At 68.0% G+C, this 55759-nt stretch carries 54 protein-coding genes (1 of these 54 cut by a window edge); 28 read left to right on the top strand and 26 right to left on the bottom strand.

The window, feature by feature from the left end; all coding sequences use genetic code 11:
* Positions 1-700, top strand: the 3' portion of a protein-coding gene (locus MMB92_RS15685) for a phytanoyl-CoA dioxygenase family protein (protein ID WP_006485056.1). It extends 149 nt beyond the left edge of the window; only the last 700 of its 849 coding nucleotides appear in the window; the start codon falls outside the window, past its left edge; it ends in the stop codon at positions 698-700.
* A gap of 77 nt (positions 701-777) precedes the next feature.
* Here MMB92_RS15685 and hutC read toward each other — a convergent pair whose 3' ends face one another.
* Both hutC and MMB92_RS15675 read right to left on the bottom strand, forming a co-directional pair.
* Entirely contained in the window at positions 778-1515 is a 738-nt protein-coding gene (gene hutC, locus MMB92_RS15680) for a histidine utilization repressor (RefSeq protein WP_006485039.1), read from the bottom strand.
* Between the two features lie 31 nt (positions 1516-1546).
* Entirely contained in the window at positions 1547-2089 is a 543-nt protein-coding gene (locus tag MMB92_RS15675) for an XRE family transcriptional regulator (RefSeq protein WP_006485051.1), read from the bottom strand.
* 134 nt (positions 2090-2223) lie between these two features.
* Between MMB92_RS15675 and MMB92_RS15670 the strand changes: the two genes are divergently transcribed.
* Genes MMB92_RS15670 through MMB92_RS15660 form a run of 3 tightly spaced genes read left to right on the top strand, consistent with a single transcriptional unit; the run spans position 2224 to position 4654 of the window.
* The gene (locus tag MMB92_RS15670) at positions 2224-3006 is read left to right on the top strand and encodes an aldolase (RefSeq protein WP_006485038.1); all 783 of its coding nucleotides are present in this window, start codon (positions 2224-2226) and stop codon (positions 3004-3006) included.
* Positions 3007-3056: 50 nt separating this feature from the next.
* Positions 3057-3953, top strand: coding sequence for a dihydrodipicolinate synthase family protein (locus MMB92_RS15665; RefSeq protein ID WP_012493634.1), 897 nt, complete (start codon positions 3057-3059; stop codon positions 3951-3953).
* Positions 3950-4654 carry an MOSC domain-containing protein gene (locus MMB92_RS15660; protein WP_048988833.1) on the top strand — a complete coding sequence of 235 codons (705 nt, stop codon included), beginning with the start codon at positions 3950-3952 and terminating at the stop codon, positions 4652-4654. The genes MMB92_RS15665 and MMB92_RS15660 overlap by 4 nt, the downstream gene beginning before the upstream one ends.
* Before the next feature lie 17 nt (positions 4655-4671).
* Here the strand turns inward: MMB92_RS15660 and MMB92_RS15655 are convergent, their stop codons facing one another.
* The gene (locus MMB92_RS15655; RefSeq protein ID WP_277562776.1) at positions 4672-5433 is read right to left on the bottom strand and encodes an SDR family oxidoreductase; all 762 of its coding nucleotides are present in this window, start codon (positions 5431-5433) and stop codon (positions 4672-4674) included.
* 406 nt (positions 5434-5839) lie between these two features.
* Here MMB92_RS15655 and MMB92_RS15650 point away from each other — a divergent pair, with 406 nt between their 5' ends.
* Complete coding sequence (locus tag MMB92_RS15650; RefSeq protein ID WP_277562775.1) at positions 5840-6550, top strand: YceH family protein; 711 nt, start codon at positions 5840-5842, stop codon at positions 6548-6550.
* A gap of 43 nt (positions 6551-6593) precedes the next feature.
* Here MMB92_RS15650 and MMB92_RS15645 read toward each other — a convergent pair whose 3' ends face one another.
* Positions 6594-7859 (bottom strand): hypothetical protein, encoded by a 1266-nt coding sequence (locus MMB92_RS15645; protein WP_277562774.1) that lies wholly within the window; start codon positions 7857-7859, stop codon positions 6594-6596.
* Positions 7860-7914: 55 nt separating this feature from the next.
* A complete protein-coding gene (locus MMB92_RS15640) occupies positions 7915-8469 on the bottom strand; it encodes a hypothetical protein (protein WP_080323072.1) in 555 nt (184 codons plus the stop codon).
* Between the two features lie 404 nt (positions 8470-8873).
* On the opposite strand from MMB92_RS15640, the gene MMB92_RS15635 reads away from it, so the two are divergent.
* The 3 genes from MMB92_RS15635 to MMB92_RS15625 all read left to right on the top strand — a co-directional run bounded on the left by MMB92_RS15635 (position 8874) and on the right by MMB92_RS15625 (position 12388).
* The gene (locus MMB92_RS15635; RefSeq protein WP_048988830.1) at positions 8874-10190 is read left to right on the top strand and encodes a lipase family protein; all 1317 of its coding nucleotides are present in this window, start codon (positions 8874-8876) and stop codon (positions 10188-10190) included.
* 193 nt (positions 10191-10383) lie between these two features.
* Entirely contained in the window at positions 10384-11514 is a 1131-nt protein-coding gene (locus MMB92_RS15630; RefSeq protein WP_059722176.1) for a 3-deoxy-7-phosphoheptulonate synthase, read from the top strand.
* 445 nt (positions 11515-11959) lie between these two features.
* The gene (locus MMB92_RS15625; protein ID WP_006485034.1) at positions 11960-12388 is read left to right on the top strand and encodes a PRC-barrel domain-containing protein; all 429 of its coding nucleotides are present in this window, start codon (positions 11960-11962) and stop codon (positions 12386-12388) included.
* 56 nt (positions 12389-12444) lie between these two features.
* Here MMB92_RS15625 and MMB92_RS15620 read toward each other — a convergent pair whose 3' ends face one another.
* From MMB92_RS15620 to dapF, 8 genes are all read right to left on the bottom strand, one after another.
* Positions 12445-13197 (bottom strand): SDR family oxidoreductase, encoded by a 753-nt coding sequence (locus tag MMB92_RS15620; RefSeq protein ID WP_277562773.1) that lies wholly within the window; start codon positions 13195-13197, stop codon positions 12445-12447.
* Positions 13198-13237: 40 nt separating this feature from the next.
* Positions 13238-13753: an Ohr family peroxiredoxin gene (locus tag MMB92_RS15615; protein ID WP_006485024.1), complete on the bottom strand. Its 516-nt coding sequence runs from the start codon at positions 13751-13753 to the stop codon at positions 13238-13240.
* A 25-nt stretch (positions 13754-13778) separates the two neighbouring features.
* Positions 13779-14534 carry an SDR family oxidoreductase gene (locus MMB92_RS15610; protein WP_012493629.1) on the bottom strand — a complete coding sequence of 252 codons (756 nt, stop codon included), beginning with the start codon at positions 14532-14534 and terminating at the stop codon, positions 13779-13781.
* A gap of 205 nt (positions 14535-14739) precedes the next feature.
* Positions 14740-15744 (bottom strand): LysR family transcriptional regulator, encoded by a 1005-nt coding sequence (locus MMB92_RS15605; RefSeq protein ID WP_006485021.1) that lies wholly within the window; start codon positions 15742-15744, stop codon positions 14740-14742.
* Positions 15745-15855: 111 nt separating this feature from the next.
* The gene (locus MMB92_RS15600; RefSeq protein WP_277562772.1) at positions 15856-16260 is read right to left on the bottom strand and encodes a cupin domain-containing protein; all 405 of its coding nucleotides are present in this window, start codon (positions 16258-16260) and stop codon (positions 15856-15858) included.
* Positions 16261-16336: 76 nt separating this feature from the next.
* Entirely contained in the window at positions 16337-16816 is a 480-nt protein-coding gene (locus MMB92_RS15595; protein WP_212137540.1) for a carboxymuconolactone decarboxylase family protein, read from the bottom strand.
* Positions 16817-17010: 194 nt separating this feature from the next.
* Complete coding sequence (locus MMB92_RS15590) at positions 17011-17895, bottom strand: RNA polymerase sigma-70 factor (protein WP_006485031.1); 885 nt, start codon at positions 17893-17895, stop codon at positions 17011-17013.
* On the bottom strand, positions 17892-18704 hold the full coding sequence (gene dapF, locus MMB92_RS15585) for a diaminopimelate epimerase (RefSeq protein ID WP_277562771.1): 813 nt from the start codon (positions 18702-18704) through the stop codon (positions 17892-17894). The genes MMB92_RS15590 and dapF overlap by 4 nt, the downstream gene beginning before the upstream one ends.
* Before the next feature lie 268 nt (positions 18705-18972).
* On the opposite strand from dapF, the gene MMB92_RS15580 reads away from it, so the two are divergent.
* From MMB92_RS15580 to MMB92_RS15570, 3 genes are all read left to right on the top strand, one after another.
* Positions 18973-21051, top strand: a complete 2079-nt coding sequence (locus tag MMB92_RS15580) for a carbon starvation CstA family protein (protein ID WP_006485014.1) — start codon at positions 18973-18975, stop codon at positions 21049-21051.
* 12 nt (positions 21052-21063) lie between these two features.
* Positions 21064-21270 carry a YbdD/YjiX family protein gene (locus MMB92_RS15575; RefSeq protein ID WP_006480280.1) on the top strand — a complete coding sequence of 69 codons (207 nt, stop codon included), beginning with the start codon at positions 21064-21066 and terminating at the stop codon, positions 21268-21270.
* Positions 21271-21478: 208 nt separating this feature from the next.
* Entirely contained in the window at positions 21479-22099 is a 621-nt protein-coding gene (locus MMB92_RS15570; RefSeq protein ID WP_006494332.1) for a hemolysin III family protein, read from the top strand.
* A gap of 58 nt (positions 22100-22157) precedes the next feature.
* On the opposite strand, the gene MMB92_RS15565 is transcribed toward MMB92_RS15570, so the two are convergent.
* Together MMB92_RS15565 and MMB92_RS15560 are read right to left on the bottom strand one after the other, a co-directional pair.
* Entirely contained in the window at positions 22158-22583 is a 426-nt protein-coding gene (locus MMB92_RS15565; RefSeq protein ID WP_059722168.1) for a nuclear transport factor 2 family protein, read from the bottom strand.
* Between the two features lie 118 nt (positions 22584-22701).
* Positions 22702-23055 (bottom strand): DOPA 4,5-dioxygenase family protein, encoded by a 354-nt coding sequence (locus tag MMB92_RS15560; protein ID WP_006494334.1) that lies wholly within the window; start codon positions 23053-23055, stop codon positions 22702-22704.
* Positions 23056-23544: 489 nt separating this feature from the next.
* On the opposite strand from MMB92_RS15560, the gene MMB92_RS15555 reads away from it, so the two are divergent.
* From MMB92_RS15555 to MMB92_RS15545, 3 genes are all read left to right on the top strand, one after another.
* Positions 23545-23922 carry a hypothetical protein gene (locus tag MMB92_RS15555; RefSeq protein WP_006485009.1) on the top strand — a complete coding sequence of 126 codons (378 nt, stop codon included), beginning with the start codon at positions 23545-23547 and terminating at the stop codon, positions 23920-23922.
* A 223-nt stretch (positions 23923-24145) separates the two neighbouring features.
* Positions 24146-24625, top strand: coding sequence for a hypothetical protein (locus MMB92_RS15550; protein ID WP_006485040.1), 480 nt, complete (start codon positions 24146-24148; stop codon positions 24623-24625).
* Positions 24626-24791: 166 nt separating this feature from the next.
* On the top strand, positions 24792-25052 hold the full coding sequence (locus MMB92_RS15545; protein WP_006485063.1) for a hypothetical protein: 261 nt from the start codon (positions 24792-24794) through the stop codon (positions 25050-25052).
* Positions 25053-25209: 157 nt separating this feature from the next.
* On the opposite strand, the gene hpnH is transcribed toward MMB92_RS15545, so the two are convergent.
* Positions 25210-26370 (bottom strand): adenosyl-hopene transferase HpnH, encoded by a 1161-nt coding sequence (gene hpnH / locus MMB92_RS15540; protein ID WP_006480287.1) that lies wholly within the window; start codon positions 26368-26370, stop codon positions 25210-25212.
* Between the two features lie 12 nt (positions 26371-26382).
* Complete coding sequence (gene ispH, locus MMB92_RS15535; RefSeq protein WP_006485062.1) at positions 26383-27324, bottom strand: 4-hydroxy-3-methylbut-2-enyl diphosphate reductase; 942 nt, start codon at positions 27322-27324, stop codon at positions 26383-26385.
* Positions 27325-27726: 402 nt separating this feature from the next.
* Between ispH and MMB92_RS15530 the strand changes: the two genes are divergently transcribed.
* Complete coding sequence (locus tag MMB92_RS15530; protein ID WP_006494339.1) at positions 27727-28914, top strand: glycosyltransferase; 1188 nt, start codon at positions 27727-27729, stop codon at positions 28912-28914.
* A 108-nt stretch (positions 28915-29022) separates the two neighbouring features.
* On the opposite strand, the gene MMB92_RS15525 is transcribed toward MMB92_RS15530, so the two are convergent.
* Positions 29023-30438 carry a hypothetical protein gene (locus MMB92_RS15525; protein ID WP_059722167.1) on the bottom strand — a complete coding sequence of 472 codons (1416 nt, stop codon included), beginning with the start codon at positions 30436-30438 and terminating at the stop codon, positions 29023-29025.
* Between the two features lie 108 nt (positions 30439-30546).
* Positions 30547-31554, bottom strand: a complete 1008-nt coding sequence (gene hpnA, locus MMB92_RS15520) for a hopanoid-associated sugar epimerase (RefSeq protein WP_006483842.1) — start codon at positions 31552-31554, stop codon at positions 30547-30549.
* A gap of 152 nt (positions 31555-31706) precedes the next feature.
* Here hpnA and MMB92_RS15515 point away from each other — a divergent pair, with 152 nt between their 5' ends.
* The 3 genes from MMB92_RS15515 to MMB92_RS15505 all read left to right on the top strand — a co-directional run bounded on the left by MMB92_RS15515 (position 31707) and on the right by MMB92_RS15505 (position 34452).
* Complete coding sequence (locus MMB92_RS15515) at positions 31707-32003, top strand: acylphosphatase (RefSeq protein WP_006480292.1); 297 nt, start codon at positions 31707-31709, stop codon at positions 32001-32003.
* 16 nt (positions 32004-32019) lie between these two features.
* Positions 32020-32919 carry an EamA family transporter RarD gene (rarD, locus tag MMB92_RS15510; protein WP_043204482.1) on the top strand — a complete coding sequence of 300 codons (900 nt, stop codon included), beginning with the start codon at positions 32020-32022 and terminating at the stop codon, positions 32917-32919.
* 408 nt (positions 32920-33327) lie between these two features.
* Positions 33328-34452 carry an OpgC domain-containing protein gene (locus tag MMB92_RS15505; protein ID WP_006490174.1) on the top strand — a complete coding sequence of 375 codons (1125 nt, stop codon included), beginning with the start codon at positions 33328-33330 and terminating at the stop codon, positions 34450-34452.
* A 42-nt stretch (positions 34453-34494) separates the two neighbouring features.
* Here MMB92_RS15505 and MMB92_RS15500 read toward each other — a convergent pair whose 3' ends face one another.
* On the bottom strand, positions 34495-34701 hold the full coding sequence (locus tag MMB92_RS15500) for a hypothetical protein (RefSeq protein WP_277562770.1): 207 nt from the start codon (positions 34699-34701) through the stop codon (positions 34495-34497).
* Between the two features lie 120 nt (positions 34702-34821).
* Positions 34822-36342 carry an oligopeptide:H+ symporter gene (locus tag MMB92_RS15495; RefSeq protein ID WP_006490183.1) on the bottom strand — a complete coding sequence of 507 codons (1521 nt, stop codon included), beginning with the start codon at positions 36340-36342 and terminating at the stop codon, positions 34822-34824.
* Between the two features lie 496 nt (positions 36343-36838).
* On the opposite strand from MMB92_RS15495, the gene MMB92_RS15490 reads away from it, so the two are divergent.
* The 7 genes from MMB92_RS15490 (at position 36839) to MMB92_RS15460 (ending at position 44719) form a co-directional block, all read left to right on the top strand.
* On the top strand, positions 36839-37417 hold the full coding sequence (locus tag MMB92_RS15490) for a cupin domain-containing protein (RefSeq protein WP_006490124.1): 579 nt from the start codon (positions 36839-36841) through the stop codon (positions 37415-37417).
* Between the two features lie 179 nt (positions 37418-37596).
* Complete coding sequence (locus MMB92_RS15485; protein WP_034203160.1) at positions 37597-39210, top strand: peptide ABC transporter substrate-binding protein; 1614 nt, start codon at positions 37597-37599, stop codon at positions 39208-39210.
* Between the two features lie 11 nt (positions 39211-39221).
* A complete protein-coding gene (locus MMB92_RS15480) occupies positions 39222-40160 on the top strand; it encodes an ABC transporter permease subunit (RefSeq protein WP_006490137.1) in 939 nt (312 codons plus the stop codon).
* 13 nt (positions 40161-40173) lie between these two features.
* The gene (locus MMB92_RS15475; protein ID WP_006490122.1) at positions 40174-41076 is read left to right on the top strand and encodes an ABC transporter permease subunit; all 903 of its coding nucleotides are present in this window, start codon (positions 40174-40176) and stop codon (positions 41074-41076) included.
* Positions 41077-41078: 2 nt separating this feature from the next.
* Positions 41079-42071, top strand: coding sequence for an ABC transporter ATP-binding protein (locus MMB92_RS15470; RefSeq protein WP_034203161.1), 993 nt, complete (start codon positions 41079-41081; stop codon positions 42069-42071).
* Positions 42068-43087, top strand: a complete 1020-nt coding sequence (locus tag MMB92_RS15465) for an oligopeptide/dipeptide ABC transporter ATP-binding protein (RefSeq protein ID WP_212266758.1) — start codon at positions 42068-42070, stop codon at positions 43085-43087. The genes MMB92_RS15470 and MMB92_RS15465 overlap by 4 nt, the downstream gene beginning before the upstream one ends.
* A gap of 165 nt (positions 43088-43252) precedes the next feature.
* Positions 43253-44719: an OprD family porin gene (locus MMB92_RS15460; RefSeq protein ID WP_034178623.1), complete on the top strand. Its 1467-nt coding sequence runs from the start codon at positions 43253-43255 to the stop codon at positions 44717-44719.
* A 61-nt stretch (positions 44720-44780) separates the two neighbouring features.
* Here MMB92_RS15460 and MMB92_RS15455 read toward each other — a convergent pair whose 3' ends face one another.
* The 3 genes from MMB92_RS15455 to MMB92_RS15445 form a co-directional block, all read right to left on the bottom strand.
* Positions 44781-45773: a DedA family protein/thiosulfate sulfurtransferase GlpE gene (locus MMB92_RS15455; RefSeq protein WP_006490157.1), complete on the bottom strand. Its 993-nt coding sequence runs from the start codon at positions 45771-45773 to the stop codon at positions 44781-44783.
* A gap of 154 nt (positions 45774-45927) precedes the next feature.
* Entirely contained in the window at positions 45928-46197 is a 270-nt protein-coding gene (locus tag MMB92_RS15450) for a hypothetical protein (RefSeq protein WP_012493620.1), read from the bottom strand.
* 276 nt (positions 46198-46473) lie between these two features.
* Positions 46474-48813 carry a phospholipase C, phosphocholine-specific gene (locus MMB92_RS15445; protein WP_062885056.1) on the bottom strand — a complete coding sequence of 780 codons (2340 nt, stop codon included), beginning with the start codon at positions 48811-48813 and terminating at the stop codon, positions 46474-46476.
* Positions 48814-49393: 580 nt separating this feature from the next.
* Between MMB92_RS15445 and MMB92_RS15440 the strand changes: the two genes are divergently transcribed.
* Together MMB92_RS15440 and MMB92_RS15435 are read left to right on the top strand one after the other, a co-directional pair.
* Entirely contained in the window at positions 49394-49894 is a 501-nt protein-coding gene (locus MMB92_RS15440; RefSeq protein WP_006490146.1) for a GNAT family N-acetyltransferase, read from the top strand.
* A 259-nt stretch (positions 49895-50153) separates the two neighbouring features.
* A complete protein-coding gene (locus MMB92_RS15435) occupies positions 50154-51749 on the top strand; it encodes a thioredoxin family protein (RefSeq protein WP_062885055.1) in 1596 nt (531 codons plus the stop codon).
* A 39-nt stretch (positions 51750-51788) separates the two neighbouring features.
* Here the strand turns inward: MMB92_RS15435 and MMB92_RS15430 are convergent, their stop codons facing one another.
* Together MMB92_RS15430 and MMB92_RS15425 are read right to left on the bottom strand one after the other, a co-directional pair.
* Complete coding sequence (locus MMB92_RS15430; protein WP_062885054.1) at positions 51789-52040, bottom strand: DUF4148 domain-containing protein; 252 nt, start codon at positions 52038-52040, stop codon at positions 51789-51791.
* 343 nt (positions 52041-52383) lie between these two features.
* Entirely contained in the window at positions 52384-53787 is a 1404-nt protein-coding gene (locus tag MMB92_RS15425; RefSeq protein WP_006490148.1) for a GntP family permease, read from the bottom strand.
* Between the two features lie 316 nt (positions 53788-54103).
* Here MMB92_RS15425 and MMB92_RS15420 point away from each other — a divergent pair, with 316 nt between their 5' ends.
* Positions 54104-55591, top strand: coding sequence for a sigma 54-interacting transcriptional regulator (locus MMB92_RS15420; RefSeq protein ID WP_062885053.1), 1488 nt, complete (start codon positions 54104-54106; stop codon positions 55589-55591).
* The last annotated feature ends 168 nt before the right edge of the window (positions 55592-55759 follow it).

The following is a 55759-nucleotide window of genomic DNA, read 5'->3' as shown; positions in this document are numbered from 1 at the left end:
GCCGAGCGAACGCGCGAAAGTCGCGAGCCGGCCCGACGATCCCGGCTGGTTCTTCGAGGATTTCTGCAACTGGCAGCACAACGACGCGTATCGCGATTTCATCGTGCGCTCGCCGGCGCCGTCGGTCGCCGCCGCGCTGATGGGCACCGACCACGTGCGGCTGCATCACGACCACCTGCTCGTGAAGGAGCCCGGCACGCGGCAGCGCACGCCGTGGCATCAGGACCAGCCGTACTACAACATCGAAGGCGACGACAACGTCAGCATGTGGATTCCGGTCGATCCGGTGCCGCTCGAATCGACGCTGGAATTCGTCGCGGGCTCGCATCGCGGGCCATGGCTGATGCCGCGCACGTTCATGGACAAGGAGGCGAAGTGGTTTCCGGAAGGCAGCCTCGCCGACCTGCCCGACATCGAAGCCGACCGCGCGGCGTTCCCGATTCGCCACTGGGCGCTCGAACCCGGCGACATGGTGTGCTTCCGGATGCTGACGCTGCATGCGTCGGGCGGCACGCAGAACCGCCGGCGCGCGTTCTCGATCCGCTTCGTCGGCGACGATGTCCGCCACGCGCCGCGCCGCTGGAAAACCTCGCCCGATTTCCCCGGGCTCGCGGCGCAACTGGCCGACGGCGCGCCGCTCGACCACCCGCTGTTCCCGGTCGTGTGGTCGCGCGACGCAGGGCAGGTCGGCGCGATCTGACCTGCTGTCACCCACACGGCGGCCGTTTCATGACGAAACGGCTGCCGTGCGTTCGGGGGCGTGCGTGCGCCGAAGGATCAGGTCGGGTGGCGCCCCGCGCCCGGCTTGAAGCGCGAGCCGAGCCGGTAGCGGTTGCCCGGATGCAGGAAGTGCACGAACGTGACGGGCAGCCCGTCCGTCCACGTGCGCCGCGTGAGCGTGAGGCACGGCTCGTCGGCGCGCATGTCGAGCAGCCGCGCCTGCTCGCCGGTGGGCAGCGACGCATCGACGACGTGCTCGATTTCCAGTTCGTAGTGCGACACGTTGTTGTACAGGTACTCGGACGGCGGCTCAGCCTCGAAATCCTGGTCGATGAAGCCGGGCGCGGCGGCCGGGTTCACGTAGCGGTCCTCGAGCTGGATCGGGCGGCCGTTTTCCTCGTGCACGCACACCACGTGAAAGACCGGCGTGTTGACCGGCAGGCCGAACGCGGCGGCGACGTCGAACGACGCGGGTTCGCTCGACCGACTCAGCACGCGGCAGCGATATTCGTGCCCGCGTGCGCGGATTTCGTCGCGGATGTGCGCGATCATCAGCAGGTTCGACTGCGGCTTCACCTCGGCGACGAAGGTGCCGACGCCCGCGATGCGCTTCAGCACGCCTTCCTCGGTCAGCTCGCGCAGCGCGCGGTTGACCGTCATGCGCGCGACGCCGAACTGCGCGGCGAGGTCGAGCTCGGACGGGATGCGGTCGCCGGGGCGCCAGTCGCCCGACTCGACGTTCTGGCGAACGAGCGTCTTGATCTGCTGGAACGGTGCGGTGGCCTTGGTGACCATCGGAAGATCCTTGCGCGAAGAAGTGACGAGGCTAGTCGTCGTGGCTGACGATGACCAGGATCTCCGCCTGCGCGGTGCCGAGGCTGCGCGTGCGGTGCGGGATGAGTGCGTTGAAATAGACTGAATCGCCAGCCCTGAGTTGCACCGTCTCGTTCGGAAATTCGATTTCGACGCGCCCCTTGTGCACGAACAGGAATTCCTCGCCTTCGTGCTCGCGGAACGTCGACGCGACGAATTCGTGCGGCGGATGCACGACGAACGGCAGCATCTTCTTCGGCGCGACGCCGGCCGCGATGCTCTCGAAACGGTGCGCGTGGCGGTCGGCCGCCGCGCCCATCGCGGTGCGCTCGCCGGCGCGCGTGACCGTGATCAGCTCGCGATTGCGGCTTTCCGAGAACAGTTGCTCGACGTCGACGTTCAGCGCCTTCGACAGCTTCAGCGCGACCGCGATCGACGGCACGCTCAGGCCGCGCTCGACCTTCGACAGGTAGCTCTTGGTGAGGCCCGTCTCGTCGGCCAGCACGTCGAGCGTCCAGCCCTTCTGTTTTCTGAGCAGCTTCAGGCGAATCGTCATGGGGCGCCAGGTGTCCTTCGAAAAACCGATTGTAACGCATGACACAAAGTGTCATTAGGTGTATCGTGTGTCACGTGTGACCGGGGAAACGGCCGCGGACGGCGTGGCAGGCCCGGTTCATTCAGGAGGCGAACATGGCGGAAACGCTGAATTTGACGAAGGAAGCGCTGGTCGCGCTGGCGGAACGGCGTCTGGACAACGCGGTGGGCGACAGCGGCTGGTCCGCGCGGCAAAAGCTCGCGCTGACGTGCCGGATCTTGTTCGACGCCGGCCACGACTCGGGCCTGGCCGGGCAGATCACCTGCCGCGCGGATGCGGCCGGCACGTACTACACGCAGCGGCTCGGGCTCGGCTTCGACGAGATCTCGGCCGCGAACCTGCTGCGCGTCAACGAGGATCTCGACGTCGTCGATGGCGAAGGCATTCCGAACCCGGCCAACCGGTTCCATACGTGGATCTATCGCGAGCGCCCGGACGTGAACTGCATCATCCATACGCACCCGGCGCATGTCGCGGCGCTGTCGATGCTCGAGCAGCCGCTCGTCGTGTCGCACATGGACGCCTGCCCGCTGTACGACGACTGCGCGTTCCTGAAGGACTGGCCGGGCGTGCCGGTCGGCAACGAGGAGGGCGAGATCATCTCGAAGGCGCTCGGCGACAAGCGCGCGATCCTGCTGTCGCATCACGGGCAGCTCGTGGTCGGCAAGACGATCGAGGAGGCATGCATCCTCGCGCTGCTGATCGAACGCGCGGCAAAACTGCAACTGCTCGCGATGTCGGCCGGCGAGATCAAGCCGGTGCCGCCCGCCCTGGCGCGTGAAGCGCACGACTGGATCTCGAAGCCGAAGCGCGATGCGGTGACGTTCGACTACTACGCGCGCCGCGCATTGCGTACGCATCAGGATTGCGTCGCGTGAATCGGCGCATCGTTACCACTTCGCCAGACAATCATTGAGGAATGCATATCGTGTCCATCCTGCTGAAAGGCATCATTGCCTACCCGGTCACGCCATTCTCCGCCGACGGCGGCGTCGACCTGACCGCGCTCGATGCGTTGATCGAACGCCTGGTCGCCGACGGCGTTCATGCGATCGCGCCGTTGGGCAGCACCGGCGAAAGCGCCTACCTGTCCGATGCCGAATGGGAGGCCGTCGCCATCGCGTCGATTCGCGCGGTGCGCCGGCGCGTGCCGACCGTCGTCGGAATCTCGGATCTCACCACGGCGGGCGCGGTGCGCCGCGCCCGCTTCGCCGAGCAGGCCGGCGCCGATGCGGTGATGGTGCTGCCGGTGTCGTACTGGAAGCTCGGCAACGACGAGATCGTCGCGCACTATCGTGCGATCGGCGACGCGATCGGCATCCCGATCATGCTGTACAACAACCCGGCGACGAGCGGCGTCGACATGTCGCCCGAGCTGATCGCGACGATCTGCCGGACCGTCGACAACGTGACGATGGTCAAGGAGAGCACCGGCGACATCGGCCGGATGCACCGGCTCGCGCAATTGAGCGACGGGACGATCCCGTTCTACAACGGCAGCAATCCGATGGCGCTCGCCGCGCTGGCCGCGGGCGCGGCAGGATGGTGCACGGCCGCGCCGAATCTCAACGCCGCGTTGCCGCTCGCGTTGTTCGACGCGATGCGCACGGGCGACCTCGTGCGCGCCCGATCGGTTTTTCACGCGCAGTTGCCGTTGCTGCAGTTCATCGTCAACGGCGGATTGCCGGTGACCGTGAAAGCCGGGCTGAGGCTGCGCGGCTTCGACGCCGGCGAACCGAGGCGGCCGCTGCTGCCGCTCGGCGAGGCACGCACGCGCGAACTCGAGCGCCTGCTCGCGGCGCTGCCGGACGGTGTGGCGGCATGAGCGGCGACGCGCGGCCGGCGATCGCGGCGGCCATCGGCGCGGTGCGGATCGGCGCGAGCCGGCCGCTCGCCGGTACGCCGCACGCGAGCGCGATCGACAAGCAGCCGGTGGATGCGCGCCTGTGGCTGGGCGCGCTCGGGTTTGCCGGCGACGAGCAGGCCGATGCGCGGCATCACGGCGGCCCCGACAAGGCCGTTCACCACTACGCGCACGATCACTATGCGTGGTGGGCCGACCAGATCGGCGCGCGCGACGTGCTCGCCCGGCCGGGCGCGTTCGGCGAGAACCTGTCGACGCGCGGCATCACCGAGCACGACGTGTGTCTCGGCGACGTGTTCACGCTGGGCGGCGCGGTGCTCCAGCTCTCGCAGTCGCGGCAGCCGTGCTGGAAGCTCAACGCACGCTTCGACCATCCGCGGATGGCGGCGCTCGTGCAGCACAGCGGCCGGACCGGCTGGTACTACCGCGTGCTGCAGGAAGGCTGGGTGGCGGCGGGCGATGTGCTGGCGCTCCACGAGCGCCGCTACCCGCAATGGCCGCTGTCGACGGTGCTCGACGTGCTGTATCGCCGCACGCTCGACGTGGCCGCGCTCGATGCGCTGTGCGACGTGCCGCTGCTGCCGCCCGGCTGGCGCGCGATGCTGGAAAAACGCCGGACGGCGCGGCAGGTCGAGGACTGGACGAAGCGGCTCGAAGGATGACGGGCCGCGTCCGACGCCTACTGCGTCGGCAGATTGCGCACGTCGGCCGTCGGCTCGGTACCGAATGCGTCGCTCAGCGCATAGCCGATCAGTTGCCGGGCGGTCGCCTCGGGCGTCGCGAGCGCGCCGCTCGATTTCAACTGGTCGAATTTCTCGCGCATCGGGAAATTGTCTTCGTCGGTCGCGCGGATCGTGGCCTGCATGCCCGTATCGACGACGCCCGGCGCCACGCTGCAGATGCGCACCCCGCCGTTCGCGTCGAGCGCGACCGCGCGCGCATGGTGATCGAGGGCGGCCTTGGTCGCGCAGTAGATGCTCCAGCCCGCATATGCGTTGCGGGCCGCGCCGCTCGACAGGTGCACGATCCGGCATTCGGTCGTGGCCGATACGGCCTGCGCGAGCGCCGCCGACAGCATCAGCGGCGCGGCGACGTTCAGGCCGACCGCGCGGGCGACGATCGCCGGGTCCTGCGTGGCGAGCGGGCCGATCGGATCGACGATGCCCGCGTTGTTGAACAGCAGCACGAGCGACGCGCCGTCGACGAAGCGGCGCAGCGTGTCGCCGGCCAGCCAGCTCGCGATCGTCTTCGAGTCGGACAGATCGAGTTCGACCTCGGTCAAGCGCTCGCCGGCCCGTGACGCGAGCGACGGATGACGGCTGCGCGACACGCCGAGCACGGCGACGCCTTCCTGCAGCAGTTGTTCGGCGAGCGCCGCGCCGACGCCGCGGGTGTGTCCGGTGACGATGGCGCGCACGGGTGCGGAAGAAGATGCAGTCATGGTGGTGAACCGGTGAGGGGGTGAACGGGTTTGACGAGCGGCGCGCAGGCACGGCGGCAGCGCATTCAACGCGGGTGCTGCGTGGTGTCGACGTGTGAAGGCGGTCGTGTGCGGCGGCGCTGATATCGGGATGAACGTCTATCGTAGCGCCGGCATGCGCATCGCGCAAACGCCCGGCGCGCGCGAAGGATGACGCTGCGGTGCCGCGCACGCGCATCGCCGCGATGCGCCGCCCGCTATCGCGGGCGCCGCTACGTCCGACGAAAGCCCGCTGCGGCAAGTCCGCACGCTGCTGCGCCAAGGGCGCCGGGCCGAGCGTCGCGAGCTATCATATGGCTCGCCCGTGCGCGATGCCGGACGGGCCGCGACCGTTTCCCTTCACCTGCTGCACGCTGCGATGTCACTCATGAACACCACGCCGGATACGCCCACGCCCCGCGCCCTTCGCGAACTCACGCCCCTCGAGGCCCGCATTCTCGGCGTGCTCGTCGAGAAACAGCACACGGTGCCGGATACCTACCCGCTGTCGCTGAACGCGCTGACCGCGGGCTGCAACCAGAAAACCGCGCGCGCGCCGGTGATGAACGTGAGCGAGGACGAAGTGACGACCGCGCTCGACGGGCTGAAGCACCTGAGCCTCGTGATGGAGGGCAGCAGCAGCCGCGTGCCGCGTTTCGAACACAACATGAACCGCGTGCTCGGCATCCCGAGCCAGGCGATCGCGCTGCTGACGATCCTGCTGCTGCGCGGCCCGCAGACGGCCGCCGAGCTGCGCCTGAACAGCGCGCGCCTGCACGGCTTCGCGGATATCTCGTCGGTCGAGGCGTTCCTCGACGAACTCGCGGCGCGCGCGCAACCGCTCGTCGTCCGGCTGCCGCGTGCACCGGGCGCGCGCGAGAACCGCTGGATGCACCTGATGTGCGGCGAGGTGAACATGGCCGACTTCGCGAGCGCGGACGCGGGCGGCGGCGCGGATTCGGTGCCGCCTTCCGAATTCGAGGCGCTGAAGGCCGAACAGAAGCGCCTTGCGGACGAAGTGACGCGCCTGAATGCGCTGTTTCAACGGATGGCGAGCGAACTCGGCATCGACGTCGACACGCCGGGCAACGCGTCCTGATCGCTTCCTGATGCAGTGCCGGCGGTGCGCGCGCACCGCCGCGTCACTTCAGCTTGACGCCCGGGACGAGGTAGCGCGCGCCGCCCGGTCTCAGGATCGGCTTGAGCGCGGCAAACGGCGCGTCGAGCTGCGGGCCGAGACAGGCACCCATTGCGTGACCGATGCCGGATACGACGAACGACAGCTTGCCCGGTGCATCGAGTTCGAACGCCAGATACTGCGGGAACACGTCGGCGCACGACAGCGAATCGCCGTCGCCGTCCGTCGGCTGGTTGCCCGGTGCGGCTTCGTCGCGCAGCCGCGCAATGAACTTCACCATCGCGGCGCTCGTTGCCGATTCACGGTCGTCGGCCGGCGCGGCCGCATCGATCACGCGATTCCAGTCGAGATACGCACCGCGCAGCAGGTCGAACGTGACCGGATCGTAGTGATTGGCCGGGTGCGCGCCGCCGCAGTACGTGCTGCCGGCTTCCACGATGCCCAGTGCCGCACGCGACAGCCACGTGACCGTCACGCGCTCGTCGTCGTAGCTGCCGAGCGTGCCGGCGGCCGGGCCGTCGTCGGTATAGCGGGTCGACGCGCATTCGAGCGCCGCGAGACTCATTTGCCAGTGCCGCTGTTCGAGCAGATGGTTGACGCGCGCCATCACGGTTGGATCGGGATGACGGCTCAGCCGCGGATACGCGAGCACCGTGCGCGGGTCACGCCACATCCGGTACGCAACCGTGCCGTCGCCAACCTCGGGGCCGACCGGCTGCGCATGCCCGGCGAGCTTCAACGTGGCATAAGGCGCGTGCTGCATGTCGATGTCCGCGCCGCGGGCGATGCCGCTGCCGACACCGCCCGCCACGAGCGCGGTGACGGCTTCGACCGAGCCGGGCGCAACCGCGTCGGGATCGTATGCCGCCACGCGGCGCAACGCGAAGGTACGTGTCTTGCCTGAACGCGCATCGGTCCATCGGCCGCGATAGCCGTCCTTGTCCCGCGTGCCCTGCCAGGTGGCCGCCCCATGATCGAAATCGGGCTTGTCGCTGTATTCCGGCGCGGAGCGCGCATTGTCCGGCAATTGCGTGCGCACGAGCGGCTCGACGAGTCGCGCGGGCTTGCCGCGCAGCGGAATATCGACGCCGAACTGCGCGTAGAAATAGCGGCCCGAGATCGTGCCGTCCGCGGCCGGGCGATCGTCGAGTTCCATCACGACGGTGCCGGCGCCTTGCAGCGTTCCTTCATAGACGGTGCGCGGCGCGGCATTCGCAGAGCCCGCGTGCAGTGCGATCAGGACGCACGCGCTTCGGAAGAACGGGCGCATCAACGGCGATAACCGGGTGGTTTTCATGAGGATGGGGGAACGATGAAGGTGCATATCAACCAACACTGATCCGCGTCGCGCCCGCGTCGACGAGCCGGAACAGCAGATCCTCGACGGCCGTCTCCGGCGCGGAACCGAGATCCGCGTGGATGCGCCAGCCCTGTTCCGTGCGAACCGGTTCCGACAGGTAGTGAACGATGCCGTGCAGCCCGTCCTCGGCCGGCGTGTTCTCGTCGTCCGCGTCGAACCACGCGAGGAACCACGTCTTGAACGCATCGTTCGCGGTACTTTCGTCGAGACCGTCGGCTTCGACCGCGGCCCAGTCCCACACGAACGGCTGGATCGACACGGCCGCCGTTTCCAGTTCGAAGGCGAACGGCTCGAAATCCAGCTGCGTGGCCGAATCGACCATCGCGGGCTGGCCGGCCGCCTCGCCCTCGGTCGCGATGGTGTCGGCGCGGCACGGCAGCGCGAGCGGGCCTTCGGTGGCCAGCGTGCCGTCGGCGCGCCGGTAGGCGGGTTCGACGACGATCGCCGGTTGCGTGGCCGCTTTCGCGAGCAGGTCGGCATAGGGTTGGCGGATGGCGCGGAGCAGTTCGGAGACGGTCATCGTGGCGTGTCGGTTGAGCAGGAAGCGATCGGTCACGGGCAGGCGGTGCACGGCGCGGCCGACGTGGCACGACGGGCCGCCTCGCTATCGGACAGCCATGATCGTACGGTACTTCGCTCGAACGCGAACATTCGGCCGAACGGCCGGGGCGCTCGCCTCGCGTGGCAAGCCGGTTTAGACGTTTACCTTCAAACAGTCGAAAACGCATCTCGAACGCATTCGCGTTGTGCTTCAATGAATCAGCTTTGCAGTCCTACCAAATTACAGAATCGGAACAAACCGGATCATTCACTTACAGGAGACAGTCGATGGCACGGAAACGCCGTTGAAGCGGCAATCGAGATGGTCTGCAACACCGCCGAATTTCCTTCGATGCAAGCAGGTTATCCCAGGGGCCTCCACCCATGTCCTCCAGACGTTTCATGATGGCCGCGGCCGCGGTGTCGGCCGCACTGGCCGTCGCCGCACCGCCGGCCGGCGCCGCCGCACCGGCCGTTTCCGATCCGTTCTACACATACACCGGCACCACGCCGCTGGCATCGGTTCCACCGGGCACCGTGGTCAAGACGCGCAACGTCACCTATCACGTGGCCGGCATGCCGACCGCGGTGACCGCGCAGCAGCTGCTGTATCGCACCCACAACGCGCTGAACCAGCCGGTCGTCAACGTGACGTCGGTGATCCGCAGCCCGGTCAGCAACGGCCGGGCGATCTCGTACCAGTCGGCCTACGATTCGCTGAACCCGTACGACGAGCCGTCGCAGGTGATCGCCGGCGATCGCGACGTGACCAAGGTGATCAACGTCGGCACGTTGCTGTACAGCGCGGAATCGATCCCGCTGGCGACGCTGCTGCTGCTCGGCTACAACGTCATCGTGCCCGATACCGAGGGCCAGACGGCCGATTTCGCGGCCGGCCCCGAATACGGGATGACGACGCTCGATTCGATCCGCGCCGCGCTCAATACGCCGTCGACCGGGCTGAGTCCGTCGAGCAAGGTCGCGATGATCGGCTATTCCGGCGGCGCGATCGCGACCAACTGGGCCGCGCAACTCGCGCCGAGCTATGCGCCCGACGTCAACCGGCAGCTCGTCGGTGCGGCGGAAGGCGGCGTGCTGGTCGATCCGGCGCACAACCTGCGTTACGTCGACGGCAGCATCGTGTGGGGCGGCGTCGCCGCGGCCGCACTGGCCGGGCTGTCGCGTGGCTACGGTTTCGACCTGACGCCGTACCTCAGCGAGACGGGCGTCGCCGTGTTCAAGGACATCCAGAGCCAGTCGCTCGCGTACATCCTGCCGAAGTACACGGGCCTGCGCTGGGGCACGCTGTTCAAGCCGCAATACGCGAACGACATCAACAGCATTCCGGTGTACGTCACCTATGCGAACAAGGTGAATGCGGGGCTGGCTGCGTCGCCGACGATCCCGATGTTCATCGGCCAGGGCACCGCGGGCGCGCTGGACGGCACGTTCGGCAGCCAGGTAGGCGACGGCGTGATGCTCGCGTACGACGTGCGCGCGCTGGCGCAGAAATTCTGCGCCAGCGGCACGGCGGTCACGTACACCGAGTATCCGCTCGAACACGTGGGCGCGATCGTGCCGTGGGTGGCGGGCATGCTGCCGTGGCTCTACGACCGCTTCAACGGCAAAGCCGCGCCGAACAATTGCTGGCTGACGTCGCTGCTGCCGAGCAATTCGCTCGCGCCCGAGACGCTGCACTAGTCGCTGCCGCGCAACGCGGCGAACGGCGGGCGACCCTTTTACGGGTCGCTTTTTTTTGTCTCGTTTCGACGTCGGTCGCGTGACTGCGGCGGCCGCCGCCCGCACTGCCTCGCCGTACCCCGCTGCCACCTCGTCCGGGTGCCATAATCGAGCCTGCCCATCATTCCAGACAGACGTCCCCCGGAGAATCACCATGCAGAACCTCGACAATCCTTCCCACGATCGCGAGGTAGGCAGCGCCGACGCGACGCAGGACACCACCCGCATCGACGACGTCCGCATCGGCGCCGTGCGTCCGCTGATTTCGCCCGCGCTGCTGCTCGACGAACTGCCGGTGCCGGCCGCCACGCAGACGCTCGTCGAGGATACGCGCCGCGCGATCGGCGACATCCTGCACGGCCGCGACGACCGGCTGCTGCTCGTCGTCGGCCCGTGCTCGATCCACGATCACGACCAGGCGCTCGATTACGCGCGCCGGCTGAAGGTCGCCGCCGACGCGCTGAAGGACGACCTGCTGATCACGATGCGCGTGTACTTCGAGAAGCCGCGTACGACGGTCGGCTGGAAGGGGTACATCAACGATCCGCGCCTGGATGGCAGCTTCCGCATCAACGAAGGGCTGCGCGCCGCGCGGCAACTGCTGCTCGACATCAACGCGCTCGGCCTGCCCGCATCGACCGAATTCCTCGACCTGCTGAGCCCGCAGTACATCGCCGACCTGATCGCGTGGGGCGCGATCGGCGCGCGCACCACCGAGAGCCAGAGCCATCGCCAGCTCGCGTCGGGGCTGAGCTGCCCGATCGGCTTCAAGAACGGCACGGACGGCGGCGTGCAGGTCGCGTCGGACGCGATCGTCGCCGCGGCCGCGAGCCATGCGTTCATGGGGATGACGAAGATGGGGATGGCCGCGATCTTCGAGACGCGCGGCAACGACGATGCGCACGTGATCCTGCGCGGCGGCAAGAACGGCCCGAACTACGATGCCGAGCATGTCGAGGCGTGCTGCGCGGTGCTGCGCAAGGCCGGCTTGCGCGAGCAGGTGATGGTCGACTGCTCGCATGCGAACTCGAACAAGTCGCACGAGCGGCAGATCGAGGTCGCGCAGGACCTCGCGCGGCAATTGGGGCAGGGCGAGCACCGGATCGTCGGCGTGATGGTGGAAAGCCATCTCGAAGCCGGGCGGCAGGACCTGAAGCCGGGCGTGCCGCTGAAGTACGGCGTGTCGATTACCGATGCGTGCCTGAGCTGGACGCAGACGGAGCCGGTGCTCGATGTGCTGGCGGAGGCGGTGCGGCATCGCAGGGTGTATTCGCGGAATGCGTGATACCGCGTCGCGTCCCGGCGCCCGCCGCGTCATTCGCGGCGCTGCGACGATCGGCGGCGCGTCAGCGACGGCGTCCTGATCGACAGGCCGCGGCGCCTTTATTTTCGCGCCGCGCGCCCCGCTGTTCTGCGTGGTCCTTGATCCTGATCCGGTTTGCCCCACCGGCCACGTCGCACGCCGAACGCACGATCCGCCGATTGCCGCTACCATGAACTCCGTGTTGCACGCTGCGGCCCGGCCATGCCGGTCCGCCACGCACACACGCAATGGCGGCGCGGCCGGCCGCCATGCGACCGACGAAGCGCGGGGCGGCCATCCGCGGGGCGGCCAACCGCGGGGCGGCCATCTGTGGGGCGTCCATCCGCGGGGTGCGTACCGATCAGCCGTTGCGCCCGCGCCGCTTCGTTCCCGGAATCCACAACAACCGAACCGGAGTGCAACGCATATGAAGTTCTACAAGACCCTCATCGCAGCAACCGTCCTCGCGTCGAGCGTCAGCGCGCATGCGCAGATCGCGGGCGCGCAGCCCATCAGCGTGACCGTCGAGCAATCGCAGGCGCTGCTCGAAGGCTGGAGCGTGAAGAAGAGCGTGCTCGGCAAGACCGTCTACAACGACGAAAACCAGAAAGTCGGCAAGGTGCGTGACCTGATCGTCGCGCCGGACGGCTCGGTGTCGGCCGCGATCGTGTCGGCCGGCGGCTTCCTCGGCGTGGCCGCGCACGACGTCGCGGTGCCGATCGCGTCGCTCGACGTGCGCAACGGCAACATCTACCTGCCGGGCGCGACGAAGGAGGCGCTGAAGGCCACGCCGGCGTTCCAGTACGCGAAGGTGCCGTCGCCGCCGAAGCCGAAGAAGCTCGACGAAAAGCACTGATTTGCCCCTTCGCGCGGCACGCGTCGTACGTCGCGTGCCGCGCGTCCTCGCGACGGTCAGGTTGCGTCGAGCCCGCCGTCGACCGTGATCACCTGCCCCGTCATCCATGCCGCCAGCGGCGACGCGAGCGACACGATCCAGTTCGCGACGTCCGCGGGCTCGCCGCGCCGGCCAAGCGGAATGCGCGTGCGCTCCTGCGCCTTGATTGCTTCGATGTCGGGCGCCGACAGCTTCATCCGTTCCGACAGGAAGTCCGTTTCCGTCGGGCCCGCCGCGACGGCGTTCACGCGTACGCCCGCCGATGCGAGCTCGAGCGCACAGCAGCGCGTCAGATGCTCGAGCGCGGCCTTGCTCGCTGCATAGTGCGACAGCAGCGCCGCAGCCTTGTGTCCGAACGTGCTCGACACGTTGACGATGCTGCCGCGGGCTGCTTTCAGATGCGGCAACGCGGCGGTCGCGAGCATCGACGGTCCGAGCGTATTGACTGAAAAGATCGCGCTGATCGCTTCGAAGGTAGCCGACCCGAGCGGCAGGATTGCACCTGCGCCCGCATTGTTGACCAGCACATCGAGCCGCCCCGCGAGTGCGACCGCTTCGTCGATCGTGCGCGCGGCATCGGCCGGATCGCCGGCGTCCGCGACCACGTAGTCGATACCGGGCGCGCTGCGCGCGGCGGCGGACAGCGCATCTTCGCGGCGGCCCGTGATGACGACGCGCGCACCTTCGCGTGCGAACGCGACGGCCGCTGCCAGCCCGATGCCGGCACCGCCGCCGGTAATGAGGACCACCTTGTTGCCGAATGACTGCATGACTTTCTCGTGAAGATGATGGGTTGAACGTGCGTGCCGTTTAGCGTTCGTGCGCATCGTCCGTCGGCGCCAGCGCCACCACGTGGCTGATCCCTTCGTGCGCCATCTTCGTATACGGACTGAAACGCTCGGTGTTGCGGACGAGTTCTTCCGCCACCGCGCGTTCGACGCCCGGCAGCCGCACGCGAATGTTCGCGTTCAGCATGAACAGTCCGTCCATCGGATCGCGGCAGAAGTCGATCGATGCGGACACCGAGGCACCGGCGATCGACACCCCCGCCCGTGCGGCCAGCAGGCTCAGCGCGCCATGAAAGCACGCCGCATAGCTGGCGGCGAACAACTGCTCCGGATTGGGGCCGTCGCCGGGCCCGCCGAGCGCGGACGGCAGGCGCAGCTCGACATCGAGCCGCCCGTCGTCGGAACGCGCGACGCCCGATGCGCGGCCATGCTCCGCCGCGCCGCCCGTGACGGTCACCGTCGTCGAGTACAGCGTCTGCGGTTCTCGTCCGCGATACCGGTCGAGCAGCGAGAGCGGCGGCGGGCGCAGCGGCGTCATGGCGTGCGTGATCCGGCTGTGGCGTTCAGCGCGCGAGCGCGTTCTGCCGGAACCACGCGTCGAAGGTCGTCGCGCCGAGGCGCGCACCGGCTGCCGGCACGAGCGTGTCGTCCTGCAGCACCGCGCCGAAGTAGTCGGCGCTGGCGTCGCGCGTCACCGTGCGCGCGTCGTGCGTCGCCGACAGGAAACGCTCGACCAGATCGGCGATCCGCACGCGCTCGGGGCCGCCGATTTCGGCGATGCCGTTGCGCGGCGCGTCGAGCGCGAAGTCGGTCACGGCGGCCGCGACGTCGTCCGATGCGATCGGCTGGAAGTGCGCGGTGGTCAACCGGACCGTATCGCCCTGCGCGCCGGCCTGCGCGATCGCGCCGACGAATTCGAAGAACTGCGTCGAGCGCACGATCGTGTACGGCACGCCTGCTTCGCGGATCAGGTTTTCCTGGATGATCTTGCCGCGGAAATATGCGCTCTGCTGCAGCCGGTCCGTGCCGACCACCGACAGCGCGACGTGATGGCGCACGCCGGCCGCGCGCTCCGCGGCGAACAGGTTGCGCCCCGACGCCTCGAAGAACGCCTTCACGGCCGCTTCCTCGAACGACGGCGAATTCGCGAGATCGACCACGACCTCCGCGCCGGCGAGCGCGTCGTCCAGTCCCGCCCCGGTGATCGTATCGACGCCGGTCGACGGCGCCGCCGCCACCGCGTCGTGGCCGCGTGCGATCAGGTTCCTGACGACCTTGCTGCCGATGAGGCCGGTACCACCAATCACGACGATTTTCACGATTGCTCTCCTTGAACGGGCGCGCGACATGCGCGCCGCTTGAATCTGCCGAAACCGGCGCTCATCGCGTTCGCGCGATCGGGCCCGGACCTTGCCGAACGGCGCCTCGCCGGATCCGGATGCGTGTCGAACAGCCCGCATCGTAGGCATGCGCCGCCCGATCCGGTAGGGTCCGGCAGGCCCTCACCGTGTTGTCGTGCATGCATCAATCGACGGTCTCCAGCGGCGCCATCGTCGTCATCGTCGTCAGGCACTGCAGGTCGCGCGCACGCGTCTGTTCGATCATGTAGTCGATGAACACGCGGATGCGCGTGGGCAGGTGCTTGCGGCTCAGGTAACAGAGATAGTGGCCGCCGTCGTCCGGCGCGTGCTGGCCGAGACAGCTCACCAGCCGGCCGTCGGCGAGCAGGTCGCACACCTGGTACGCGGGCAGTTGCGCGATGCCGAGGCCGTCGAGCGCCGCGCGCACGACGAGATCGATGTCGTTGAACGTGTGATGCGCGGCGAGCTGGCGCTGCTGCGTCAGCCCGTCGATCCTGAATTCCCATTCCGTCACGCGGCCCGATGCGGTGCACAGGTTGATGCAGCGATGTCGCGCGAGGTCGTCGACGTGGCGCGGCAGGCCGTGCCGGTGCGCGTACGACGGCGACGCGCAGACGATCATCTGCATCGGAATCAGCCGGCGCGCGACGATCGCGCTGTCCTCCATGCGGCCGTCGCGAAACGCGACGTCGATGCGGTCGGCGGAGAAATCGGCCGGCCGGTCGTTCAACAGCAGGTCGAGCGTGATGTCCGGATAGCGCGCATGGAAATCGCGCAGCAGCGGCGCGACGACCTTGCGGCCGAAGCCGGGCGTCGAGCCGATGCGCAGGTGCCCGCTCGGCGGGCCGCTGCGCAGCTCGCGCATGTCCTCGAGCGCTTGCGCCAGGTGCTCGATGCCGGGCCGGCAGTTTTCGTAGAAGAGCTCGCCTTCGCGCGTCAGCGACATGCTGCGGGTCGTGCGCTGGAACAGGCGGGCGTCGAGCCGGTCCTCGAGCCGTTGCACGTGGCGGCTGACCGACGAGCGGCCGACGCCGAGGCGATCGGCCGCGCGTGCGAAGCTGCCCTCGGTGACGACGGCCAGGAACGTGACCACGCCGGCATAGCAGGTCGAGAAGCTGCGCGCGAACGGATCGTCGGCATCGGGGCGGCGAATGGAGGTGTCGGGCATGGGGGCGCTGGAATCGTGGTGTCCGTATGCGACTAGACGGTTCAGCGCTGCCGCCTGTGACACCGCCCGCCGCATTTTTTCAAAAAAAGGGCGCGGCGGCGTGCGAGCCGGTTATTTTTCCGGCACGAGCACGGGCGCGCCCTTGTCCTTCAACAGCAGCACGATGAACTTCGCGGGCCGCGTCCGGCTCGCGTTGCGTCCGACCGTGTGCAGATCGTTCTGGCCCTCGTAGAAGGTCTGGCCCGGTTTCAGCGTGACGGGCTCGCCGCCCTTCACCTGCATCACGATCGAACCCTCGACGACATAGACGAACGCGTCGGCGTGGTGGCGATGGACCGGGTCGACCGCGCCGGGCGGATACTCGACCGAGATCATCAGGGCTTCCTTGCCCGGGTACGCGTCGAGCGGCTTCGTCATCAGCGGCGTGACGATGGCCGAGGGCGCCGCTCGGGCGACGCCGGTCGCGGCGCCCGCGACGACGAGCGCGGCCGCGAGCACGTGTTTCATGCGAATCATGGTGGTGGCTTCCGGTGGGCCGCCGGCCGGCGGCCGGCAGCGAGGGAGGGGCGTGGCCTGCCGTCGGGCGCGGCCGTCAGGCGAGATTGGCCTTGTCGAGACCGAAGGCCTTGTCGGACGAGCCCGGCACGGTCCGGAACGCGACATTCGCGCGGTTCCAGCCGTTGATCGCCATCACTTCGAACGTCAGGTCCGACAATTCCTTTTCCGAGAGCTGGCCGCGCACACGGTCGTAGAGGTCGTCCGGCACGCCGTGCGCGGGCAGTGTCGTCAGCGCTTCGGTCCACGCGAGCGCGGCCCGCTCGCGCGGCGAGAAGAGCGTCGATTCGCGCCACGTCGCAAGATGATGCAGGCGCAGCTCGCGCTCGCCGTGGATGCGCGCCTCCTTCACGTGCATGTCGAGGCAGAACGCGCAGCCGTTGATCTGCGACGCCCGGACGGACACGAGATCGCGGATCGATTCCTCGATCGCGCTGTTGCGCAGCAGGTTGCTGAGTTCGAGGAATTTCCGGAACAGATCGGGCGACTGTTGAATGTAGTTGAGACGCTGCGTCATGATTTCTCCTGGCGACGAAGAGGCTGGCCCGCGTTGCGCGGGCGTCGTGGGCGGCAGGGCGCCGCGCGAAATCATCTTAGGAGTGTGCACCGGGGCGCGGTAGCCACGTACAGGGACGCATCGTGTTGCGCGCGCTGCACCAATCCGGGCTCGACGGCGAGCGCGGCCGGCGCCGGCGCGCGGCGATGCGCGGGTCAGCCGGCGGCGCAGGCGCTCGCGATCCGGGCGAGCTTCTCCGGGTTGCGCTGCACGAGAATCTGGCCGATGCGCGTGCCGTCGGTGTCGAACGACATCGCCGATTCGAGTTGTCCGTCGATGAAGCGCAACATCGCCCACTCGCCGTTCAGCACGACCGGCCGCATCTCGACGCCGCTGCCGCAGCGCAACCACGTCGCATAGAACAGTTGAGCGATGCGCCGGCCGCCGACCATCGGTTTCGGGAAGCTCTGGACGTGGCCGCCGCCGTCGCCGATCAGCATCGCGTCTTCGGCGAGCAACGCCTGGATCGACGGGAAGTCGCCTTGCGCGAGCGCATGCGTGAACGTCTGCAGCAGCCGGCGATGCGTTTCATGCGGCACCGCGTGCCGCGGCGGGGTGTCGTCGCGCAGCCGCGCGCGGGCCCGGCTGACGAGCTGCCGGCACGCGGCTTCGGTCTTGCCGATCGCGTCGGCGATCCGGTCGTAGTCGAATTCGAAGACTTCGTGCAGCAGGAACGCCGCGCGCGCTTCCGGCGTCAACCGTTCGAGCAACAGCAGGTACGCGACCGATACGTCGCTCGCGCGCTCCGTCATTTCCTCGGGCGTCGCGGGCGATTCGCCGAGCTCCGGCTCGGGCAGCCAGATACCCGTGTAGTGCTCGCGCCGGATCTTCGCCGCGCGCAGGCGATCGATCGACGTGCGCGTCGTGACCGCGACGAGCCACGCCTCGGCGTTCTCGATGCTGTCGCGCGCCGCGTCGTGCCAGCGCAGCCACACGTCCTGCACGATGTCCTCGGCATCCGCGACGGAGCCGAGCATCCGGTACGCGATCTTCTGCAGGCGCGGGCGCAGCGCGTGGAAGGTTTGTGCGTCGTCGGTCATGACGGCCACACTCCGCTGAAGCCGACCGTCACGGGCCCGCTCAGGAATACGCTGCCGGCGCCGTCCCAGTGAACGGCGACGTCGCCGCCGTCGCAGGTCACCCGCACGGTATCGTCGAGCAGCCCGCGCCGGATGCCGTTGACCACCGCGCCGCACGAGCACGAACCGGAACCGAGCGGCACGCCGCCGCCGCGTTCCCAGATACGTAGACGGATATGCGATCGATCGATGACCTGAACGAAATGCACGTTGGTCTTCAGCGGAAACAGCGGATGCGCTTCGATCGCCGGGCCGAGCGCTTCGATGTCGAGCGCAGCGACATCGTCGACGAAGAACGAGCAATGCGGATTGCCCATGCTGCAGGCGGCCGGCGTGCCCGGTAGCGGCAGCGCGAGCGTGTCGGCGGCTTCGGCGAAGGGTATGTCCTGCCAGCCGAGCCGCGGCGCGCCCATCTCGACCTTGATCAGCCCGTCCGCATCCTGCGAACAATGCAGGCGCCCGCGATTCGTGCGCAGCACGATCGACGCCGCGCCGGTTTCCCGCATCAGCTTCCATGCGACGCCGCGCGTCGCGCTGCCGCAGGTATCGAGCGCCGAGCCGTCGGGGTTCCAGAACGCGACGCGCGCGGCCGCGTCGTCGCCGTCCGAGATCACCGCGAGCTGGTTGAAGCCGATGCCGCGATGCCGATCGCCCATGCGCCGCACGAGGTCGCCGTCGACGGGATGCGCGCGATCGTGTTTCCGACCGCGCAGGTCGACGATGACGAAGTCATCGCCATTCGCGTTCATCTTCTGAAATGCGATCGGCATGGGGATTCCGGAATGGAGGCAGGCAAATACTGTACGTGGCTCGCCGGTCGCGGGCAATCGTCGCCCGACGAGGTGCACGCGCCAACGATCTACGTAATTCTACGTAGATCGTCATACGTAGTTGTCCGCTTGTAAGCGGCCCCCGTCGCGCGGAATACTACGGCCCATCGCCGCAGTCTCCGCGAGGCTGCGGCACGGTGCATCGACGTCACGCGGGTTCGGCCCTCGCCGCATCCACTCAAAAACACATTGGAGACCAGGAGACGCCATGAATCGGGCTTCCAGTACCCTGCTCTGGATCGCGGTCGCGCTACTCGGCGCGTTCGCATTCGGCACGATCGCACTCGCGCACGGCGAGCGCGTCAGTGCCCTCTGGATCGTGATCGCCGCAGTCTGCGTGTATCTGATCGCGTATCGCTTCTACAGCCGTTTCATCGCCAGCAAGGTCATGCAGCTCGACGGGCTGCGGATGACGCCGGCGGTCAAGTACAACGACGGCCTCGACTACGTGCCGACCAACAAGTACGTGCTGTTCGGCCATCACTTTGCCGCGATCGCCGGCGCCGGGCCGCTGGTCGGCCCCGTGCTCGCCGCGCAGATGGGCTACACGCCCGGCATGCTGTGGATCCTGGCCGGCGTCGTGTTCGCCGGCGCGGTGCAGGACTTCATCGTGCTGTTCATCTCGACGCGCCGCGACGGCCGTTCGCTCGGCGATCTCGTCAAGATGGAGCTCGGCACGGTGCCCGGCGTGATCGCGCTGTTCGGCGCGTTCCTGATCATGGTGATCATCCTCGCGGTGCTCGCGCTGATCGTCGTGAAGGCGCTGACCAATTCGCCGTGGGGCACGTTCACCGTCGCCGCGACGATTCCGATCGCGCTGTTCATGGGCGTCTACACGCGCTACATCCGTCCGGGCCGCATCGGCGAAGTGTCGATCATCGGCTTCGTGCTGCTGATGGCGTCGATCGCGTTCGGCCAGCAGGTGCACGATTCGCCGACGCTCGCCGCGTGGTTCACGTTCAGCGGCACGCAGCTCACGTGGATCCTGATCGGCTACGGCTTCGTCGCGTCGGTGCTGCCGGTGTGGCTGCTGCTCGCGCCGCGCGACTACCTGTCGACGTTCCTGAAGATCGGCACGATCCTCGGCCTCGCGATCGGCATCCTGGTCGTCGCACCGGAACTGAAGATGCCCGCGCTGACGAAGTTCGTCGACGGCACGGGCCCGGTGTGGTCGGGCAACCTGTTCCCGTTCCTGTTCATCACGATCGCGTGCGGCGCGGTGTCGGGCTTCCACGCGCTGATCTCGTCGGGTACGACGCCGAAGCTGATCGACAACGAAACCAACGCGCGCTTCATCGGTTACGGCGCGATGCTGATGGAATCGTTCGTCGCGATCATGGCGCTGGTCGCCGCGTGCGTGATCGAGCCGGGCATCTACTTCGCGATGAACGCGCCGGCCGCCGTGCTCGGCTCGACGCCGGAAGCGGTCGCCAACACCGTCACGCAATGGGGCTTCGTGCTGACGCCCGACATGCTGACGCAGACGGCCAAGGCCGTCGGCGAAACGACGATCATCGCGCGGGCGGGCGGCGCACCGACGCTGGCCGTCGGCATGGCGCACATCCTGCACCAGGTGATCGGCGGCGAAGCGATGATGGCGTTCTGGTATCACTTCGCGATCCTGTTCGAGGCGCTGTTCATCCTGACGGCCGTCGATGCCGGCACGCGCGCGGGCCGCTTCATGCTGCAGGATCTGCTCGGCACGTTCCACCCGGCGCTCAAGCGCACCGAATCGCTGCCGGCGAACCTCGTCGCCACCGCGCTGTGCGTGGCTGCGTGGGGTTACTTCCTGTACCAGGGCGTGGTCGATCCGCTCGGCGGCATCAACACGCTGTGGCCGCTGTTCGGCATCTCGAACCAGATGCTCGCCGCGATCGCGCTGGTGCTCGGCACCGTCGTGCTGTTCAAGATGAAGCGCGAGCGCTATGCGTGGGTGACGATCGTGCCGACCGTCTGGCTGCTGATCTGCACGCTGACGGCCGGCTGGCAGAAGATTTTCGACGCGAACCCGAAGGTCAGCTTCCTCGCGCACGCCGCGAAGCTGCAGGCCGCGGTGGACGAAGGCAAGGTCCTCGCGCCGGCGAAGTCGATCGCGCAGATGAAGCGGATCATCTTCAACGACTACATCGATGCGGCGCTGGCCGGGCTGTTCATCTTCGTCGTCGTGGCGATCGCGGTGTACGGCGTGATCGCCGTGCTGCGCGCGCGCCGCGAGTCGAAGCCGACCGTGCGCGAGACGCCGTACGAAGCGATGCCGGCCGCGCAGGCGCTCGGCAGCGGACGTTAAGGGGAGGCCGCGATGTTCAGCGATCTTGGCAGCGACCTGCGCAGCGCGGGGCGTTACCTCGGGCAGGCGTTGCGGCTGATGGTCGGCCTGCCCGACTACGATACCTACGTCGCGCACATGCGCGAAACCCATCCGGACCGCGAGCCGATGACGTACGAGGAATTCTTCCGCGAGCGTCAGAATGCGCGCTACGGGTCGGGTGCCGGGAAGTGTTGCTGAACCGGGCCGTTGCAATCACCTGACGAATCGGTCCGGTGATCGAAAGGGAAGCGCCGCGACGAATGTCGCGGCGCTTTTTCTTTGGCGGGCCGGCGGCGCGCCTCGCACGGCGCGCGCCAGCCGTTTGCCCGGGCGCAGCACGGCGATATCCGGCCGCCGGTATCATAGGGCTCCCTCTTTTCCCGATGGCCCCGCAGGAGAACACGTCGTGCATGCCGGTGAGCGTTTCAACAGCATTTCCCATCTCGTCGGCGCGGTGCTGTCGGTGGCCGGCCTCGTCGCGCTCGTGACGATGGGCGCGCTCGAAGGCGACCCGTACAAGGTGGTGAGCTTCAGCGTGTATGGCGCGATGCTGATCCTGCTCTACGCGATCTCGACCGCGTATCACAGCGTGCGCAACCCGCGCCTGAAGGCGATCCTGCAGAAATGCGACCATTCGGCGATCTACCTGCTGATCGCCGGCAGCTACACGCCGTTCACGCTGGTCACGCTGCGCGGCCCGTGGGGCTGGTCGCTGTTCGGCGTGAGCTGGGGGCTCGCCGTGTTCGGCATCGTGCAGGAGCTGACGCTCGGGCGCCGCACGCGCCTGCTGTCGATGATCCTGTACGTGCTGATGGGCTGGCTCGCGCTCGTCGCCGTGCGTCCGCTGATCCATGCGCTGCCGCCGATCGGCACCGCATGGCTCGTGGCCGGCGGCGTGATCTACAGCGCGGGGATCTACTTCTTCATCAACGACGAACGCATTCGCCACGGGCACGGCATCTGGCATCTTTTCGTGCTGGCCGGCAGCCTGTGTCAGTTCGTCAGTGTCGCGATGTATGTCGCGTGAGCGCACGGGGCGTCGAGCGGGTGACGCCCCGTGCGTGGCGCGTCGGCCGGAGTAGGCGCTACCGGCGCGCGGCGCCGCGCAGCGCGCTGAACCCGACCCATCCCCAGTACACGCGATGATGCGCGATCAGCCCGTCGCGCAGGTCCATCACCTCGACGAGATCGACCTGATCGCCGTCCGGCGTTGCGCGCGGGTATTCCCAGACGAGCTGGCGACCGTTCGAGAAGAACAGCCCGGTCCGGTACCAGCGCCCGAGCGGGTTGTCCGGATTGCGCAGGCCGGCCGCGAAGAATGCGCCGATCGCGGCCTTGCCGTGCAGCACGCCGGAGCCGTGCGCGGGCAGCGTGGCGACGACGAGCGGGGTTTCGAGCACCGCGTCGTCGGCATACAGCGACATCAGTGCGTCGAGGTCGCGGGCGACGACGGCGGCGTGCCAGTCCTCATGGATACGCCGGGCGTCGGCGTCGGTGTCTGCGGGTGTCATGGCGGGTTTCCGGAAGTCGATCACGGAAACCACTGTACGGGCGTACCGTCGCGAGACGTTTCACGTCGCCCCGAAACGTGGATGCCCCGCCGCGGCGAACGCGGTCGGACGTCGGCCCTCAGCCGGCCAGCGCGTCGAGATTGAGCGCATACGACTTGCCGATCCACACCGCGCAATCGCGATGGTCGCGCAGTTCGTCGTGCGTATTCGGATGCAGGAAGATGTCGAGCGCGCCGTGGTTCAGCACGAGCCACGGCACGATGTCGTCGAATCGGGCGGCGTCGAACGCGATCTGGTACGACCAGGCCGGATGCGGGCCGACGAGGCGTTCGTGAAAGCGGCCGAGTTCGATGACCGCGCCGAACCGCGCGTCGACGACCTGGCGAAACGCCCAGGCCGCGTCGCGGCTCGCCGCATCGAAATAGACGTGCGCGTGCCAGCTGTCGATGGCGGTAATGTCGAGGGCAGCCATGGAGGGACTCGATTGAAAAGGGAAATGCGTGAGATGCCGTGCGAAACGACCGATGCGTGATTATCGCGCGTCCTCGCCGCTTGCGTCGTGTCTCGATCCGGCAAGTCGATGCGGATGATTTGTCCTGCATCAGGAGAATCGGCCGATCCGCTGAGATCGTTTCGGCGCGATCCGCGTGCGCGATATCACGCCGGAGCCTTGCGGGCGGGCGCGCTGGCCGGCATCGCACCGGCAACACGTCATTTCGAAAATTGAAAGAGCGGCGTGAGCGCCCCACCGGATCGTCGCTAAAAATCCGATCAGGTCATTGAATGAAATAAAGAAATTCCATGCCGGCGGGATTCGCGAATGACGCGGTGCGCACGCCGAATGCCGCACCTGAAAATAACAATTGCGGATTCGGCTATTCAAGCGGGATGCGGCCCGACATACGATGATTTCAACGCATCGATGATGGATCGATGCGGAGACAACCATCTGGAGGCCATTATGCGATCCCTCGTTCCCGTTGCTGTTCTTTCCTGCGCACTGGTTGCGCTGCCTGCCGTCGGTTTTGCGCAGTCGATCGGCGCTGGCGATACCCCGCATGCCGCGCCGTTGACCTGGTCGGCGGCGCGTGCCGAGACCGATGTGCAGTTGATGCAGATGACGCGCGCGGGCTATCGCGCGACGACGGCCGGCAACCAGAACTATCCGCTCGCGATGCAGCGCGCCCTTGCGCGCGTGAACAACCCGATGCCCGACCGGTGGCGCGACGAGAAGGCCGCGATGGAAGCGCGGGCGGCCCGCGACGCGCAGACCGGCCATCCGGTGAAGGCGTTCTTCGTGAAAACCGCGTACTACCTGAAGGGCGAGAACACGTTTTGATGCAGGAGACGAACATGGCATGCCCCAACCGATTGTCCGGCGTGTGGCGTGCGTCGGCGATACGCAGGCTGCCGGAAGCGGGCTCGACGCGACGGCGCGCCGATGTGCACGGCATGCGACGCCGGGCGAACGCCCTGCGCGACGCGGGCCGCGGCGCCGTCGTGTGCCGTGGCGCGTGGCCGGGATCGGCGAAGGGCGACGTGTCCGCGAGCGGGGGCGAATCATGAAGGCTGCCCGAAAAGGTCGTCGCCATCCGCCATTGACGCGCGAATGGCTGCTGCCGCTGCCGCCCGCGCATGCCCGCGACATCTCGCTGAAATGCCATATGGCGCTGGTCGCGCTGCGCGGCGAGCACGGTAGCGAAACGCTGCTGATGCGGCTGCGCACGAGCGTGTATCTGGTGTTCCTCGCGCTCGACGATGCGGTCTCTCCCGACGCGACCATCGACCTGTGCGTCGACGCGGAGCGCGTGCTGGACGCGAGCGTGGCGCGCGCCGCGCAAAGCGGGGCATGGACGCTGCACGACGACGAATGCGCGGTACTCGAACGCGTGCTCGCCGCGAACGACGCGTGCGTCGCGACGCTCACGCGGCATCGGCTGGCCGAGTTGTGGCGTCATGTCTGCACGTTCGCCTCTGCCGAACAGCCGGGGCTCGTCGCGCAGGCCGCGGCGAAGATGCGGGAGCCGGCCGTTCTGCATTGAGTGGCTGCCCACGGGCCGTGTTTCATACGCGTCCGATTCCATCGCGCGGCCGCGCGCCGTCTAATGCCATGACTGGAACCCGGCGTGTCCGGACGACGATCCATCCTCGCGTTTGCGACGAGCATGCGTGTCGGCGCGAACGCATTCGTTTCGGTCAGGAGGAGCGATGGCGCTATACAGGAGCGGCGGCTACTTCACGTGCGGAAGTGGCCGCGCATTCAGCGAGAATCTGCCGCCGGGCAGCAAGGTGACGGTGGCGGGCATCTATCGATGCACCGTATGCGGCGACGAAATCGGCATTGCGAAAGCGCAGACGTTGCCGTCTGAGGAAGCGCATCCGCACGATCTCGATCCGCCGTCCGACCCGCTGCTCGATCCGGGCCCGACCGCCTGGCAACTGATCGCCGCGGCGGAGTCGCGCAGCTAGGCAACCGACGCTCGGCCTCGCACGCAGGCGCGCAAGCGCTGCGCGTCACACGGCGTCCGTCAAAACAAAAAGCGCCACGGAGCGAATGAACTCCGTGGCGCTTTTTCGATTCCAGCCGCTGCGAAGGCGCGAACCTTCTCGCGGCGCAACGCGCGACTTAAGCGGCCGTTGCCGACTTCGCCGGCTTCTGCAGCTTGCCCTTGCCGGCGCGCTGGATTTCCTCGAGCTTGATCTCGACGTGGCGCGAGAACACGTACTCGGCCGGACGCTGCTTCGCGATCGAGATGTCCGGTGCGAACGGGCCGTCGGTCTTGATGCCCTTGCGGCTCACGCGCAGCGCCTTCAGCGGGTTCGAGATCGTGTCCATCACGGCCGTCGCCTCGAAGCCGCAGTGGACCATGCAGTCCGCGCACTTCTCGTAGTTGCCGACGCCGTAGTTGTCCCACTCCGTCGTTTCCATCAGTTCCTTGAAGGTCTTCACGTAACCTTCGCCGACCAGGTAGCACGGCTTCTGCCAGCCGAACACCGTACGCGCCGGGTTGCCCCACGGCGTGCACTTGTACGTCTGGTTGCCGGCCAGGAAGTCGAGGAACAGCGACGACTGGCTGAACGACCAGCGCTTGCCGCCTTCGCCGCGCTTCAGGATTTCGCGGAACAGGTTCTTCGTCTTGTCGCGGTTCAGGAAGTGCTGCTGATCCGGCGCGCGCTCGTACGCGTAGCCCGGCGACACGGTGATGCCGTCGACGCCGATCGGGCCCAGCGTGTCGAAGAACTTCGCGACGCGCTCGGGGATCGCATCGTTGAACAGCGTGCAGTTGATGTTCACGCGGAAGCCGCGGCGCTTCGCTTCCTTGATCGCCGCGACCGCCTTGTCGTACACGCCTTCCTGCGACACGGAATGGTCGTGCATGTCCTTGTCGCCATCGAGGTGGACCGACCAGACGAAATACGGGCTCGGCTGGTAGTCGTCCATCTTCTTTTCCATCAAGAGCGCGTTCGTGCACAGGTACACGAACTTCTTGCGCTTCATGATGCCCTTGACGATTTCCGGCATTTCCTTGTGGAGCAGCGGCTCGCCGCCGGCAATCGACACGACGGGCGCGCCGCACTCGTCGACGGCCTGCAGGCATTCCTCGACGGACAGGCGCTGGTTCAGGATCGGATCCGGATAATCGATCTTGCCGCAGCCGTTGCACGCGAGGTTGCAGCGGAACAGCGGCTCGAGCATCAGCGCGAGCGGATAGCGTTTGTTGCCGGACAGGTGCTGGCGCACGATGTAGGCGCCGACACGGACTTGCTGGAGCAGCGGAATAGACAAGGGATGTCCTCCTTAAACTTCGCGGGCGACAGCTTGCGTGAGCTTCGCCGGCAACTTGAATTCGACTTTTTCTTCACGGCCCGCCATCGTCGCGACATCGACGGGCCCCAGCGCGCGCAGCGCGCTGATTACATCCTCGACCATTTCTTCGGGCGCCGACGCGCCGGCGGTCAGGCCGACCGTCTGCACGCCCGCGAACCATTCGGCCTTCACTTCCGAGCCGTCGGCGACGAGATAGCTCGGCACACCGCTTTCGGTGCCGATCTCGCGCAGGCGGTTCGAGTTCGAGCTGTTCGTCGCACCGACGACGAGCAGCACGTCAACCTGTTCGCTCAGCTCGCGCACGGCGGCCTGGCGATTCTGCGTGGCATAGCAGATGTCGCGCGTGTCCGGGCCGACGAGGTCGGTGAACCGGCGCTGCAGCGCTTCGATGATGCCGCGCGTGTCGTCGACCGACAGCGTGGTCTGCGTGATGTACGCGACCGGCGTATCGACGGGCAGCGTCAGCGTATCGACTTCGGCTTCGCTCTGCACGAGGATCACCTCGGCCGGAATCTGGCCGATCGTGCCCTCGACTTCCGGGTGGCCCGCATGGCCGATCAGGATCAGCCGGCGGCCCGCCGCGACGTACTGGCGCCCCTGCACGTGCACTTTCGTGACGAGCGGGCAGGTTGCGTCGAGCACGTCGAGCCCGCGCGTCTGCGCGTCGCGCTCGACCGTCTGGGCGACACCGTGCGCGCTGAAGATCGCGACAGCGCCGTGCGGCACCTCGTCGAGCTCCTCAACGAATCGTGCCCCTTTATTACGCAGATTTTCGACGACATGCCGGTTATGCACGATCTCGTGACGCACATAGACCGGCGCACCGTGCTGTTGCAGCGCGCGATCGACGATCTCGATCGCACGGACAACCCCCGCACAAAAGCCGCGGGGCTGGGCAAGGATGACTCGCATAGGTGAGCGAACTCCGACGACAGACGCCGGGGTTCGAGGAGCTGGCACTCGCTCGCTCGCCCCGGCTTGATGTTATGAAGGCAGGAACGAACCGGCCGGCCAGGCCCCGGAACCCCGAATTAATCGCGCATTTTAACCCTATCGGGCCGTCCGTGCTTTGGTGCTGTGTCGGCACCGTTGCAATTGCGGGAGAGCCGCGTCGGCGCTGGCGGGCGCGGAACCCAGTAAACTACGCGGTTTCGCGGGCGGCCGCTCCGGCTGCCCGGCGTCGCGCTCATTTCAAGGCCATTCGATGACCGTCGATTCTTACGCGTATTGCCCTTCCGCCCGTGCGGTTTCGGGCGTTTTGTTCCCGACCCCTATTAATTCCTACCCGGCCCGCGGGCGGCAGGAGGCAGGCCGATGATGCTGGCGCTTGCTTTCCTGGTGTCCGGCCTGTCGCTGGTGATCTGGATCGTGCTGCTCGTCGCGCGCGGCGGCTTCTGGCGCGCGCAGCCCGCGCGGCCGCTGCCGCCCGAGGCTCGCGGCGAGGCGGCCGAGGCGGGCTGGCCGGCCGTCGTGGCCGTGGTGCCGGCGCGCAACGAAGCCGACGTGATCGCTCGCGCGGCGACTTCGCTGCTCGAGCAGGACTATCCGGGCGAATTCCATCTGATCATCGTCGACGACCACAGCGACGACGGCACCGCCGACGCGGCCCGCGCGGCCGCGCTCGCGATCAACCGCGCCGACCGGCTGACGGTGCTGACCGCGAAGCCGCTGCCGGCCGGTTGGTCGGGCAAGGTGTGGGCGCAGTCGCAGGGGATCGCGGCCGTGCAGACGCTCGGCCTGCCGGCCGACTACCTGCTGCTGACGGATGCCGACATCGGCCATCCGCCCGACGCCGTCGCGCAGCTCGTCACGCGTGCGCAGGCCGAGCGTCGCGATCTCGTGTCGCTGATGGTGCGGCTGCGCTGCGACTCGTTCTGGGAAAAGGCGTTGATTCCGGCGTTCGTGTTCTTCTTCGCGAAGCTGTACCCGTTCTCGTGGATCAACAACCCGCGCAACCGGACGGCCGGTGCGGCCGGCGGCTGCATGCTCGTGAAGCGCACGGCGCTGGAAGAAGCGGGCGGCATCGAATCGATTCGCGGCGCGCTGATCGACGACTGCAGCCTCGCCGCGCAGATCAAGCACCGCGGCAGCGGCCGCCATCCGATCCGGCTCGATCTCGCCGATCGCAGCGTGTCGCTGCGCCCGTACGACAGCTGGCGCGACATCTGGAACATGATCGCGCGCACCGCGTTCACGCAGCTGCACTATTCGCCGCTGCTGCTGGCCGGCACGCTGCTCGGGATGACGATCATCTATCTGGTGCCGCCCGTCGTCGCGCTCGCCTACGGCGCGCGTGCATGGCCGGCCTGGCTCGCGTGGGCGTCGATGTGCGCCGCGTATGCGCCGATGCTGCGCTACTACCGGCGCTCGCCGCTGTGGGCGCCCGCGCTGCCGCTCGTCGCGCTGTTCTATGTGGGTGCGACGTTCGCGTCCGCGTGGCGTTACTGGCGCGGCAAGGGCGGCCAGTGGAAGGCGCGCGTGCAGGCGCCGGTGGATCGCTGAACGGGGCCGGGAGGCATGCCTCCCGGCAGCCGGACAGCAAACAGCCCGATCGGTGCGAACCGGTCGGGCTGTTTTATTTTCTGCCGTGTCGTATACCGATGCCGGCGCTTACCGCTGGGTCAGCATCATGTACATCTGGACCACGACGTCCGGCGAGAACGTGAACGGCACCCAGCCATAGCCCGTGTGGCGGGCGACCAGCAGACGGTCGCCGTTCGACTGCTTCTGCACGGCCATCATCGGGTTCTTCGTCGTCACGAAACGCCAGCCGGCCGGAATGCCGGGCGGCGGCTCCGGCTGCATCGACGCGCGTGCGTGCGCGAGTTCCTCGATCAGCTGGCCCAGTTGCTCCGGATGCAGCGTGATCGATTCGCCGTTGATGGTCAGCGTGAGTTCGTTCTGGGACGGGCGCGCGACGTGCAGCGTCGCCTTGTCGGCCGGCGCGGCAACGGTGTCGCTGTCGGTTTCGGTTTCACCCGCGGCGCCGGCTTGCGCCGCCGGGACGATTGCGGTTTCGGCGTCGGCGCCTGAAGTCGGCACTTCGGCTGCTTCGGCCGCAACCGGCGCGACTGCGTGCACGGCCGGCTCCGCTGCCGGCGTATCCGCCGGTGCCGGCTCGACGGCTTCGGCCGTCACCGCCGTGGCGGCCACCGCGTTCGTCGCGGCTTCCTTGACGACGGCCTCGACCAGCGCCTCGGCGTCGGCGATGGCCTTCGCGTGGTGCTGCGCGGCCGCTTCAGCCTGAGCGATCGCTTCGGTGTGGCGCAGCGTGAGGGCTTCGGCTTCGGCGGTCGCCTCGGCGTGGCGTTGCGCGGCGGCTTCGGCCTGGGCGATCGCTTCGGCGTGACGCTGCGTGATGGCTTCCGCCTCCGCGGTGGCTTCGTCGTGACGCCGGGCGGCGGCCTGCGTGTCGGCGAGCGCCTGCGTGTGACGCTGGGCGAGCGCCTCGGCCTCGGCAATCGCGGCCATGTGGCGCTGCGCGGCTGCTTCGGCTTCGGCGGTCGCTTCCGCATGGCGCTTCGCGGCGGCTTCCGCTTCGGCGGTCGCCGCGGCATGACGTTGCGCGGCCGCTTCGGCTTCGGTCGCGGCGGCGTGATGGCGCTGTGCGGCGGCCTCGGCTTCGGCGATCGCCGCCGCGTGACGCTGCGACGCGGCTTCGGCATCCGCGTGACGTTGCGCGAGCGCTTCGGTCAGCGCGGTGGCTTCCGCATGGCGCTGCGAAGCGGCTTCGGCTTGCGCGGCGGCATCCGTATGACGTTGGGCGGCCGCTTCGGCGGCGGCGGTGGCATCGGCGTGGCGCCGCTGCGCGGCTTCGGCATCGGCGGCAGCGGCCGTGTGGCGCTGCGCGGCGGCCTGTGCGTCGGCTTCCGCCGCGGCGTGGCGCTCGGCCGCGGCCCGGGCTTCCGCTGCCGCGGCGCGCGCGAAGGCTTCCGCGCTGCGTGCCGCCTGCTGCGCGGCGTGGTGATCGTGGAGGAGCTGATCGACGCCCGTGGCGAGCGAAGCGATCTGATCGTTCAGGTTCATGCGTGTCTTCTCTGCGTAAGACCCGCGATTTTAACCGCTGCGCCGATGCCGGTCCGCGCGCGACGTGTAACAAAGTGCGCAAAGCGGCGCGAGGCGCGCCGCTTTGTGTTACTTGAGGTAGCCCGCCGAGCCGAACCAGTCCAGCGCATCGCGCAGCCCTTCGCGATACGGGCGCGCACGGTAGCCGAGCTCGCGCTCGGCTTTCGCCGACGTGAAATACATCTTGTTCTTCGACATCCGCAGCCCGTCGACGGTGACGAACGGCTCCTTCTTCGTGAACTTCGCGACCGCTTCGGCACCGACCGCGAGCGGGTACAGCGGCCAGCGCGGCAGCGCGATCGTCGGCGCCTTGCGGCCCGTCATCTGCGCGATGTCCGCGAGCATCTGCTGCAGCGGCAGGTTCTCGCCGCCGAGGATGTAGCGCTCGCCGATCCGGCCGCGCTCGAGGGCGAGGAAGTGGCCGTGCGCGACGTCGTCGACGTGCACGAGGTTCAGCCCCGTATCGACGAACGCGGGAATCTTGCCGAGCGCGGCCTCGACGATGATGCGGCCGGTCGGCGTCGGCTTCACGTCGCGCGGGCCGATCGGCGTCGACGGGTTGACGATCACGGCCGGCAGCCCTTCGTCGGCGATCATCCGTTCGACCGCGCGCTCCGCGAGCACCTTGCTGCGCTTGTAGACGCCGATCGCCTGCTCGGCCGTGAGCGGCCGGTTCTCGTCGGACGGATCGCCGGCGCTCGTCACCTTCAGCGTCGCGACGCTGCTGGTGTAGACGATCCGCTCGACGCCTGCCGCGCGGGCCGCGCGCATCGTCGCGACCGCGCCTTCGAGGTTCGCGCGCTCGATCTCGTCGGGGTCGGGCGCCCACAGCCGGTAGTCGGCCGCCACGTGCAGCAGGTAGCGCACGCCGCGCAGCGCGGCGCGCATCGACGCCTCGTCGCGCATGTCGCCGGTGACGATCTCGGCGTCGAGATCCGCGACGTTCGTGCGCGGGCTGGTCGGGCGCACCAGCACGCGCACCGCATAGCCTTTCTGCTGCGCGATGCGCGCGACGGCCGAGCCGACGAAACCGGACGCGCCGGTGACGAGAACGAGATCGCGGGAGGTATCAGTCATGCGTTTCCTTCAGGGCCGCGCGGGCGGCGCGGCGGTTGGGCATCGGCGAGATTGTACGTGGTCGGCGTGCGCGGCGACGCCCGGCCGGCGCGTGTGCGAAGCGGCCGACGCGACTACAATGCCGGGCTTGAATGCAACGGGAGGGCGACGCAATGAGCCGCAATGAGCTGGACGAACGGATCGAGACCTACTACGTGCGGGTGCGCGGCGTCGTGCAGGGCGTCGGCTTTCGTCATGCGACGGTGCGCGAGGCGCATGCGCTGAAGCTGCGCGGCTGGGTCGCGAATCTCGAGGACGGCACCGTCGAGGCGATGATCCAGGGCCCCGGCGCGCAGATCGACCGGATGCTCGCGTGGCTGCGCCACGGGCCGCCCGCCGCGCGCGTGACCGAGGTGACGTTCGAGGAACGCCGGACCGAGAAGCGCTTCGAACGCTTCCAGCAGCAGTAAGAGGCGCACAACGATCATGACGGGGTATCCGGAGGCGGGGCGCGGCCTCATGCTGTCGGTGATGGCGTCGACGCTGTTCGCGCTGATGTCGGCTTACGCGAAACTGCTCGCGCCGCTCACGGGCCTCGACATCTTCGCGTGGCGCGTCGTGTGGACCGCGCCGGGCGCGCTCGCGCTGATCGCGCTGCGCGGCCGCTGGCCGGCGCTCGTCGGGCTGGCGCGGCGCAGCGCGCGCGACTGGCGCCTGCTGATCGCGCTGCCGGTGAGCGCGGCGCTGCTCGGCGTGCAGCTGTGGCTGTTCCTGTGGGCGCCGCTGCACGGCCGCATGCTCGAAGTGTCGCTCGGCTATTTCTTGCTGCCGCTGACGATGGTGCTCGTCGGCCGCTTCTACTATCACGAGCGGCTCGACCCGCTGCAATGGGCGGCGGTCGCCTGTGCGGCGCTCGGCGTCGCGCACGAGGTGTGGGCGACGCGCGCATTCGCATGGCCGACGCTGGTCGTCGCGCTCGGCTATCCGCCGTATTTCGTGCTGCGCCGGCGCATCAACGCCGATTCGCTGGCCGCGTTCGCGATCGAGATCGCGCTGCTGTGCCCGATCGCGCTCGCGATGGTCGCGACGAGCACCACGCGCGTCGCCGGCCATCCGCTGCTGTGGGCCGTGCTGCTGCCGGGGCTCGGCATCCTCAGCACGCTGGCGCTGGCGAGCTACCTGAAGGCGAGCCGGATGCTGCCGATGGCGCTGTTCGGGATTCTCGGCTACGTCGAGCCGGTGCTGCTCGTCGTGGTGTCGCTGCTGCTGCTCGGTGAAACGCTGAGCGTCGCGCAGCTCGCGACGTACGGGCCGATCTGGATCGCCGTCGCGCTGACCGCGTGGCACAGCGCGATGCTGATGCGGCGGCTGCCCGCGCGCGGCTAACCGCATCGTCGCGATGCGCCGGCCGCGCGGAACGCGCCGCGCGTCGCGCTTCATCCGAGCGTCGAACACCGCGCGTTGTGTCGCCGACTCCCTCGATCCTGACCGCCAACTGGCGACGCGCTGACGCGAATCTGGCGACGCTGCCTGCTTCGCCGCGCAACGCTCGCGCTTGTAATCGAACAGAAGATTCGGTTGCACTTTGTTACTTAGGGTCTCCCCTGATCGGCTACTAGACTGGCCTGACCGACTTCCCTTCGTATGCAGCTTTTCCATGAACGGTCACCTCCGCGCCAAGCCGGCCGGGTTGGCGCGATGCGAGCATACGCGTATCGCCGCCGATCGCGCTCGCCTGCCTTTTCCCGATCCTTTCCCCGGTGCGCGCCGCACCGCCGTCGTGCAGGTGCGCTCATGTCGTTGAGCCCGCCGCCTTCCGTCACGGTCCAGCCGTCGCGCGGCGGCCGCCTGATCGAAATCGACTTCTTCCGCGGGCTCGTGCTGTTGATGATCGTCGTCGATCACATCGGCGCGAGCGTGCTGTCGCGCGTGACGCTGCACGCGTTCGCGCTGTGCGACGCGGCCGAGGTGTTCGTGTTCCTCGGCGGCTTCGCGACCGCGAGCGCATACGGCGCGATCGCCGAGCGGCACGGCGCGCGCGCCGCGCAGCGGCGTTTCGTGCGGCGCGCGATGCAGATCTACCGCGCGTTTCTCGCGACGTCGACGCTGATGCTCGTCGTGTCGGTGGTGCTCGATCACTACGGGATCGATGCGCCGAACCTCGCGCTCGACGACGTCAGCGTGATGCTCGCGTCGCCGCTCACGGGCGCCGCCGAACTGCTGACGTTCCAGCGCCAGCCGTATCTGGCGTCGGTGCTGCCGATGTACGTGCTGTTCGCGCTCGCGTCGCCGGTGCTGGTGCCGTTCGCGCGGCGCCATCCGTGGCTGCTCGTCGCGCTCAGCGTCGCGTCGTGGCTCGCGGCGGGCTGGCTCGGCCCGGAACTGCTGGACACCGACGGTTTCCGCTGGAGCTTCAACCCGTTCGCGTGGCAACTGATGTTCGTCGCCGGCGTGCTCGCGCGCTGCCAGCCGTTCTACCGCCGCATCGCGCTCGGCCGCTGGGGCGCCGCGGCGACCGGGCTCGCATGCGCGATCGTGCTCGGCTGCGCGAGCTACAAGCTGTTCTCGGGGCTGCCGGTGCCGGAAGGCGTGCTCAAGCGCGATCTCGCGCTGCCGCGCGTCGTGAGCTTCGCGGCCGTCGCGTGGCTGATGGCCGATTGCGTGCGCTTCGGCTGGATCGCGCGGATCGCACAGGGCGTGCGGCCCGTCGTGGCGGTCGGCCAGCGCGGGCTGATCTGCTTCGTCGCGGGCGCGGCGATCTCGCTCGTGATCGATTCGCTGCTGCATCCGGCCGTGCGCAGCGCCGATCTGCGGCATGTCGGCGTGGGCCTCGTGGCCGACGCATGCGCGGTCGGGCTGATGATGGCGGTAGCCGGTTCGGGAACGTGGATCGCGCGATGGCGCGGCGCGGCGGCGTAGGCGCGCGACGGATGCGGGCGGCGCGGCAGGCGCCGCGCGGCGTCAGTGAGGTGAGCCGATACGGGAGCGGGGCGTGGCGGATGCGTCGTCGGATTCGGCGTCTTCGCGTTCGTCCTGCGTCGGGTCGTCGCGCTCCGCGAGGACCGCATCGGCTTCGGCCGCGGCCCGGGCGGCGCGCATCGCGGTGCAGCGCTGCGCGTGCCGGATGTCCGACAGAATCCTCAAAAGCCGCGTCGTCTTGTTTTTCATCGTGTTCTCCCGCCAGTGCGCATCGCGCGAAGCGGATGCGTTGCCTGAAACCAGTGTAGGACGCGTTCGCGTGTCTGGCGGGAGAATGTGGCGTGCGAGCCGCACGCCGAGGGATAGTCCTTACTGCGCGGCGGTGGCGGCCTGCGCCTGCAGCGCTTCTTCGCGGCGCTCGTCGGTGCAGCGCTGATGCTGGCGCGACAGGCGGTTCATCAGCGGCAGCAGCAGCAGCGCGAGCAGCATGCCGATCGCGGCGAGCCAGCCGAGCTTCTCGAACAGCGACAGGTAGAGCGGCAGCGATTCGGTGGCCGGCAGTTCGTGCGACGGCATCTGCGCGAAGTTCGCGACGACGCTGCCCAGATACTGCGACACGCCCGTCGCGACGAAATACGCGCCCATCATGAAGCCGCTCATGCGCGCCGGCACGTAGCGGGCGATCATCGCGAGGCCGAGGCCGCTCACCAGCAGCTCGCCGAGCGAGTACAGGCCGTAGCCCCACACCATGAACCACGACGACACGCGGCCGTCGACCGCGTAGCGGCCGCTGATCGTGAACACCAGGTAGCCGGCGGCGACCGCGCCGAAACCGAGCGCGTACTTCGCGGCGACCGGCAGGTCGCGGCCGCCCTTCGCGACGGCGTTGTAGACCCACACGAGCACCGGGCTCAGCAGCATGATCCAGATCGGGTTCAGCGCCTGGAACTGCGCGGCGCTCCACGTGAACAGCGTCGTGCCGAACAGCATGAAGCGCGGATCGACGTTGCGCAGCGCGAACAGCGTCAGCGACGTCGACATCTGCACGTAGAAGATGAAGAACAGGATCACCTGGCCGATCAGCACGAGCGCCGCGATCAGGCCCGCGCGCTCCGAGCGCTCCGACTTCGCGATCATGTACGCGAAGATCGCGAGGATCGCGAATGCCGCCGTCCACACGCTCGCGACCGCGAGCTGCTTGTGCTGCAGCACGTACAGCGTGATCAGCGCGAGCCCGACGCCGCCGGCCGCGACCGCGCCGAGGCGCTTCCAGCGGATCGGCTCGTCGTCCGGCTGCGAGCCGACGTGCGCGAGCGTGCGGTGCATCAGCATGAAGTTGAGGATCGCGAGCAGCATGCCGCCGCAGCAGACCGCGAACGCGGTGTGCCAGCCCCAGTGATCCTTGATCCACGGCGTCGCGAGCATCGACACCGTCGAGCCGATGTTGACCGCCATGTAGTAGATCGTGAACGCGCTGTCGATGCGCGCGTCGTCGCCTTCGTAGATGCGGCGCACGAGGTTCGCCGCGTTGGCCTTGAACAGGCCGTTGCCGACGACGATCACGCCGAGCGACGCATACATGTACGTCAGGTGATCGTTCGGCACCGCGAGCATCAGGTAGCCGGCGCACAGCACCGACGCGCCGATGATCATCGTGCGGCGGGCGCCGAGCACCTTGTCGCCGATCCAGCCGCCGATCGACGGCGCGGCGTAGACGAGTGCGGTGAACGCACCCCAGGTCAGGTTCGCGTGGCTGTCGGTGAAGCCGAGCCGGTCGACCATGAAGAGGACCAGGAGCGCGGCCATGCCGTAGTAGCCGAAGCGCTCCCACATTTCGATGAGGAAGACCGTCGTAAACGATCGGGTTTGGGAAACAGGTGAATGCATCATCAATCTCGTTGAAACGGACGGCACGGATCACGCGTCGTCTTGGGTCGAACTGGCGCCGGTGCACAATCGGCCGGATAGGCTTGTGCAGGCGATGGAACAGTCGGGCGGTTAGCCCGGGCCGGGGTCGGACACCGCCCGATGGGGCGGGGAAGGTCCCCGACCGGCGCGCGCATGGTAGCGGGTGCCGGTCCGGTGCGACAGGTGGGCGCTACCTAGGGAAACTCCCGATGTGGCAGCAGCTTTCAGCAACATTCGTCTCATCATCTAGTTGTAAGCATTGGCGCAGGTCCTCCGAAGATTCCCGGAGAGCCGCTTGCAGCTTGCCTGTGAAGCCGGCGAGTCTGGCAAGATAGCGCGTCGTTTCGTTCGCTTCGTGCCCTGTTTAGTGCACCAGGCTCAACACCGAAGACGTGTACGAACCCGAAGATTAAGCTATCTCTAATTAACTTAGTTACTTTCCATCAAACATTTTTTGACGATCACTTTTCGGCCTGCTATGGTTCCCCCCACTGAAAACTCGCGATCGGCAGACGCTGTCGCACTCGGCAGCAAGATTCGCGCGTTGCGCCAACGTCTGAAGCGCACGCTCGACGACACCGCTACCGCCGCGGGGATTTCGAAGCCGTTTCTGTCTCAAGTCGAGCGCGGGCTCGCGTCGCCGTCACTGACGTCGCTGGCCGGTATCGCCCACGCGCTCGGTGTGACGGTGCAGTACTTCGTGGATACGCCGAGTGAAGAACGCTCGGTCTGCCGAGGCGATCAGTTGCGCTTCTTCGGGTTCGCCGATTCGACGAACCTGTTCGCGAGGCTGACGAACGTGTCCGAAGGGCGCCAGCTGGAGGCGATCCTCGTGAGGATGCCGCCGGGGCAGAAACGGTCCGAGGTGACGACACATGCAGGAGAGGAGTTCCTGTACGTGATTGAAGGGGAAGTGTCGCTGACGCTGGAAGGCAAGACGTTCGTCCTGCAGGCCGGTGACAGTTCGCACTATCAGTCGACGGTCCCGCACAGCTGGGTCAACACCGCGAAGATCGAGTCGGTGGTGGTCTGGGTCGGGACACCGAGGCTGTTCTAACGCACAGGTATTCCTTCGTTTCTTCGACGGGATGCCTGTCGAAAGAAATGTAAGGAATACTAACATGCAATACGAGAACCACGGGCCTCCTCAATCGCTGCACCCGTCAGCGTCTCACGCGTAAGCCGCGGCATCCGCCGCGCGACGCTCACCGAACACACCTTCTCAAGACTGCCACGATGAAATCCTTGCATGCCATGTCGGCCGTGCTGGCCGCGCTCGCCCTGACGGCGCCCGTCGCCCACGCCGTGACCGTTCCGTCCAACGTCACGCTCGCTCCGCAACAGGACCTGACGCGACAGGTGCCCGCCGAAGTCGAGTCGCTCGACCCCGCGCACATCGAATCGTGGACCGGCAACACGATCGGCCTCGACCTGTTCGAAGGGCTCGCGCGCATCGATGCGGCCGGCCAGGTCGTGCCGGGCGTCGCGCTGTCGTGGGAACGCAAGACGCCGCAGACGTGGATCTTCAAGCTTCGCCACGACGCGAAGTGGAGCAACGGCCAGCCGGTGACGGCCGCCGATTTCGTCTATTCGTGGCAGCGCCTCGTCGATCCGAAGACCGGCTCGAAATACACGATCCTCGTCGAGTTCATCAAGAACTCGAAGGACATCATCGCGGGCAAGGCCGCGCCGTCGACGCTCGGCGTGCGCGCCGTCGATCCGTACACGCTCGAGGTGACGACCGACGTGCCCGTCGCGTTCTTCCCCGAACTGACCGCGATGGCGCCGCTCGCGCCGGTGAACAAGGACGTGGTCGCGAAGTTCGGCGACGCATGGACGCGCCCGGGCAACATCGTCAGCAACGGCGCGTACCAGCTCGTCGACTGGCAGCCGAACAACCGCATCGTGGCGACGAAGGACGCGAAGTACTGGAACGCGTCGAAGGTCGTGATCAACAAGGTCACGTACCTGCCGATCGAAAGCGACGAAACCGCGATGCGCATGTACCAGGCCGGCCAGATCGACTACAGCTACTCGATCCCGTCGGGCATCTTCCAGCAGGTCAGCAAGCAGTTCGGCGCCGAACTGCGCCCGGGCCTGCAGCTCGCGACCTACTACTACTACCTGAACAACAGCGACGCGGCGCTGAAGGACAAGCGCGTGCGTCAGGCGCTGTCGATGGTGATCGATCGCGACGTGCTGACGTCGAAGCTCACGCAGGCCGGCGAGAAGCCGATGTACGGGCTGATGCCGAACGGCACGAAGGGCGTGCAGCCGTTCACGCCGGAATGGGCGTCGTGGCCGATGGCCAAGCGCATCGCGACCGCGAAGGACCTGCTGAAGCAGGCTGGCTACTCGGACGCGAAGCCGCTGTCGTTCACGCTCACGTACAACACCAACGACCTGCACAAGAAGGTCGCGCTGTTCACCGCATCGGAATGGCGCACCAAGCTCGGCATCACCACGAAGCTCGAGAACGTCGAGTTCAAGGTGCTGATGAAGCAGCGGCATGACGGCAAGGTGCAGATCGCGCGCGACGGCTGGTTCGCCGACTACAACGACGCGATGACCTTCTTCGACCTGATCCGCTGCGGCAGCTCGCAGAACACCGTCGGCTACTGCAACAAGCAGATGGACGCGCTCGTCGACGAAGGCAACCAGAAGCTCGACGACCAGGCGCGCACCACGCTGCTCACGCAGGCGCACGACATGGCGATGAAGGACACGCCGATGGTGCCGCTGTTCCAGTATTCGGCCGATCGTCTCGTGAAGCCCTACGTGGGCGGCTATTCGCTGAAGAACGTGATCGACATGCGTGCTTCGCAGGACCTGTACCTGATCAAGCACTGAGCGGAGCGATCATGCTGGCCTATGCATTGAGGCGCACGTTGTGGGCGGTGCCGACGATCCTCGCGGTCATCACCGTCTGCTACCTGCTGCTGCATTTCACGCCCGGCGGCCCGTTCGATACGGAGAAGCAGCTGTCCGCCGCGACGCTCGCGAACCTGAACGCGAAATACCACCTCGACGAGCCGCTGTGGAAGCAGTACCTGCTGTATCTCGGCTCGCTGCTGCACGGCGATCTCGGCCCGTCGTTCCGTTACGTCGACTGGTCGGTGAACGATCTCGTGAAGAAGGCGCTGCCGGTGAGCCTCGGCGTGGGCGGCGTGTCGATCCCGGTCTCGATCGTGCTCGGCGTGCTGCTCGGCACCGTCGCGGCCGTGCGCCGCGACAGCGTGATCGACCGCTTCGTGATGCTGATCGGCAACTTCGGCAACGTCGTGCCGCCGTTCGTGCTCGGCCCGGTGCTCGTGTGGATCTTCGCGATCCTGCTGAAGACGTCGGCCGGCAACGGCTGGCTGCCGGCGGGTGGCTGGGGCGACGGCGGCTGGCAATACCGGCTGCTGCCGATCGTGCTGCTGACCTTCATCAACGTGTCGCTGCTCGCGCGCGTGATGCGCGGCTCGATGATCGAGACGCTGTCGAGCAACTACATCCGCACCGCGCGCGCGAAGGGCCTGCCGGGCTCGACGATCGTGCTGCGTCATGCGCTGAAGCCCGCGCTGATGCCGGTCGTGTCGCTGTTCGGCACGGTCTGCATCACGTCGATCACGGCGGCCGTCGTCACCGAATCGGTGTTCGCGCTGCCGGGCCTCGGGCAGCTCGTCGTGAACGGCGCGATCAACCGCGACTACACGCTGGTGCTCGGCCTCGTCGTGCTGACGACCGTCTGCGCGGTGCTGTTCAACCTGCTGGTCGACCTCGCGTACGCGTGGCTCGATCCGCGCATCCGTTATTGAGCGAGGCACAGCGATGACTCCGACCACTCCCGTCGTCGGCCTGCCCGTGCAGACCGATTCGCCGCCGCGTTCGCGCTCGCCGCTCGAGCTGGCGTTCGCGCGCTTCCTTCACAACCGCGCGGCCGTGTTCAGCCTCGTGCTGCTCGCGCTGATCACGCTCGCGTGCTTCGTCGGACCGTGGCTGCTCGCGGCCGATCCCGCCGCGAGCGACTGGGGCGCGATCAGCCTGCCGCCGACCTGGGCGAACCAGCACTGGTTCGGCACCGACGAGCTCGGCCGCGACCTGCTCGTGCGCACGCTGATCGGCGGCCGCGTCTCGATCGAGGTCGGCCTGCTCGGCACGCTCGTGTCGGGCCTGTTCGGCGTCGCGTGGGGCGCGACCGCGGGCTTCGCGGGCGGCCGCGTCGACTCCGTGATGATGCGCGTCGTCGACATGATGTACGCGATCCCGTACCTGCTGATCGCGATCCTGATGATGACCCTGTTCGGCCGCTCGTTCATGCTGGTCGTGCTGACCATCAGCGCGTTCTCGTGGATCGACATGGCGCGCGTCGTGCGCGGCCAGACGCTGTCGCTGCGCAATCGCGAGTTCGTCGACGCGGCGCGCGCGATCGGCGTGTCGCCGGGGTCGATCGTGCTGCGCCACGTCGTGCCGAACCTGCTCGGCGTGGTCGTCGTGTACGCGACGGTCTCGGTGCCGAACATCGTGCTGACCGAATCGGTGCTGTCGTTCCTCGGCCTCGGCGTGCAGGAACCGATGACGAGCTGGGGCGTGCTGATCCAGGACGGCGCGCAGAAACTGGAATCGATGCCGTGGCTGCTGCTGGCCCCGGCCGTCATGCTGTGCGTGACGCTCTACTGCGTGAACTTCGTCGGCGACGGCCTGCGTGACGCGCTCGACCCGAAGGATCGCTGAAGATGGCAGCTCTATTGGAAGTGGAAAATCTCGGCGTGCGCTTCACGCGCAAGGATGCGCCGCCGATCGACGCCGTGAACGGCGTGTCGTTCTCGCTCGAAGCCGGCAAGACGCTCGGCATCGTCGGCGAATCGGGCTCGGGCAAGAGCCAGACCGTGATGGCGCTGCTCGGCCTGTTGGCCGGCAACGGCACGACGACCGGCACCGCGCGCTACCGCGGCGACAACCTGCTCGAGATGGATACGCGCGCATTGAACGCCGTGCGCGGCGACCGCATCGCGATGATCTTCCAGGATCCGATGACGTCGCTCAATCCGTTCCTGACGATCGAGCGGCAGATGACCGAGACGCTGCAGCTGCATCGCAAGCTGTCGCGCAAGGAAGCCACGAAGCGCGCGATCGACGCACTCGAATCGGTGCGCATTCCCGACGCGGCGCGCCGCATCCGCATGTATCCGCACGAGTTCTCGGGCGGCATGCGGCAGCGCGTGATGATCGCGATGGCGCTGCTGTCCGAGCCGGAAATCCTGATCGCCGACGAGCCGACCACCGCGCTCGACGTGACCGTGCAGGCGCAGATCATCGACCTGCTGCGCGAGCTGAACCGCGAGCGCGGCACCGCGATCGTGCTGATCACGCACGACATGGGCGTGGTCGCCGGCCTCGCGGACGACGTGATGGTCATGTACGCGGGCCGCACCGTCGAATACGCGCCGGCCGACTCGATTTTCGCGGCGCCGTCGCATCCGTACACGATCGGCCTGCTCAACGCGCTGCCGCGGCTGACCGACGCGGACGATGCGCCGCTCGTCGCGATTCCCGGCAACCCGCCGATGCCCGGCACCGCGCCGGCCGGCTGCGCGTTCGCGAAGCGTTGCACGTATGCGGAAGAACGCTGCGGCGCCGCGCGCCCGGCGCTCGAAACCTATGGCGCCGCGGGCGCGGTGCGCGCGTGCCACCGCCCGGTGGCCGATCTGACGGGAGGTCTGCGATGAGCGTCGATGAACGCCGCCCAGCCGGCGCGACGGACGACACGTTGCTGTCCGTCGAGAACTTGAAGGTGCATTTCCGCGTGCCGCTCGGCGGCTATCCGTGGTCGCCGAAGGGCACGCTGCGCGCCGTCGACGGCGTGTCGTTCGACGTGAAGCGCGGCGAGACGGTCGGGCTCGTCGGCGAGTCTGGCTGCGGGAAGTCGACGCTCGCACGCGCGCTGATCGGCCTCGTGCCGATGACGGCCGGCACCGTGAAATGGCGCGGCCAGGCCGTCGCGCCCGATCACCTGCGCGGCACCGCGATGCGGCGCGAAGTGCAGATGATCTTCCAGGATCCGCTCGCGTCGCTCGACCCGCGCATGACGATCGAGCAGGTCGTCGCGGAGCCGCTCGTCACGCATCATGCCGGCCTCGGCCGCACCGAGGTGCGCCGCCGCGTGGTCACGATGCTCGAACGCGTCGGCCTGAACGCGCATCACCTGCTGCGTTATCCGCATGAATTTTCCGGCGGGCAGTGCCAGCGCGTCGGCATCGCGCGTGCGCTGATCGGCGAGCCGAAGCTCGTGATCTGCGACGAGCCTGTATCGGCGCTCGACGTGTCGATCCAGGCGCAGATCGTGAACCTGCTGCGCGATCTTCAGCGCGAACTGTCGTTGTCCTATCTGTTCGTCGCGCACGACCTGGCGGTGGTGAAGGCCATCAGCCAGCGCGTGCTCGTGATGTATCTCGGCCGCGTGATGGAGTTCGGCACGCGGCAGGACGTGTACGGCGTGCCGCAACACCCGTACACGAAGGCGCTGCTCGATGCGGCGCCGACGCCGGAGCCGGCGCGCGAGCGTGCTCGCCGTCCGATGCTGCTGGCGGGCGAGATGCCCTCGCCGCTCAACCCGCCGTCCGGCTGCGCGTTCCGCACGCGCTGCCCGGTCGCGATCGACGCGTGCGCGCAGGGCGTGCCGCTGCCGGAAGTACGGCACGGCTCGGCGGCGCGCGTCGCGTGCATCCGCGCGGGCGCGGCGTGATGTGAAGTGACGCAGCAAACATAACCAAGGCAGGTCAACAGGGGTAGGTGCGGCGCGAACGATCTTCGCGCCGCGGGTACAGGCGCGTCCTTAGCCGGGCTCGCCGGGGGGCTGGAAGCGGATCGCAACCGGCGTGGACGATATCAACACAAGACGAGAATGATGATGAAAAAGCAGAAGACGATCGGGACGGCATCGAAGATGCTGCTTGCATGGGGACTGCCGGCGCTCGCCGGCGTCTCGCTGACGGGTGTCGCGCATGCGGACGACGCAGTGCCGCTGACGGTCGCGCAGGCCGCACCGGCCGCCGGTACGGGCACGGCCGTTGCGCAGGCGCCGACCCAGAACGCCATTGTCAACGCCGAGGCGACCCAGGCCGTCACGCCGCCCGACGAGCCGTCGGCGCAGTCGAAATCGAAGGGCTTCATCGCCGACAGCCATCTCGACTTCCTGTTCCGCAACTATTCGGACATCCTCGACAACAAGGGCGGGCCGCACCGCCATGCGTGGGTCCAGGGCGTGATGGCGAACTTCGAGTCCGGCTATACGGCGGGCCTGATCGGCTTCGGCGTGGACGCGTCGCTGTACGCGGGCCTGAAACTCGACGGCGGCGCGGGCGCCGGCAACATGGTGCACGTGGCGAAGGGCGGCGGCGGGTCGAACCAGCTTGCATGGGCGTACCCGGGCATCTACGACGTGAAGGCGCGCATCTCGAACACGGTGGTCAAGTACGGTCTGCAGGCCGTCGACAACCCGTTCATGGAGCAGCACGACAACCGTGCGCTGCCGCCGACGTTCCTCGGCGCGACGATCGTCAGCAATGAATTCAAGAACGTGATGCTCGAGGCCGGCAGCTTCACGAAGACCGACGCGCGCGGTCATACGACGCTCACCAACCTGACGACGCAATACGGCGGCACGCGCGTCAATCGCCTGACCTACGTCGGCGGCACGTGGGACTACTCGCCGAACGGCGAAGTCGCGCTGTACGCGAACCAGGCCGACGACGTGTGGCACCAGTACTACGCGTCGGTGAAGCACAGCATCGGCAGCCCGCAGACGATCAAGTGGACCGGCTTCGGCAACGTCTACTCGACGCACGACACGGGCGATGCGCTGCAGGGCAAGATCAACAACAACGCGTACAGCCTGTCGGTGGCCGCGCAGCACGGCCCGCACGAGCTGCTGCTCGGCTTCCAGCAGGTGCTCGGCGACCAGTTCTTCGACTACCTGAACGAAACGAACGGCATCTTCCTGACCAACTCGATGGACGTCGACTACAACGCGCCGCACGAAAAGTCGCTGCAGCTGCGTTACACGTTCTACGGCAAGGAAGCGGGCCTGCCGGGCTTCAAGGCGATGGTGTGGGGCGTGACGGGCTGGGGCGCGGACGGCAGCGCGGGTGCGGCGAACGACCCGAGCAAGTCGAGCATCTACTGGAGCAACGGCGCGCCGGTGCAGGGCCGTCACCACGAGTTCGGCTTCATCCCGTCGTACACGTTCCAGAGCGGCAAGCTGAAGGACACGAAGGTCACGTTCATCGCGATGTGGCACAACGGCTCGTCCCACTACTCGGACGCGACCAACAAGGAATACCGTCTGGTCGTGAACCTGCCGCTGCACGCGTTCTGATGCGAAGGGGGCGCAACGCCCCCTGTCCGGACCCGGTGCGGCCGGCCCGCGATCGGTGCGATCAGGCCGGCTTGTGCCACCCCGCTACGGCATCGTTCGCGGCGGGCGTTTCTTCCACGAGCGACGTGAGCTGGCGGCCCGTGTCGCGCCATGCGTCGAGGCCGCCGCGCAGCGCGAGCGCATCGGTGAAGCCTGCATCGAGCAGGCGCTTCGCCATCAGCGCGGCCGTCACTTCGTTCGGGCACGAGCAATAGACGACGAACTTCTGCGTGAGCGGATAGCGCGCGACGATGTCGCCGATCTGGCGTTCGTCGGCGAACTGTGCACCGGGAATCGTGAAGGGGTCGAGCTTGCGGTGCTCGGGCGAGCGGACGTCGAGCACCACCGGGGCGGCAGTGTCGCGCAGCAGCACGTCGAGCTCGTCGACGCCGATCCGCGCGTTCGCGAGCTGGCGGATCAGCGCGCGGCGGCGCATCCACCGCACGGCCGCATAGACAGCGAGCAGCGCGACGATCACCAGCAGCACCGCACGGCCGAGGCGGCTCGCGCCGGCGAACAGCCAGTCGATCTGCCGGTAGAACACGAGGCCGGCCATCAGCCCGACGATCGTCCACAGCGCGGCGCCGAGCGCGTCGTAGCCGGCGAACGTGCGGTAGCGCGTGCCGAGCGCACCGGCCATCGGCACCGACACCAGCGACAACCCCGGAATGAAGCGCGCGACCGCGAGCACGCGCACGCCGTAGCGGCCGAAGAAGCGCTCGGTCTTTTTCACGCAGGTATCGCGCGACAGCGACAGCCGGCAGATCGTCTTCAGCGTCGTGCCGCCGTAACGCCGCCCGGCGACGTACCAGACCGTGTCGCCGATCAGCGCGCCGAGCACGGACAGCGCCACGACCGTTACGAGTTGCGAGCCGATCATCGCCGGATGCATCGCGGACATCGCGCCGAACAGCACGAGCGTCGGCATCGCGGGCACCGGCAGGCCGATGGCCGCCGCGAGCACGTTGGCGAACACGAGAAGCGGCCCGTACTGGGCGACGAGGTCACGGAGCATGACGGCTGGCCGAAAAGGAAACGCGTGGGCAGGAAATGCAGATGGGCCGATTATCGGCCTTTTTCAAGGCAGCGGCGGGAATGACGGAAAGCGCCTGACGGCGGCAGGGGGATGTCGGTGAGCCGGCGCGTGGCACGCGGCTCACCGTCCGGAATCAGGAAGGCGTGCGAGCGAGCGAGGCGGCGCCATGGTTTTCGCCGGGCAGCTCGGCGCCGTGCGAGCGGATCGCCGCGATCAGTTCGGCCGGCGTGATCTCGTAGCGGACCTCACGATGGATGCCGGGCTTGCGTTCGTCGATCTCGATCAGCAGCACGCTCTTGCCGTCGCCGGTCGCTTCGAGCCGGAGCGAGCGCAGTTCGCGGCCGTCGGCCGGGTCGTGTTCGGTGAGCAGGGTCATTGCCCCGGATGAGCCGGTAGTGCGCATCGAACCTATCCTCGTATCGTGTCGTGGATGCCGGAGCGGCAAAGATGTCTTTGTTGAATACGGCTTGACGCAGTTTAACGCGAACGGGCCGCGACACGGAGCATTTTCGTGGGGGTGAAATGAGGGCTGCACCACCGATCCCTCTGATGTTTGAGCCGCGCCGGGCGGGCGTCTCAGCCGGATCGGGCACCGGGTGAAACCGGTGCCCGAGCGGCGTTCTCGGCTACGCCGGCGCGGGTGGCGACACGCGCTGCGCCGCGCGTCGCCGCGGCGGCGTCAGAAGCGGTCGGCGAGCCCCATTGCCGGGTCGCTCACCGAGTGGCGGCCGGTTTCCACGCGGCCGGCCACGCGGCGCGAGAAGCTCGCGTCGCTGTCGGCGGTGACGATGAAGTCGTACCAATGGCCGGTCGAGTCGAGTTTCCAGTGCAACTCGGACTGGTCGCCGGCGCGCACCGTGACGGTCCAGGTGGTGCCGGTGCCGTGGCCGGTGGCGTTGTCGGTGCCGTGGCCATGACCGTTGCCGCGGTCGTCGTTTCCGCCGTGCCCGGACAGCGGCCCGTAGACCTGGTTCGATTTCACCGTGAAGCGCACCGTGCCGCCGCCGTCGTTGCGCAGCCGCAGATGGAGGTTGCCGCTCGCGCCCGCATAGCCGACGCGCACTTCGGGGTGCGGCGCACGCGCGCCGGCCAGACGGCTCAGGTCGCCGGTGAAGCGGCGGTGATAGCCGTTCGGGCCGAGCACCCACAGGTCATATTTGCCGCCATTGTCGGCGCGCGCGGCCCAGTCGCCGTGCAGCGTCTTGCCCGGCTCGACGACGTAGCGCTGCGGCAGCCGGTCGAGGTGCAGCTTGTCGTAGACGTGAAACACGGCGGCGGCGTGGCCGGTGTTCGCGAACTTCAGCGTGACCGTGCCGGCGCCGGCATCGGTGCGCGCGCTCGCGTGCAGTTCGTACGGCAACGCGCGCGACGGGCGCACGCCGGTCGCCTGCGTCGGCAGCGCGGGCGTGGCGGGCGGCACGATCTTCGGCGCGGTTTGCTGCGCGGCGCTCAGCGCGTCGACCTGGCTTTTCGTCGTACGGCCCGCGAGCGTCGGCAGCGGCTCGTTGTTCGGCGTGCGGAAGTTGAACGCGCTCGTTAGGTCGCCGCACACCGCGCGGCGGTACGCGCTGATCTGCGGCTCCGCGACGCCGAAGCGCTTCTCGAGGAAGCGCAGCGTCGACGTGTGGTCGAACACCTGCGAGTTGACCCAGCCGCCGCGGCTCCACGGCGACACGATCCACATCGGCACGCGCGGGCCCGGGCCGTATGGACGGCCGTCGACGGCCGGCTGGCTCGACGTGGCCGGCGTGAAGTCGTGGTATTCGACCGCGACGTCGGCGGCCGACAGCGTATGGCCGCCCGCGAGCGTGCCGTCGGGGTTGCGCGACGGCACGGCCGGCGACGGCATGTGGTCGAAGAAACCGTCGTTCTCGTCGTAGTTGACCAGCAGCACGGTCTTGCTCCAGACCTCCGGGTTCGCCGTCAGCGCGTCGAGCACGGCCTGCACGTACCAGCCGCCCTGCGCGGGGCTCGACGGCCCCGGGTGTTCGCTGTACGCGGACGGCGGGATGATCCACGACACTTCCGGCAGTTTGCCGTTGCGGATGTCGTCGCGGAACGTCTCGAGAAAGCCGTACGGCATCGTGTTGCCGAAGCCCTTCGCGAGCGGGCTCAGCGGGTCGTCGATCGCCGGATCGTAGAACGCGCCGGCCGCCGTCACCGGCTGCGTGATGTCGGTCGACGCGACGTACGTGGGCCGGCGCGCGGCCGGCATCTGCTCGATCGCCGCGCGCCAGTGGCGGAAGCTCATCATCTCGTTGCAGCCGAAGTTGTCGATCAGGCTCTGGTAGACCTTCCAGTTCACGCCGGCCTGTTGCAGCCGGTCGGCATAGGTCGTCCAGGTCCAGCCCTGGCTCGACGGGCCGATGTCGTTGCCGCCGTTGAACTGGTTGTTCAGCGCGGCGATCTTCACGCGGTTGCCGCCGGCCGGGCTGATGCCGTTCGGGCCGTTGGTGCCGCTCCAGTAGAACAGGCGGTTCGCGATCGTGCCCGTGTGCATCCCGCAGTGGTAGTGGTCGCACAGCGTGAACGCATCGGCGAGCGCGCGCTGGAACGGCACCTCGGCCGCGTCGTAGTAGCCCATCGACAGCGGCGTCTTCGCGTCGGGCCAGCGGTTCATCCGGCCGTGGTCCCACGCGGCCTGCGCATCGGCCCACGTGTGCGGCGTGCCGCCCGCGCGCTGCGCGTTGCCCTGGCGCGCGTCGAGGTGATACGGCGTCACGGTCGCGGCGGGCGTCGCCTTCGTGTACGCCTGGTAGAACACGTCGCGGCCGTTCGGCGACGGCACCGCGAAGCGGTCGCCGTAGCCGCGCACGCCCTTGAACGTGCCGAAGTAGCTGTCGAACGCACGGTTCTCCATCATCAGCAGCACGACGTGCTTGACGTCCTGGATGGTCCCCGTTTCGTGGAAGGCGGGAATCGCGAGCGCGCGGCGGATGCTCGGCGGAAACGCGGACAGCGCGGCGGCGGCGAGGCCGGAACCGGCGGTTTGCTGAAGGAATTTGCGGCGTGACGTCATGGCGTTCGTGTCCTGTGAGGGTGGGAGCGTTCGTGCGTTCGTCTGACGGTGCCCGGGCGTCGTCTCGCGCCGGAACGACCGGCGATGCGTGCGCGTTGGGCGCATCGGACGCCTGTTGCGGCGGTGCGCGCATCGCCCGATGCGCGACGTCGCGCGGCTGCCGCGGCCGCCGTCGCGATCCTACGCGCCGTGCGCTCGTGGTGCGCGGGGCAGGAGTCGGCACACACCGGGCCGGCGCATGCCGGGCTGGGGCGGCGCCCAGTCTAGGGACGCGACATGACGCAGGCGTGATGAAGAAATGACATCGCATGTCGCGCACGTGACGTTGCGTGCGCAACGATTCGTTCGAGCGCGATGCGAGATCGAAAACGGTAAGAAATTACCGATCGCCGCACGCGTGACCGGTCAGAATTTTCCGGATGGGCGCGGATCGCGCGAGCGCGCTTGGTTGCGGATGCAACCTGACGTGCAACGGCGTGACACCCGTGTTTCAAATGCGTGAAATCGGCTAAGCTCGATGCGTTGCTGCGCGCCTGCGCAGTCCGCGCGTTCGGCGCGACTTTTCGGAACCGGCCCACCCATGACCGATATCACGATCCGGCACAGCGAGACGCACGACGTCGACGCGATCCGGCAGATCGCCGCGCATCCCGCGGTGTACATGAATACGTTGCAGCAGCCGTTTCCGTCGCTCGAAAAATGGCGGAAGCGGCTCGACAACGTGCGCGAGCACGGCGTGAGCCTCGTCGCCGAAATCGACGGCACGGTGGTCGGCCATCTCGGTCTGCATCCCGAGCCGAATCCGCGCCGGCGCCACGCGGCGGCGCTCGGCATGATGGTCGACGCGGCGCGTCACGGGCGCGGCATCGGCGGTCGGTTGCTCGCGGCCGCGATCGATCTCGCGGAGAACTGGCTGAACATCACGCGTCTCGAGCTGACCGTGTTTACCGACAACCGCGCGGCGATCGCGCTCTACGAGAAACACGGTTTCCGCATCGAGGGCGAATCGCCGGATTACGCGTTGCGCGACGGCGTGCATGCGTCCGTGTATCACATGGCCCGGCTCAAGGCGCGGCCGTGAAGGGCCGGCCGCTGCGGACGTGACGGCACACGCGGCCGCGATGCCGCGCGTCATATTCAATCGAGAATTCGTTCGTTTTCCTTCGGCTGTACCCGTCGTATCGTCGAGCGATTTGCCGGTCGCCGCGGCCGGCTTCGCTTTTCCGTATCGATGCATGCGCGGCGCTGCAGGTCGGCCGGCCTCGTCGTCATCGCTTCACGGCCCTCGTTGCGTGCGCGGCATCTCCCTGAAACCGTCTTGTTCAACGGAACCCGCTTCGATGAAAACCGTTCTTCGCAATCTCACCGCCGCCTGCCTGTTCGCCGCCGCCGGTGCGGCGCTTGCCGCTGCCGCGCCCGTGGGCGCCCCGGTGGCGAACGCATCGCCCGACGGTGCGCATCTGCCGCCCGGCATCGCGTGGCAACACGGCGACGTCGACGCCGCATTCGCGCTCGCGAAGCGCGAGGGCAAGCCGCTGCTGCTGTACTGGGGCGCGGTATGGTGTCCGTCGTGCAACCAGGTGAAGTCGACGATCTTCAGCCAGCAGGCCTTCAAGACGCGCTCGTCGTTCTTCGTGCCCGTGTATCTCGACGGCGACACCGAGAGCGCGCAGAAGCTCGGCGAGCGTTTCAAGGTGCACGGCTATCCGACGATGATCCTGTTCCGCCCCGACGGCACCGAAGTGACGCGGCTGCCGGGCGAAGCCGATCTCGACCGCTACATGCAGGCGCTGTCGCTCGGGATGACGGCCGCGCACCCGGTGCGGCAGACGCTCGCGACGGCGCTGAAGAACGGCGCGTCGCTGACACCGGACGAATGGCGCCTGCTGGCCGACTATTCATGGGATACCGACGGTGCGCTGCCGGTGCCGGCCGATCGTGTCGCGCAGACGCTGCAGTCGCTCGCGCAACGCGCACGGGCGGCCGGGGCGAAAGCCGAAGCGGCGCGCTTCGCGCTGAAGTCGGCGGTGGTCGCCGCGTCGGACGACCCGACGCAGGCCGGTGCGCTCGACAAGGCCGCGCTGGCCGATTCGCTGCGCACGGTGCTGCACGATGCCGCGCTGTCGCGGGCCGATTCGGACGTGCTGGTCGCGGCCCCTGCGCGCGTGGTCGCGTATCTCGGCGGCGACGACGCGCAGCGCACGAAATTGCGCGGCACGTACGACACGGCGCTGGCGCGCCTGTCGACCGACACCACGCTGTCGTCGATCGACCGGCTGATGGCGCTGCACGGCCGCGTGCTGCTCGCGCGCGGCGATGCGCGCAAGGGCACGCCGGCTGCGACATCGACGCTGGCCGACACCGCGCGCAAGCAGATCGCCGCGTCGGTGCAGGGCGCGGCGAACGCGTACGAGCGGCAGGCGCTCGTCAGCGAAGGCGCGGACACGCTGACCGACGCCGGCCTGTACGACGAATCGGATGCGTTGCTGAAGGCCGAGCTGCCGCGTTCGTCCACGCCGTACTATTTCATGTCGGGGCTGGCCGCGAACGCGAAGGCGCGCGGCGACAAGGCGGCGGCGCTCGACTGGTATCGCAAGGCGTACGACGCGGCGAACGGGCCGGCGACAAAGCTGCGCTGGGGCGCGACTTACTTCGCGAATGCGGTGGAACTGGCGCCGAACGATGCGGCGCGCATCGAAGGAATTGCCGCCAGTGTGCTCGCGCAGGCCGACAAGACCCGCGACGCGTTCTACGGCGCGAACCTGCGCGCGCTGACCAAGGTCGTCACGCAACTGAACCGCTGGCGCGCCAGCGGCGCGCACGATGCGTCGGTCAAGTCGGTCGTCAAGCAGTTCGACGGCGTGTGCGGGAAGCTGCCGGCCGGCGATCCGCAGGCGGCGGCGTGCGCGAAGCTGATCCAGCCCGTGAAGGCGTAACGACGCGCGAGCGCATCGTCGAGCGGGCCGGACGTTCCGTTACCGGCCCGACTGCGACGACGCGCCGCGGTCGCTGCCGTATCCGGCGTCGTGCTGGCGGGCGATCTTCGCTTCGGCGGACATGATGCTGGCCGGATAGAACCAGTCGCTCGACTGGAAGCCGGCCTGCTTGAGCGCCTTGACTTCGGCGTGGACCTGCGCGCGCGTGAGCGGCTGGTTCGACTGGGCTTGCGCGGCAAACGGGGCCAAGACGGCGAGGGCGATGGCAACGGCAGGGATCAGGCGCTTCATGATCGGGACCTCCACGATTCCGGTGAATCGCAGCGCTTCGTTCGTCGAAGCGCCAGGCGACGTTGAAACCAGTGTAGGCCCGGGCGGAGATGTGAAAAATGCGATCGCGCCCAACGCAGTGTTTTGCTCCCGGCAACAATCGGCGGATGGCGGCAGGGCCGCGCAATGCGGCCGGGCGGCCCCACGCGCGCGGGCACGGTGGCGTGGATTGGGCCTGATTCGCCGGGCAGGGAAATGAAATCGGACCGGATGCGCATTCCGGAATCCGTTCCGGTGCGCATGCGGTCCGATCCTGAAACGCGATGCGGACGGCGACGGACGAACGCCGCCTCGATGCCAGGGCTTACACGAGCCCCGTGGCGTAGTAGACGGCGATCACGAAGAACACCGCGAGCGTCTTGATGACGGTGACCGCGAAGATGTCGCGATACGACTCGCGGTGCGTGAGGCCCGTGACCGCGAGCAGCGTGATGACCGCGCCGTTGTGCGGCAGCGTGTCCATGCCGCCGCTCGCCATCGCGACGACCCGGTGCAGTACGTCCATCGGGATGTTGGCCGCCTGTGCGCCCTTGATGAACAGGTCCGACATCGCGGCGAGCGCGATGCTCATGCCGCCGGACGCCGAGCCCGTGATGCCGGCGAGCGAGCTGACCGACACGGCTGCGTTGACGAGCGGGTTCGGGATGCTCTTCAACGCATCGCTGACGACGAGGAAGCCCGGCAGCGCGGCGATCACGCCGCCGAAGCCGTATTCCGACGCGGTGTTCATCGCGGCGAGCAGCGCGCCGGCGACGGCGGCCTTGGAGCCGGCCGCGAAGCGGTCGCTGACACGCTTGAATGCCGTCAGCACGACCAGCACGATACCGAGCAGCAGCGCAGCCTCGACCGACCAGATCGCGACGACGGTCTTGATCGACGTCGTGACCGGCGCGTGCACGCCGGGCAGCACGTCCGGCGCGACCGTGTACGACGCGGCGCCGTACCACTGCGGGATCAGCTTCGTGAACGCGAAGTTCGACACGCCGACGAGGATCAGCGGCAGGATCGCCAGCGCGGGATGGGGCAGCGCCTTCGCCTCGACGCGTTCCGGCTCGTTGACGAGCGACGTGCCGTAGCCTTCGCCCTTCGCCATCGCCGAACGGCGGCGCCATTCGAGATACGTGAGGCCGACGACGATGATGAACAGCGAGCCGATCGTACCGAGCGCGGGCGCGGCCCAGGCGGTCGTCTTGAAGAACGTGGTCGGGATGATGTTCTGGATCTGCGGCGTGCCGGGCAGCGAATCCATCGTGAACGAGAACGCGCCGAGGGCGATCGCGCCGGGCATCAGTCGTTTCGGGATGTTGCTCTGGCGATAGAGTTCGGCCGCGAACGGATAGACCGCGAACACCACGACGAACAGCGAGACACCGCCATAGGTGAGCAGCGCGCACACCGCGACGATCACCGCATTCGCGCGCGAGCGGCCGATGTAGCGGATCGCCGCATGGACGATCGATTCGGAGAACCCGGACAGTTCGATCACCTTGCCGAACACGGCGCCGAGCATGAAGACCGGGAAGTACAGTTTGACGAAGCCGACCATCTTCTCCATGAAGATGCCGGAGAAGACCGGTGCGACGGCGGCGGGTTCGGTCAGGAGCACCGCGCCGAGCGCGGCGATCGGCGCGAACAGGATCACGCTGTAGCCGCGATACGCGGCGAACATCAGGAACGCCAGCGCGGCGAGGACGATCACGAAAGACAAGGGAGTCTCCTAATGGCTTTGGTTGTTGTTCGATCGCGCGACGCGCCGCGGACCGGCTCAGGTTCGTGCAGGTTTCGTGCCATCGGCCGGATTGCGCCGCCGGACATGGGCCCGCCGGCGGCCGGCGGGCCCGCGCCGGCGCAAGTCTGACGATTCTACATAAAACGTCTCCATCCGGAGACGTTTCGGCCATCCGGTCACCCCTCGAAATCGTGCAGGGCATTCCCGGACAACGCATTGCGACGTGTCTCCATAGTGAGATAATCCGTCTCGTTCCGGAGACATCCGGTCGAGGATACACGGAGACGAAGACACGATGATGAACGACTGGGCGCGCCTGCCCGTCAACTACGGCGACGTGCTGCGGCGCGCCGCCGAGTCGCTGTTCCGGACCTTCGAGGATTCGAGTGCGGGTACGGTGGTCGTCGATCGCGACGCGCGCGTCGTGTGGATGAACGAACGTTACGCGGCGCGCTTCGGTTTCGCCGATCCGCAGCAGGCCGTCGGCCTCGACTGCGAGGCCGTGATCCCGAACAGCCTGATGCGGGAGGTGGTGTCGACCGGACAGCCGATCCTGCTCGACATCATGGAGACGGGCCGCGAGCCGCTCGTCGTCACGCGCCTGCCGTTGAAGAACGAAGCCGGCGAGACGGTCGGCGCGATCGGCTTCGCGCTGTTCGACCAGTTGAAGACGCTCACGCCGATTTTTTCCCGCTACGCGCAGCTTCAGCAGCAACTGATCGCGACGCAGCGCTCGCTCGCTCAGGCGCGCCGCGCGAAATACACGTTCGCGAGCTTCGTCGGCACGAGTGCCGCGAGCCTCGAGACCAAGCGCCAGGCGCGCCGCGCCGCGCAGGTCGATTCGCCGGTGCTGCTGCTCGGCGAGACGGGCACCGGCAAGGAGTTGCTCGCCCATGCGATTCACGCGGCGTCGGCGCGTGCGCTCCAGCCGCTCGTGACCGTCAACGTCGCCGCGATTCCCGACACGCTGCTCGAAACCGAATTCTTCGGCGCGGCGCCGGGCGCGTACACCGGTGCCGATCGGAAGGGACGCGTCGGCAAGTTCGAGCTGGCCGATCGCGGCACGCTGTTTCTCGACGAGATCGGCGACATGCCGCTGCCGTTGCAGGGCAAGCTGCTGCGCGTGCTGCAGGACAAGGAGTTCGAGCCGGTCGGCTCGAACCGGATCGTGCGCGCGGACGTGCGCATCATCGCCGCCACGTCGGCCGACCTGCCGGCGCTGGTGACGGCCGGGCGTTTTCGCGCGGATCTCTATTACCGGCTGAACGTGCTGACGATCCATGCACCGCCGCTGCGCGAACGCGCATCCGACATCGCGGCGCTGGTTTATGCGACGCTCGAGGAGCTGGCGGCCCAGCACGGACGCGCCGCGCACTGCGAGCTGACCGACGATGCGCTGCGGATGCTGTGCGCGTATCCGTGGCCCGGCAACGTGCGCGAGTTGCGCAACACGCTCGAACGCGCGCTGATGCTGTCGGACCGTTCGGTGATCGATGCGCGCGCGCTCGCGCCGTTTCTCGGGCCGGTGCGGATCTCGCCGGACGGCGCGGCGCCGGCGCAGCAGGGTGGCGTGGTGCCGGCCGAACAGCGTGCGGACGATGCGTCGACGGCATCCGGTGCGCCGGCCGCCTCGTATGCCGATGCGCTGGCGGCGTGGGAGCGTCAGTTCCTGACCGACGCACTCGCGGCCTGTGACGGGAAGGTCGTCGAAGCGGCCGCGCGCATCGGCATCGGTCGCGCGACGCTGTACAAGAAACTGGCGGCGCTCGGCATCGACCGATAGGCCGATCGGCGATGCCGACGCGGCCCGATGTAACGCATCGAACAGGAGAATTGAAATGAACGCGTCCCACCCGTGAACGTGAGAGCAGAAAAAGGGGTGGACCCTCACGGGCCAACGGCATCGATGTGCCCAAGTGGAAAATGCACGCATTTCCCGGCAACCGGAGGA

Source organism: Burkholderia sp. IO2 (assembly GCF_029522185.1).
GTDB lineage: Bacteria > Pseudomonadota > Gammaproteobacteria > Burkholderiales > Burkholderiaceae > Burkholderia > Burkholderia cenocepacia.
Note: the sequence above shows the minus strand (reverse complement) of the source record. Positions and strands in the feature narration are given on the sequence as shown.

Excerpts from the sequence above, each read along its gene's own strand:
- hutC (WP_006485039.1), bottom strand. The coding sequence starts at position 1,515 with ATGGTCACCAAGGCCACCGCACCGTTCCAGCAGATCAAGACGCTCGTT.
- MMB92_RS15675 (WP_006485051.1), bottom strand. The coding sequence starts at position 2,089 with ATGACGATTCGCCTGAAGCTGCTCAGAAAACAGAAGGGCTGGACGCTC.
- MMB92_RS15670 (WP_006485038.1), top strand. The coding sequence starts at position 2,224 with ATGGCGGAAACGCTGAATTTGACGAAGGAAGCGCTGGTCGCGCTGGCG.
- MMB92_RS15660 (WP_048988833.1), top strand. The coding sequence starts at position 3,950 with ATGAGCGGCGACGCGCGGCCGGCGATCGCGGCGGCCATCGGCGCGGTG.
- MMB92_RS15655 (WP_277562776.1), bottom strand. The coding sequence starts at position 5,433 with ATGACTGCATCTTCTTCCGCACCCGTGCGCGCCATCGTCACCGGACAC.
- MMB92_RS15650 (WP_277562775.1), top strand. The coding sequence starts at position 5,840 with ATGAACACCACGCCGGATACGCCCACGCCCCGCGCCCTTCGCGAACTC.
- MMB92_RS15645 (WP_277562774.1), bottom strand. The coding sequence starts at position 7,859 with ATGCGCCCGTTCTTCCGAAGCGCGTGCGTCCTGATCGCACTGCACGCG.
- MMB92_RS15640 (WP_080323072.1), bottom strand. The coding sequence starts at position 8,469 with ATGACCGTCTCCGAACTGCTCCGCGCCATCCGCCAACCCTATGCCGAC.
- MMB92_RS15635 (WP_048988830.1), top strand. The coding sequence starts at position 8,874 with ATGTCCTCCAGACGTTTCATGATGGCCGCGGCCGCGGTGTCGGCCGCA.
- MMB92_RS15630 (WP_059722176.1), top strand. The coding sequence starts at position 10,384 with ATGCAGAACCTCGACAATCCTTCCCACGATCGCGAGGTAGGCAGCGCC.
- MMB92_RS15625 (WP_006485034.1), top strand. The coding sequence starts at position 11,960 with ATGAAGTTCTACAAGACCCTCATCGCAGCAACCGTCCTCGCGTCGAGC.
- MMB92_RS15620 (WP_277562773.1), bottom strand. The coding sequence starts at position 13,197 with ATGCAGTCATTCGGCAACAAGGTGGTCCTCATTACCGGCGGCGGTGCC.
- MMB92_RS15615 (WP_006485024.1), bottom strand. The coding sequence starts at position 13,753 with ATGACGCCGCTGCGCCCGCCGCCGCTCTCGCTGCTCGACCGGTATCGC.
- MMB92_RS15605 (WP_006485021.1), bottom strand. The coding sequence starts at position 15,744 with ATGCCCGACACCTCCATTCGCCGCCCCGATGCCGACGATCCGTTCGCG.
- MMB92_RS15600 (WP_277562772.1), bottom strand. The coding sequence starts at position 16,260 with ATGATTCGCATGAAACACGTGCTCGCGGCCGCGCTCGTCGTCGCGGGC.
- MMB92_RS15595 (WP_212137540.1), bottom strand. The coding sequence starts at position 16,816 with ATGACGCAGCGTCTCAACTACATTCAACAGTCGCCCGATCTGTTCCGG.
- MMB92_RS15590 (WP_006485031.1), bottom strand. The coding sequence starts at position 17,895 with ATGACCGACGACGCACAAACCTTCCACGCGCTGCGCCCGCGCCTGCAG.
- dapF (WP_277562771.1), bottom strand. The coding sequence starts at position 18,704 with ATGCCGATCGCATTTCAGAAGATGAACGCGAATGGCGATGACTTCGTC.
- MMB92_RS15580 (WP_006485014.1), top strand. The coding sequence starts at position 18,973 with ATGAATCGGGCTTCCAGTACCCTGCTCTGGATCGCGGTCGCGCTACTC.
- MMB92_RS15575 (WP_006480280.1), top strand. The coding sequence starts at position 21,064 with ATGTTCAGCGATCTTGGCAGCGACCTGCGCAGCGCGGGGCGTTACCTC.
- MMB92_RS15565 (WP_059722168.1), bottom strand. The coding sequence starts at position 22,583 with ATGACACCCGCAGACACCGACGCCGACGCCCGGCGTATCCATGAGGAC.
- MMB92_RS15560 (WP_006494334.1), bottom strand. The coding sequence starts at position 23,055 with ATGGCTGCCCTCGACATTACCGCCATCGACAGCTGGCACGCGCACGTC.
- MMB92_RS15555 (WP_006485009.1), top strand. The coding sequence starts at position 23,545 with ATGCGATCCCTCGTTCCCGTTGCTGTTCTTTCCTGCGCACTGGTTGCG.
- MMB92_RS15550 (WP_006485040.1), top strand. The coding sequence starts at position 24,146 with ATGAAGGCTGCCCGAAAAGGTCGTCGCCATCCGCCATTGACGCGCGAA.
- MMB92_RS15545 (WP_006485063.1), top strand. The coding sequence starts at position 24,792 with ATGGCGCTATACAGGAGCGGCGGCTACTTCACGTGCGGAAGTGGCCGC.
- ispH (WP_006485062.1), bottom strand. The coding sequence starts at position 27,324 with ATGCGAGTCATCCTTGCCCAGCCCCGCGGCTTTTGTGCGGGGGTTGTC.
- MMB92_RS15530 (WP_006494339.1), top strand. The coding sequence starts at position 27,727 with ATGATGCTGGCGCTTGCTTTCCTGGTGTCCGGCCTGTCGCTGGTGATC.
- MMB92_RS15525 (WP_059722167.1), bottom strand. The coding sequence starts at position 30,438 with ATGAACCTGAACGATCAGATCGCTTCGCTCGCCACGGGCGTCGATCAG.
- hpnA (WP_006483842.1), bottom strand. The coding sequence starts at position 31,554 with ATGACTGATACCTCCCGCGATCTCGTTCTCGTCACCGGCGCGTCCGGT.
- MMB92_RS15515 (WP_006480292.1), top strand. The coding sequence starts at position 31,707 with ATGAGCCGCAATGAGCTGGACGAACGGATCGAGACCTACTACGTGCGG.
- rarD (WP_043204482.1), top strand. The coding sequence starts at position 32,020 with ATGACGGGGTATCCGGAGGCGGGGCGCGGCCTCATGCTGTCGGTGATG.
- MMB92_RS15505 (WP_006490174.1), top strand. The coding sequence starts at position 33,328 with ATGTCGTTGAGCCCGCCGCCTTCCGTCACGGTCCAGCCGTCGCGCGGC.
- MMB92_RS15500 (WP_277562770.1), bottom strand. The coding sequence starts at position 34,701 with ATGAAAAACAAGACGACGCGGCTTTTGAGGATTCTGTCGGACATCCGG.
- MMB92_RS15495 (WP_006490183.1), bottom strand. The coding sequence starts at position 36,342 with ATGATGCATTCACCTGTTTCCCAAACCCGATCGTTTACGACGGTCTTC.
- MMB92_RS15490 (WP_006490124.1), top strand. The coding sequence starts at position 36,839 with ATGGTTCCCCCCACTGAAAACTCGCGATCGGCAGACGCTGTCGCACTC.
- MMB92_RS15485 (WP_034203160.1), top strand. The coding sequence starts at position 37,597 with ATGAAATCCTTGCATGCCATGTCGGCCGTGCTGGCCGCGCTCGCCCTG.
- MMB92_RS15480 (WP_006490137.1), top strand. The coding sequence starts at position 39,222 with ATGCTGGCCTATGCATTGAGGCGCACGTTGTGGGCGGTGCCGACGATC.
- MMB92_RS15475 (WP_006490122.1), top strand. The coding sequence starts at position 40,174 with ATGACTCCGACCACTCCCGTCGTCGGCCTGCCCGTGCAGACCGATTCG.
- MMB92_RS15470 (WP_034203161.1), top strand. The coding sequence starts at position 41,079 with ATGGCAGCTCTATTGGAAGTGGAAAATCTCGGCGTGCGCTTCACGCGC.
- MMB92_RS15465 (WP_212266758.1), top strand. The coding sequence starts at position 42,068 with ATGAGCGTCGATGAACGCCGCCCAGCCGGCGCGACGGACGACACGTTG.
- MMB92_RS15460 (WP_034178623.1), top strand. The coding sequence starts at position 43,253 with ATGAAAAAGCAGAAGACGATCGGGACGGCATCGAAGATGCTGCTTGCA.
- MMB92_RS15455 (WP_006490157.1), bottom strand. The coding sequence starts at position 45,773 with ATGCTCCGTGACCTCGTCGCCCAGTACGGGCCGCTTCTCGTGTTCGCC.
- MMB92_RS15450 (WP_012493620.1), bottom strand. The coding sequence starts at position 46,197 with ATGCGCACTACCGGCTCATCCGGGGCAATGACCCTGCTCACCGAACAC.
- MMB92_RS15445 (WP_062885056.1), bottom strand. The coding sequence starts at position 48,813 with ATGACGTCACGCCGCAAATTCCTTCAGCAAACCGCCGGTTCCGGCCTC.
- MMB92_RS15440 (WP_006490146.1), top strand. The coding sequence starts at position 49,394 with ATGACCGATATCACGATCCGGCACAGCGAGACGCACGACGTCGACGCG.
- MMB92_RS15435 (WP_062885055.1), top strand. The coding sequence starts at position 50,154 with ATGAAAACCGTTCTTCGCAATCTCACCGCCGCCTGCCTGTTCGCCGCC.
- MMB92_RS15430 (WP_062885054.1), bottom strand. The coding sequence starts at position 52,040 with ATGAAGCGCCTGATCCCTGCCGTTGCCATCGCCCTCGCCGTCTTGGCC.
- MMB92_RS15420 (WP_062885053.1), top strand. The coding sequence starts at position 54,104 with ATGATGAACGACTGGGCGCGCCTGCCCGTCAACTACGGCGACGTGCTG.